The sequence below is a fragment of the Promicromonospora sp. NPDC110617 genome (assembly GCF_055598465.1).
The window spans coordinates 55974-112997 of record NZ_JBVKBM010000009.1; the positions used below are offsets into that span (position 1 = coordinate 55974).

Below are 57024 nucleotides of genomic sequence, written 5' to 3' on the forward strand. Positions count from 1 at the left end.
CCGGCCGCGTCTCAGTCCGCGGCCGTGACCAGGAGGTTGACGAGCTGGCTCAGGGCGGCGGCGCCGGGTGCGGCGTCGCCGCCCTCCTGCGTGGGGTTCGCGACGGCGGCGGTCCGCGCGGACGACTCGTACACGCTCAGCAGCAGGTCCACCGCCGTGCGCCGGTCCACCGTGAACCGCAGGCCGAATTCCTGGAGGATCCGCTCGATCGCGGCGCCCAGCTCGGTGCGGAGGGTCTGCTCCTGTGCGAGGAACGGCCGCCCGACGGCGGGGTCCCGCATGGCGAGGAGCTCCAGCTCGGCGCGCATCAGCGCCCCCTGGCGGGCGTCCCCGGCGTCCGGGACGAGCACCGAGAGGATCCTGCCGATCGCGTCGGGGTTCACCGCGCCGCAGTGGACGACGTCCGGCTCCATGTTCCTGGTGACGGACTCCAGCGCGACGAGCTCTCGGCGCATCGCCCGCTCGGAGAGCGCGAGGAACAGCTCCTCCTTGCTGCTGAAGTTCGAGTAGAAGGCGCCACGGCTGAATCCCGCGGCCTCGCAGACGGCCTCGATCGACGCGCCACGGATGCCGTGCTGGGCGAAGACCGCGAAGGCGGCGTCGAGCAGGCGTTCTCGGGTTCGTTCACGTCGCGGGGTCAGGGCCGTGGCGAACGCACGCTCGACGGACGACCCTGAGCCGACGTCGCTGGCGGGCTCGGTGGTCACAGCAGCTCCTCGGGGTATCGAGCGGCCAGTCTATCAATACATCCGTGTATCCGATGCACTCGTGTATCGGATACAGTGGTGCATCGAACGTCCCCACATCGGTCCCCGCCTCGTCCAGGAGTGTGCGTGTCCTCCGTTCTCTACTCGCTCGGCCGCTGGGCCGTCCGCGCCCGTCGGCTGGTCGTGGCCGCCTGGGTCGTGGCACTCGTCCTCGTGGGCGGTGCGGCCGGCCTGCTGCAACAGGGCCTCGACAACCAGGTGTCCATCCCCGGCACCGAGTCGCAGGAGGCGCTCGATCGCCTCGCTGCAACCTTTCCGCAGGTCAGCGGCGCTTCCGCGCAGGTGATCGTGGTCGCGCCCGAGGGCGGGACCATCAACGACGACGCGATGCGCACGGCCATCGAGGACGGCGTCGCGGACCTCGAGGACGTCTCGCAGGTCGAGGTGGTCACCTCGCCGTACGACGACCTGATGCCCGCCTCCGTGTCCGACGACGAGCGCGCCACCCTCCTGACGATCCAGCTCGACGGCGACCAGGGCTCGATCACCGACGAGACCAAGGAGGCGCTGGGCGTCGAGGCCGACGCGCTGGCGGAGGCCCTGCCGGCCGGCGCCGAGGCGCACCTCGGCGGCCAGCTCTTCTCCTCCAAGTTCCCCGAGATGACGCTCACCGAGGGCATCGGTCTGCTGGTCGCGCTCGTCGTGCTGGTGCTGACCCTCGGTTCGCTCGTGGCGGCGGGGCTCCCGCTGCTCAACGCGCTGCTCGGCGTCGGCGCCTCGATGGGCCTGCTGTTCGCCGCGACGGTGCTCGGCCCGATCAACTCGACCACCCCGATGCTGGCGGTGATGCTGGGCCTGGCGGTCGGGATCGACTACGCCCTGTTCATCGTCTCGCGGCACCGGGAGCAGCTCGGCAAGGGCCTCGACGTGCACGAGTCGATCGCGCGGGCGACCGCCACGGCCGGCTCCGCCGTCGTGTTCGCGGGCCTCACCGTGATGATCGCGCTGGTCGGCCTGGGCGTCGCGGGCATCCCGTTCCTCACCATCATGGGTATCGCCGCGGCGGTCACCGTGGGTGTCACCGTGCTGGTGTCGCTCACCCTGCTGCCCGCGCTGCTCGGCTTCGCCGGGGAGCGGCTGCGGCCCAGGCCGTCGCGCAAGGAGCGGCGTGCGGCGGCCCGTGCGGCCGCGGCCGCTGCGGCGAACGACGACCCCGAGGCGACCCGCTCGCGCGTCGCCGTCGTGACGTTGCCCGAGCAGAAGCCGAACCGGTTCTTCACCGGCTGGGTGCGCGCGGTGACCAAGATCCCGGCGCTCACCGTGGTGCTGGTGATCGCCGCGATGGGCGCGCTGAGCTACCCCGCGCTGGACCTGCGGCTCGCGCTCCCGGACGCGGGCGTGATGGCCAAGGAGGACCCGGCGCGCGTCACGTACGACCTGGTCTCCGAGCACTTCGGCGACGGGTTCAACGGCCCGCTGATCGTGACCGGGTCCATCGTGACCAGCACCGACCCGGTGGCGCTCATGGACCAGATCGGCGACGAGATCGCGGACCTGCCGGGCGTGGCCGACGTGCCGCTGTCGACGCCCAACGAGACGGCGGACACCGGCATCATCCAGGTGGTCCCCGAGGGCGGGCCGACGTCCGCCCAGACCGAGGACCTGGTGCGCGAGATCCGCTCGCTGCACGACCACTTCCTCGACGAGTACGGCGTGGACCTGTCGGTCACCGGATTCACCGCGGTCGGCATCGACGTGTCGGACAAGCTCGGCGACGCGCTGCTCCCCTTCGCCCTCGTCGTCGTGGGGCTGTCGCTGATCCTGCTCACGATGGTCTTCCGGTCGATCGCCGTGCCGATCAAGGCGACGATCGGCTACCTGTTCTCCGTAGGCGCCGCGTTCGGCGTGGTCTCGCTCGTCTTCGAGCACGGCGTACTCGCCGAGGCACTCAACGTGACGCGCACGGGGCCGGTGATCAGCTTCATGCCGATCGTGCTCATGGGCATCCTGTTCGGTCTCGCCATGGACTACGAGGTGTTCCTCGTGTCCCGCATGCGCGAGGACTACGTGCACGGCGGCAGCGCCAAGCACGCGATCACCACCGGGTTCCAGGGCTCCGCCAAGGTGGTCACCGCCGCGGCGATCATCATGATCGCGGTCTTCGTGGCCTTCGTGCCGCACGGCGACATGAACCTCAAGCCGATCGCGCTGGGCCTTGCCGTGGGCGTGGCCGTGGACGCGTTCGTGGTGCGCATGGTCTTCGTCCCCGCGGTGCTCGCGCTGCTGGGCGAGAAGGCCTGGTACATGCCGAAGTGGCTCGACAGGGTGCTGCCCTCGTTCGACGTCGAGGGCGAGGGGCTGACCCGCGAGCTGTCGCTGGCGGACTGGCCCGAGCCGGGCGCGACCGACGCGGTCGCCGCCGGGGACCTGGAGGTGCACGGCCCGTCCGGCACGATCGTCGGCCCGGTGAGCGTGCGGGTGCCCGACGGCGGCACGCTGCTCGTCCACGGTGACGCGACGGCCCCGGTCAGCGCCTTCCTGCTGGCCGTGGCCGGCCGGGTCAAGGTCTCGGGCGGCGTGGGGAAGACCGTGGGTCTGGTGCTGCCCGAGCGGGCCTCGTCCGTGCGGCACCGCGTCGCGGTCGTCGACGCGGCCGCCGAGGGCGGGTCTCCCGCCGTGGCGGTCCGGCGAGCCCTGGGCGACAGGCCGAAGGTGCTCGTCGTGGACGCCACCGAGACGGTGGGCGACCTGGCGGCGCGTGCCGAGCTGGCCCAGGCCGTCGCTGCCGCCCAGCGGGCGGGCGTCGCGGTGCTGCTCGGCTCGACCGGGTTCGCCGCGACCGACCTGGCACCGACCGGCGCTCAGGTGCTCGACGTGACCCCGGGCGACAGGGCGACGGCGGGCACCCACCTTGACCAGAACACCGACGTGACCGAGCAGGAGGTGCGGGCATGAGCGCCGCAACGAGGTGGCTCCGGCCTGAGCCCATCCGCAACCCGTGGCGCGCCGTGGCCGTGGCGCTCCTTCCCCTGATGATCCTGGGCCTGCTCATCTCGGCCCTGTGGAACCCGCAGGACCGGCTCGACACCGTCAAGGCCGCGATCGTGAACCTCGACGAGCCGGTGGAGATCGACGGCCAGACCGTGCCGCTTGGCCGTCAGCTCGCCGCCGGTTTGGTGAGCGGCGGCGAGACCGCCGATGCCGAGGCCGGCGAGGCCGCGGCGATCCCGGCGTCGGACGCAAGCTACGACTGGGAGATCTCCGACGAGGCGACGGCGGCCGACGGCCTGGCCGACGGCACCTACGCGGCGGTCATCACCATTCCCGAGGGCTTCTCGGCGGCGGCGACGTCGTTCAGCGGTGACGACCCGGAGGAGGCGGAGCAGGCGACCATCGACGTCGCAACCGCCCCGGACGGCCGGGTGCTCGACGACGCCCTCGCGCAGGTGGTGGCGCAGACCGCCACCAGCGTGCTCGGCAGCACCCTCACCGAGACGTACGTGGACAACGTGCTCGTCGGCTTCTCCACGCTCTCGGAGGAGCTGGGCAAGGCAGCCGACGGCGCCGGCCAGCTGGCCGACGGTGCCACCGAGGCGGGCAAGGGCGCACAGCAGCTCGCGGACGGCGCGCGACAGACCTCCGACGGGATGTCCGGGCTCGGCGACGGCGTGTCCGGCCTGGCCGGCGGTGCCGGCACCTGGGCCTCGGGCGCCGGACAGTGGGCTGCGGGCGCGGACCAGGCGGCAGCGGGCGTGGCCGGCTTGGCCTCGGGCGCATCCGGTCTGGCGGACGGAGCGGACCAGATCGCTGCCGGCGTGGGTCAGAGCTCTGCCGGGGCTGCTGGTCTGGCCGACGGTGCTGCGCAGCTCAGCACCGGCGCGGACGCACTCGCCGGTGGCGCAGACGAACTTGCGCAGGCTGTCGACGGCATCGCCGCCGGCGCACAGGGCGCCGCTGACGGCGTCAGCCAGCTGGCCACCGGTGCAGAAGGCGTTTCCACGGGTGTCGACGGACTGATGGAGCAGGTGGAGTCGGTCTGTGCGTCGCCTCGCGCGGCTGTCGTCCCGGAACTGTGCCTTCCGCTTGACCAGTACCGACAGATCGCCGGCGGTGCCGAGGCAGTAGAGCAGGGCCTTGGTGCTCTGTCCGACAAGGACAGCGACGAGAGCCTGTACGCACTTGCTGCCGGAGCCGCCGCGACATCGGACGGTGCGAAGGAGCTCGCCGGCGGCGTCAGCGGGATCGCTGACGGCACGGGCCGGCTTTCGGCCGGAAACAGGCAGCTGGCCGGTGGACTCGGCGGGCTCGAGGACGGCGCGACCCAGCTTGCAGGCGGGCTGAGCGAGCTGGCAACTGGCGCCGACCAGGCGGCGGGCGGCGTCAGCGGACTGTCCGCAGGCGCCCGTGAGCTCTCCGGAGGTGCAGGTGGCATCGCGTCGGGGGCCACGCAGCTCGCCGACGGTGTCGGTCAGCTGGAGACGGGCACCGACCAGCTCGCCACCGGCGTGGACGGCCTGGCCGACGGCGTCGGCGAGCTGGCCGGCGGCGCGTCGGACCTCTCGGACGGCCTGGGTCAGGCGACCGAGGAGATCCCGTCGTACACGGAGCAGGAGCGCAAGTCCCTGGCCTCCGTCGTGGCCGACCCGGTCGCGACCGACGGTGAGGTCACCGACCTCAACACCGGAGCGACCGGCCCGATGTTCGCAGTGCTGGCGCTCTGGCTCGGCGCGCTCGCGCTGATGATCGTGTTCCCGCCGGTGCCGCTGGGTGCCCGCGGCTCCACGCGCGGTGCGTTCCGGCTCACGCTCGGGACGTTCGTCGTCCCGGCCGCGATCAGCCTGTTCACCGGCCTCGCGACGGGTGCGATCCTGGCCGGCATCGAGGGTCTCGACGTCGGCGGCTGGCTCTCGGCCATGGGCTTCGGTGCGCTGGTGTCGGTCGCGTTCGTCGCGGTCAACCAGGCGCTCGCCGCGGCGCTCGGCCACATCGGGCGGGGCGTGAGTCTCGTGATCGCGGTGCTCGTCATCGCGACGGGTGTGGTGTCGACGGTGCCGGGCCTGCTCGAGGGCCTGGCCGGGTTCCTCCCGGTGGGCCCTGCCCAGGTGGGCCTCGTGCGGCTCATCGAGCCCGGCACAGGCGGCATCGGCATGGCGATCGCCGCGATGGTCCTCTGGGCCGCCGCGGGTCTGGTCGTGACGACACTGATGGTGGCGCGCGAGCGCACCGTCCGGGTGGCGGACCTGCTCCGCACGGCCTGACCCACCTCCGCTGAGTGCGGGATATTTGCGGTTCCAGACGCCTGGAAAGCGCAAATATCCCGCACTCAGCTGCGTTCTGGCTCGACGCGGCGCAGCCGGCCCGCCGTGTCCGGCCAGGGCACGTGCACCGCCTCCAGTGGGACCAGAGCCTTCGCCAGGAAGGCGTCGCGCAGCACGATGCCGGCGGGGGAGAGCTCGCTGATCGCGAGCTCCCTGCCCTCGCCGTCGAGCAGCCAGTGCTCCGCGAGCTCGCGGAGGCCGCGATCGAGCACCAGCTCCTCGGCCGCGTGGTAGTCGCAGACGTCGCCCACTGCGTGGCCGAGGCGGTTGCGCGGGATCACGTCGGCATAGTCCTCGGTCACCGGTTCGAGGTAACCGACGGTCTCGCCGTCCTCCCGCGTGACCGCGAGCCAGGTGTCGACGGGGGCTGTCTCCGGCATCGTCATGGCTCGACCCTAGGGTCGCCCGCCGCGCCCGCGCCCGCTGTTTTCGGGCACGGGCGCGGCGCGGGGAACAACACGGGCAGCGGCGCCGGCGCGCGGCATGCTCAGCCCAGGTCGGACTTCCGGATCAGCCCGTGCACGCCCACCGTCCGGTCGACGACCTGCGAGACGGCGAAGTCGGCCGCCGCAGAGAGGTAGGCGTAGGCGACCGCCCGGTCCAGACCGTGGTCGTGCTCCAGGAAGTCCAGCGCGTTGACGACGGCCCGCCGCATCGCGACGTCGAGGTCGCTGAGCTGGCCGCCCACCGCGCCGTCCGGGTCGGACAGGCCGATCGGGATCCACGCGTCCGCGGTCTCGGCGAAGGGGTACGAGTAGGCGACCGACGGCGCGTCCCCGGAGCCGGGCTTGCAGACCGTGAGCCGGAACGTCCCGCGCAGCGAGCCCTCCATGGCGGTGAGCGCCACCTCGCCGTCGCCCATCGCCATGTGCGGGTCGCCGACGTAGAAGAGCGCGCCCTCTGCGCTGACCGGCAGGTAGAAGGTGGAACCGGCGCCGAGGTGGCTGATGTCGATGTTCCCGCCGCCCAGCGTCGGCGGGATCGAGTTGGCCTCGGGCGCAGTGAGGTTGGTCGTCTCGGCGTAGGCGACGCCCATCATCCCGAAGAAGGTTCGCAGCGGGAACCGCACCCGTCCCCGGCCGGAGCCCATGGTCGCGTGGTCACCGTGCACCTCGGCGAACACGGACACGTTGCCGTACTCGGTCGGGACGCCGGAGCCGCGGCCGTCGGTCGCGACGGGCGGCATCACCTCGTCGAGCGTGATCCCGGCGGGGGCGCCCGCGGCCGTCGCGGCCAGCGCGCCCTTGCCGTGGCGCGACGAGACCACGCCGTACGGCACGCGGGGCGTGGCCTCCAGCGTCTCGATCTTCAGCACGTCGCCAGGTTCGGCGCCCTCGACGAACACGGGTCCGGTCACGACGTGTGGTCCGTCGACGTCGAAGTTCCGCGCCGTCCGGGAGTACCCGGCGGCGATCGCGGCGGCGTCGTCGAGCACCTCACGGCGTCGCACACCGTGCTCGGCGAAGTAGGCGACCGGGTCCCGGCCCTGGTCCTCGAGGATGCCCTCGTGGGACACGGAGTCGATGGTGATGGTCCGTCCCGAGCGCACGCGCGCCACGGCATCCGCGTGCACCGACGGGACGTAGCCCCACAGGACGTCGTCGGTGTCTGAGCTCAGGTAGACGTCGCCGCGGATGCGGCCCCGGCCGGGCTGCAAGATCCCGGAGAACTTCCCGGAGCCTCGCCCGCCCGCGCCCCGCGCAGCGGATGCGCTCAGCGCGGCGGACGCGCCCGCCGCAGCCGACGCGGTCGCGGCCGACGCCGGCACTGCTGATCCGGCGGCCAGCGCCGATCCCGCCCCCACGCCGAGCGCGGCCTGCAGGAACCGACGCCTGCCCAGGGCCGCGACCAGGGTCTGTGCTGCCGTTCGTCCTTCTTGCTGTCCGCGAGGTGTCACGGGTCCACGCTCCTTCGGTCGGGCGCGCGGTCGGGCACCGCGCGCCCCTGACGCTAGGAAGCGGAGATTTCGCCCGGATGTGCGGGCCGTTACGACGGGACCATGCACCTGCTGCCAGGCGGCGACGGGACCTGGCAGCAGGTGCATGGTCCCGCCGTGACGACCCCGGCCGCACCGTCAGTCGAAGTAGCGCACCACGTCGACCGGGCCGCCCTGCGCGGCGAACTCCTCGTGGACGGCGGCCCGCAGGCCTGCGTCGGACAGGTAGTCCAGGGCCGTCGCCGCCAGCCCGGCGGCGCTGTCGACGGCGGCCGAGACCGCCGCCGGGGTCGCCGCCGCGGCCGCGAACTCCGCCGTGTGCAGCGCGACGTCCGGCGCGGAGACCTGCACCAGCGGGTGGATGCCGGGGATCCGGAACGAGACGTTGCCGAAGTCGGTCGACGCCGCGAGCGTTTCCGAGAGCACGCCTGCGGGCAGCGGGTCGCGCCCGCGGCGGCGCTGCGCCGAGACCCAGCGCTCGGTCAGCGCGTCGTTGGTCCGCACGGGCAGGCTTGGGTGCGCGCCGTCGTCCCAGGTGATCTCCACCTCGGTGCCGGTCATCAGGGCCGCGCCACGGGCGATGTCGTCGAGACGGCGCGAGAGGTCGCGCAGGGTGTCGGGGTACTTGGACCGCGCGTACAGGTGCACCACCGCGCGCTCCGTGATGATGCTGGGCCGCGTGCCGCCCTCGGCGATCGTCGCGTGCACGCGGTCCACGGGCGGCATCTGCTGCCGCAGCAGGCCGATGCCCTGGTAGGCGAGGGTCGCGGCGTCCAGCGCGTTGCGGCCCATGTACGGCTGGGCCGAGGCGTGCGCGGGGCGCCCGGTGAAGGTCCAGGTCAGCAGGCGGCGGCCGAGCCAGACCTGGTCGGCGACGTCGAGCCCGTACGGGTGCACCATGATCGCGGCGTCGATGCCCTCCAGCGCCCCGTTGCGGGCCAGGACCTCCTTGCCGGAGTGCCCCTCCTCCGCGGGCGTCCCGAGCAGGACGACGCGGCCCGCCGGGACCGGCCCGGCCGCGGAGCCGACCGCGTCGCGGCCCGAGCCGCCCGGGCCGCCCGCCGTCAGCACCTCGTGCAGCGCGAGGAACGCCCCGACCCCGGACGCAGCGATGACGTTGTGCCCGCAGGCGTGCCCGATGCCGGGCAGGGCGTCGTACTCGGCGCAGATGGCGATGGTCGGCCCGGTCGGGTCGCCGACCTCGGCGCGGAACGCCGTCGGCACCCCGTGGGCACCGAGCTCCGCCTCGACGCCGTGCCGGGCGAGCACCTCCACCAGCGTCGCCGAGCTGCGCACCTCCTCGAAGGCGGGCTCGGGGTGCTCGTGCAGTCGCCGGACGATCTCCGCGAGCTCGGGTTCGAGCCGGTCCGCCGCCCGCTCGACGGCGGCGACCAGGTCGGCGGGCGCGCCGACGTCGGCCCGGGCCGCGCCCTCACCAGCTGCCCCTCCGGAGGCCGACCCGCCCGAACCGGCTCCCGCCGAGGCCGTGCCGGCCAGCGCGGCCCGCCGCCCCGCGGTCTCGGCGACCAGGTGGTCGAGGTACGCGGTGCTGGGCGGGGTGGGGCGGTTCATGCGGTCCATCGTATGGAAAGCGTTACACGACCGAAAAATCACCCTTTACATTACGGGCCTAGGCTGCCTGACCACCGGAGATCAAGGGAGACCGCATTGAGCACCGCAGCATCGCCCGTCCGCCCGTCCCGTACGGACAGGTTCCTGGGTGCCGTCGAACGGCTCGGCAACCGGCTGCCCGAACCGTTCACGCTCTTCCTCGTCCTGTTCCTGGTGATCGCGCTCGTCTCCACGTTCATGGCGCTCGCCGACGTGACCGTGCAGGTGCCGGGTGCCGACGAGGTCACGGAAATCCAGGGGCTGTTCACACCCGAGGGGCTGACCTGGTTCACGACGAACATCGGCACCAACTACATCGGCTTCCCGCCGCTGGTCACGGTGCTGACCATCTGGCTCGCGGTCGGCGTGGCCGAGAAGACGGGCCTGCTCGCCGCCGGCGTGCGCGCCGTCTTCGGCTCGGCGCCCCGCTGGGCACTCCCGTACGCCGTGGGTTTCGTGGGCGTCATGGGCAGTGTCATGTCCGACAGCGCCTTCATCGTCATCCCGCCGCTCGCCGCGATGGTCTTCCAGGCGGCCGGACGCCATCCCGTGGCGGGCCTGCTCGGCGGGTTCGCGGCCGCGGGCGCCGGATACTCCACGAACATCGCCGTCACCAGCCTGGACGCGCTGTTCTCCGGCATCACGACGGCGGTGACCGAGATCCTGCCGAACCCTGGCGATCCCGTGAACCCGCTGTCGAACTGGTACTTCAACGCGGTCTCGGCGGTGCTGCTGTCCGTGCTCGCCGGCCTGCTCATCGACAAGGTGCTGGAGCCGCGCCTGGTGCGGCAGCGGGTCCCGGTCGACGAGGCCCGGTTCGCCGGCTCTGTGGTGCCCGACGGCGGCAGCCGGCACGGCGGCGTGCCCGGCTCGGTTGCGCACGACGAGCCGGTCATCACTGCCGACCTCACGGCGGCGGAGCGTCGCGGTCTGGCATTCGCGATCGGCTCGCTGCTGCTGGTGGCCGCGGTGCTCACGGTCGCGTTCGTGCTGCCCGGCTCGCCGTGGCGCAACGAGGACGGCGGGTTCCTGCCCGAGTCCCCGCTGCTCGGCTCGATCACCTTCGTGATCTTCGTGCTGTTCATGGTGCCCGGCATCGTCTACGGGGTGGTGACCAGGACCGTCACCTCGATGAAGGACGTCCCGCGCCTGCTCGAACAGTCGATCAAGGACATGGCCGGGTTCCTCGTGCTGGCCTTCGTGCTGGGCCAGTTCATCGCGCTGTTCAACTGGTCCGGCGTGGGCGAGTGGATCGCCGTCGCGGGGGCCGAAGGGCTGGAGTCGAGCGGGTTGACCGGTTACGGCGCGATCGTCGGCTTCCTGCTGCTCGCGTCCCTGCTGAACCTGTTCATCATCTCGGGCTCGTCGCTGTGGACCATCATGGCGGCCGTGTTCGTGCCGATGTTCGCGCTCATCGGCTACGAGCCCGGGTTCGTGCAGGCAGCGTTCCGCGTGGGCGACTCCGCGACGCAGATCATCACGCCGCTGAACCCGTACATGATCGTGCTGCTCACGTTCCTGCGGCGCTGGGAGCCGAAGGCCGGCCTCGGCACCGTGATCGCACGGCTGCTGCCCTTTACCGTGGCCTTCTGGCTCGTGTGGGCGGCGATCCTGTCGGTGTTCTTCTTCCTCGACCTGCCGATCGGGCCGGGCAACGGGATCTTCCTGGACTGATCCACCCCGTCCACCTCGCCGAAACGGAACGCCCGGTCCAGTGGCGCGCGGCGCATGGCCTCGCACACCACTGGATCGGGCGTTCCGTTTCGGCGCCGGTACGGCTCAGTCCAGGTAGTCCTTGACGAGCTGCTCCGCCAGGCCCGTGTACGTGGCGGGCGTCAGCTCGGTGAGGCGAGCCGCGACGTCGTCGGGCAGGCCGAGGCCCGCGACGAACTCACGCATGCGCGCGCCGTCCACGCGCTGGCCCCGCGTGAGGTCCTTCAGGCGCTCGTACGGGTTCTCCATGCCGGGCACACCCGCGACGGACGCCGCGCGCATCGCGGACTGGACGGGCTCGCCCAGCACCTCCCAGTTGGCGTCGAGGTCCTCGCGCAGCAGGGTCTCGTTCACGGCGAGCCGGTCCAGCCCGCGCGACACGTTGTCGATCGCGAGCAGGCCGTGCCCGAAGGCCGGGCCGATGTTCCGCTGCGTCGTGGAGTCGGTGAGGTCGCGCTGCAGGCGGCTGGTCACGAGCGTCGCCGACAGGGTGTCCAGGAGCGCACACGAGATCTCGAGGTTGGCCTCGGCGTTCTCGAACCGGATGGGGTTCACCTTGTGCGGCATCGTGGACGAGCCCGTGGCGCCGGCAACCGGGATCTGCGTGAAGAACCCGAGCGAGATGTAGGTCCACACGTCGGTCGCGAGGTTGTGCAGGATCCGGTTGAAGCGGGCGACGTCGGCATAGACCTCGGCCTGCCAGTCGTGCGACTCGATCTGCGTGGTCAGCGGGTTCCAGTCCAGTCCCAGACCCTCGACGAACGCCTTCGACACCGCCGGCCAGTCGGCGGACGGGACGGCGACCGTGTGCGCGCCGTAGGTGCCCGTGGCGCCGTTCAGCTTGCCCAGGAACTCGGCGCCCTCGACGCGCCGGAGCTGACGCCGCAGCCGGTGCGCCAGCACGGCGAGCTCCTTGCCCAGGGTCGACGGCGTGGCGGGCTGGCCGTGCGTGCGGCTGAGCAGGGGGGCGGCGGCGTGCTCGCGCGCCATGCCCGCGAGCTGGTCGACGACGGCGGTCGCGGCCGGCAGCCACACCTCGCGCACCGCGCCGCGCACCATCAGGGCGTACGACAGGTTGTTGATGTCCTCGCTGGTGCAGGCGAAGTGCACCAGCTCGCTGGCGGCGGGCAGGCTCGTCTCGCCCAGCGCCTCGGGTGCCACGGCGATCCGCCGCTTGATGAAGTACTCGACGGCCTTGACGTCGTGCACCGTCTCGCGCTCGATCTCGGCCAGCTCGGCGATCTCGTCCGCGCCGAACGTCGCGGGGATCGCGCGCAGGTAGTCGATCTCCTGCTGCGTCAGCGTGGGCGCACCCGGCACGACCGGCGCGTCGACGCCCGGGGCGCCGTTGCACAGCGTGATGAGCCACTCCACCTCGACGTGGATGCGCTCGCGGTTCAGCGCGGCCTCGCTCAGGTGGTCCACGAGCGGGGCCACCGCCTTGCGGTACCGGCCGTCCAGCGGGCCGAGCGCGATGGCCGGGCTCACCTCCGCGAGCGCGACGCGGGTGACGGGGCTGGGCGTGGTGGTCTCTGGCACGTGCTCCATTCTCCCACGGGCGCGTCCCGATACGGAGGGGTTGTCCACAGGGCCAGAACGATGGACGACACACACCTCTCACCGGGGGTGGTTCGACGCGGTCGAGCGGCCCGTGGACGGGCTCGTCCACGCCGGTCACGCGGTGCGCCTGTAGCGAGCGGTGCGCCCGTCCGGGAGACCTTCCCGACGGCGTCCGGCGGGTGCGAGCCCGACCACAGGGGGCCGTTCGAGCCGTCCGTGCACAGGCGCGCCTCTCCGCCCGACGCCGTCCCACGGGCCCGGCATAACGTCGGCCGGAGACGTGACCGGCCGACCCAGGGGGAGTGCGAGCGCCGATGAACAGAGCCCGTCCATGAACGGCAAGGACCCGTCGTGCGTCGCGCCGGCGAGCGAGGACGTGCTGCTGGCACTCGCGCGGGCCGTGGACCTCGTGGACGGGGCGGCCGCGGCGATCCGGGCGGCCGGTGAGGTCGAGTGGGGGGCGCGTGCGGCCGAGCTGTACCGCGCAGCGGCCGCCGACACGGCGCGCGCATTAGCCCGGGACCGCGTGCTGCTGGACGGGGTAGCGCGGCTGGCGTACGGCGGGTGGGGCCGGTGAGCGGCGACCCGGCGCCGCCCCGGGGCGGGGAGCGGCTCCTGCCGGCGGACACGGTCACGGTGTACGGCGGCGGGGGCACGTCGGCCGTCGGGACGGCGTCCGTGCGGCGGGCCGCAGCACTGCTGGGTCGCGCCGCGGACGACCTGCGCGCGGCCGCCCGTTACTGCCTGGGGGTGAGCCACGACCTCGTGCCGGGTGCAATCCCGGGTGAGGCCGGGCGGACGTCCGCGGCGTGGGCCGGTGCCGCCGGGGCGTGGCCGGCCGCGGCCGGTGGGGTGCCCGGCACCCTCGCGCCCGCAGCGCTGGCGCTGGACGAGGCGGCGCGGGACGCCGCCCGCCGCCTGGCGGAGCGGGCCGACCGGTGCGACCTGCTGGGCTGGCGGCTGCTGCGCGCGGCGGGCCTGTACGAGGAGGCGGAGTCGACCGCGCACCGCCTGGTCGGTGCGCTCGTCACGGCGGGCGCGTTCGGCACCGGGGTGGCCTTCGGCAGCCTGGGCTGGGCAGCCCTCGTGGGGGTCGGCGTCGCGGGCGGGGCGGAGGTCGCAGCGCGCCTGGTCGGCGGGGCGGCCACGCGGGGCCTCTCCACCGCCGTCACGGGATGGGCCGCGGCGGGCCTGACCCGTGGTCTGGCGTCCTGGTCGGACGAGGCGTTCGCGGGCCTGGGTGGCGGTGTCGCGCTCACCCGACCGGGGCTCGCCGGGGACCGCCCCGGCGTCGCGGGCGGGGCCGGCGTGCTCGCGCACGTGGCGCGCGAGGTGCCGGTGCTCGGCAACGACGACGCCGGGCTGCGGCTCACCCGGCTCGGACCCGAGGACTTCGCGCACGGCACTGTCCCGGCGTGGTCCACGAGCGGGGCGTGGTCGGTGCAGGAGGCCCTGGCCAGGATCGACGACCTCTACCCGGGCCCGAGCGGCGCGCCCACGGCCACGATCGCGGTCCAGCGCGTGACGGCGGCGGACGGCGCGGTGTCCTGGACGGTGCTGGTACCCGGTACCCAGTCCGCGCTGCCCGCGGATCACCCCTGGGACGGCCGGACCGACCTGGAGCTGGTCGCGGGCGAGCTCGACGGCGCCACCGCAGCGATCGAGAAGGCGCTGGCGGACTCCGGCGTCGGACCCGACGAACCCGTCACCCTCGTGGGGCACAGCCTCGGCGGGATCGCGGCCACCGCACTCGTGTCGCGGGCGGGGTTCGCCGAGCGCTACCGGGTGGGCGGACTGGTCACCGCCGGTGCGCCGACCGGCCTGCTGACCACACCGCCCGGCGTCCCCGTGCTGCACCTGGAGACCCCGGAGGAGCTGGTCTCGCACACCGACGGCCGGTCCGCCGCACAGAACCCGCGCACGCACGACCGGCTCACCGTGGTCCGGACCCTGGGGGACTCGGCCGCCCAGGCCGACCGGGTGGCGTCGGGCAGCCTGCCGCAGGCGCACGCGGTCGCCGCGCACGTGCGCACGCTGGACCTCGCCGTCGCGTCGGGCGACCCCCGGGTGACCGGGACGGTGGACCGGATCGGCGCGCGGCTCGCCGGCCCGAGGGTGAGCACGGTGTTCTACCGGGCAGAACGAGCCGGATCGTGACCTGTGTCCGCGATCAGGTCAGTCCGAGACGCGGATCAGTCCGAGATCCGCTTGGGCAGCACGGCCAGCAGCACGGTCTGCACCACCGAGATCACGATGCCCGCCAGCACGTACCACCAGAAGCCGCCGTTCACCTCGAGACCCCAGTTGGGGGTGTCCGAGAACCAGGACTGGTTCGTGATGAGCGTGGTGATCCACAGCATCAGCGCGTTGACCAGCACCGACACCAGGCCGAGCGTCAGGATGTAGAGGGGGAGCGAGATGAGCTGGACGATCGGCTTCACGACCATGTGGACCAGGCCGTACACGATGGCCACCACGATCACGGCGAGAGTCGTGCCGAGAGTGGTGCCGTCGCTCACGACGTCCATGTGGGAACCGAGGATCAGGGCCGACAGGCCGATCGCGAGTGCGGTGATGAGGATGCTGGCCACGAGCTTCATCCGGTCATCGTGGCATGCTGACCCCCGTGGAAGAAGCATTCGTACCGCTCCGCGCCGCCGTGTCGGCCCTCCCCGCCTACGTTCCCGGCGCGCGCGGCGCCGCCGGCGCCCAGGCATGGAAGCTGTCGTCCAACGAGAACCCGTATCCGCCGCTGCCGTCCGTGCTGGACGCCATCGCGCGGGGCGCGGCCGAGGTGAACCGGTACCCCGACATGTATGCCGGCGAGCTCGTCGAGGCGCTCGCGGCCCACACGGGTGTGGCGCCGGAGAACGTCGTGGTCGGCAACGGCTCGGTCGCCGTGCTCGCGCACGTGCTGCAGGCGGTCGTCGAGCACGGGGACGAGGTCGTGTTCCCGTGGCGGTCCTTCGAGGCGTACCCGATCGCGGTGGCTGTGGCGGGCGGCACGGCGGTCACGGTCCCCGTCCAGGAGGACACCGGCCGGCTCGACCTGCCCGCGATGGCGGCCGCCGTCACGCCCGCCACCCGCGTGGTCCTGGTCTGCACGCCGAACAACCCGACCGGCCCCGCGGTGCACGCCGACGAGCTCGAGACCTTCCTCGCCGCTGTGCCCCGGGACGTGCTCGTCGTCGTGGACGAGGCCTACCTGGAGTTCGTCCGCGACCCCCAGGTGGCCGACGGCGTCGACCTGCTGCGCCGGCACCCCAACGTGGTGCTGCTGCGCACCCTGTCCAAGGCCTACGGGCTGGCGGGTCTCCGCGTCGGCTACGCCGTCGCCGAGCCCCGGCTCGCCGCGGGCATCCGCGCGGTGTCCACGCCGTTCGGCGTCTCGCACATCGCGCAGGTCGCCGCGCTGGCGTCGCTGGCCCCCGCCGCGCAGGGCGAGCTGCTGGAGCGCGTGGACGCGCTGGTCACCGAGCGCACGCGCGTCACGGACGCGCTGCGTGAGCAGGGCTGGCGGCTGCCCGACACGCAGGCGAACTTCGTCTGGTTCGGGCTCGGCGAGGCGACGCTGCAGCGTGCCGCGGAGGCGAAGGAAGCGGGCGTCCTGGTGCGCCCGTTCGCGGGCGACGGGCTGCGCGTGAGCATCGGCGAGGTCGAGGCGAACGACGCGTTCCTGCGGATCGCGGCGACCTGGCGCTGAGGACGACCTGGCGCTGAGGACGACCTGACGCTGACGGACGGGCGCTGACGGACGGCGCTGACCGATGCCGTTGACCGGCTGAGCCAGCTCAGCCGGTCAACGCGTCCGTCAGCACGCCGTCCCGGGCGGTCCAGGCGGGCGCGGCGCCCACCAGGGAGTCGAGCCGCTCCAGCCGGCGGGCCGAGTCGGCGTCGGCGGGGGTGAGCACGACGATGCGCTCGCCCCGGTCGCGGTCCAGCCAGAGGCTCTGGAAGACCGTGTCGAGCCTGCCCACCCGGGAGGACAGGTAGCGGCGCAGCTGTCCGGGTCGGTCGCCCCGCACGTCGTGCTCGTCCCAGTACCGCACGAACTCGGGCGAGTGTTCGCGCAGGCCGCCCAGCAGCCCGCTCCACCTCGGGTGCTGCCGGAACTCGGCCTCCCGCGCGCGCAGTCGGCCGGCGAGGTCGCGGAGCACCACCTCGGGCTCCACGAGGCTGTCGCGCCACTCCTCGTTCATGAACAGCAGCCAGGCGCAGTTTCGGTCGGCGGGATCGACCGAGTCGAGGTCACCGAACAGGAACCGGTAGGTGCGGTTGGCCGCGACCAGGTCGTACGTCGCGGTCTGGATCGCGGCGGGAAACGGCAGCAGCCGCTCCAGCAGCGCGATGTGCTCGGGTCGTACCTCCATGAGCGGGTTCGGCGCGTCCGCCCCGGTGTCGGCGGCCCGGCCGGCCAGGATCATGAGGTGCCGCCGCTCCTCGGGACGCAGGCGCAGCGTCCGCGCGACGGCGTCGAGCACCTGGTCCGACGGGTTGGGCGCCCGTCCCTGCTCGAGCCACGTGTACCAGGTGACGCCCACCCCGGCGAGCTGCGCCACCTCCTCGCGGCGCAGCCCAGGCGTACGACGCCGCCCGGCCTGCGGCAGCCCGACGTCGGCCGGGGTCACGCGGCCGCGGCGCTCCCGCAGGAAGGCCCCGAGCGCCTTGTGGTCCGGTGCGGTACTCGTCACCGGACCAGTGTCACCCCGCAGGGCGCGGGCATCCAGGTGGTGTCAGTACCCGTATGAACAGGCTCCTGGTACCAGGATGTTGCGCGGCGCAGGGTCGGGGACATGACGACATCCCTCCCCACCGCGGTCGACCCCGGCGCGCTGCCGGCCCACCCGGAACGCCCGGCCCACCCGGAACCCCCGGCACGGCCGGAACCTTCGGCACGGCCGCTCCCGGCCGCGGCACCGGCCCTGACCGCGGGCGGCCTCGCCGTGCTGCTGCTCGCCTTCCTGCCCGTGAACTTCACGTTCGGCGCGGTGAACCTGCTGGTCCCCGCGATCGCGGCGGACCTGGGCGCCGGCCCGTCCGGCGGGGCGCTCGTGCTGTCCGCCTACACCACCACCTTCGCCGCCGGGCTGGTGGTCTCCGGACGGCTGGGTGACCGCTACGGCCGGCGGCGGCTGCTCCGGATCGGGCTGATCGCCTTCGGGGCGCTGGCCGTCCTGACCGGGTTCGCCCAGGACGTGGTCTCCCTCGTGGCCCTGCGCGCGGTCCTGGGCCTCGCCGCCGGGCTGTTCACACCTCAGGTGCTGACGAGCATCCAGGCCACGGCACCCGACCGGCTCCGCACCCGCGGGATCATCCTGTTCACGGCCGCCGGCGCGGTCGCCTCGATCGCCGGCCAGGTCGTGGCGGGCGCGACCACCGTCGCGCTGCCGGAGCACCTGGCCTGGCGAGCGGTCCAGGTGATCACCGGTCTCATCGCCCTGCTGGCGCTGCCCGGCCTGCGCGCCGTCCCGGAGTCCCGCTCGCCGGCGCCGCTCGGCCTTGACCTGCGGGGCGCGGCGCTGCTCGGGGGCGGGCTCGTGGCGCTGGTCGTGCCGCTGACCCTCGGCCCGACGGCGGGGTGGCCGGCCTGGTCGCTCGGCCTCCTGGCCGTCGCCGCGGTCACCCTCACGGCCTTCGGCCTCGCGCAGCGCGCCACGGAACGACGGGGCGGGCTGCCCGTGGCGCCGCCGAGCGTGCTGCGGGTCCCGGTGGTGCGGATCGGCCTGACCATGACACTGCTGTTCTTCGTCTCCTACGGTGCGTTCCTCTACGAGGTCTCGGAGTACTCGCAGACCGCCTGGGGCGCCGACGGCTGGGACGTCGCGATGCTGACGCTCGGCTTCGGCGGCGGATTCCTCGTCGCCGCGCTGCTGCTGCCGGGCATCCTGCGCCGGGTGGGGCCTCGGGTCATGGTCTACGCCGCCTCCGGTCAGGCGGTGGCGCTGCTCGCCATCGCGCTGGTGATCGGGCTCGACGACGGCCGGAGCGCCCCTTTGACGCTGCAGCCGCTGCTCGTCGGTCTCGGCGCCGCGCAGGCGTTCATGTACGGGCCCGCGCTGCAGACGGTGCTCTCGCGGACCCCGGTCTGGGCGGCCGGCGTCGCGGGCGGGCTGCTGACCACGCTGCAACAGCTCGGGATCGGGCTGGGCGTGGCGCTGCTGGGCGGGCTCTTCCACGCCGTGGCGGGCCTGGCGGGCGGGGTCGCCGGCGGGACGGCCGCGGCGGACGTCACCGGGACAGGGTCGGGCCTGACCGTCGGCCTGGTCGCCGCCCTGGCCGTCCAGGCCGGGTGCGCCGTGGTGTTCGCGCTCCTGGCGCACCGCGTCGCGCGCAGGTCGGACGCAGAATGATCGGTAGAACGTCAGATGATCGGTATTCCGAGCTGCCGACTGTCTGACGTTCTACCGACCGCCTGACGTTCTACCGACCACAGCCCCCCGCGCCGCCCGGTTCAGCTCGCCAGGCAGCGGGCGATGTGGGCGCGGGTCGCCGCGGCCGCCCGGGCGTCGACCTCCTGGTCGCCGGGGTAGTCGGCGTGCCCCGCCGGCAGGGTCTCCAGCTCCAGCGCGGGGCAGGCCGAGCCGCCGGCCCGGGACGCGGCCACCGCCGCCACCGCGTTCGCCACCGCGAACTGTCCGGGCGGCGGCACCGCGGCGTCCCACAGGGCGCACTCGCAGCGCACGGGGACGCGCAGGTACCCGGCCGCCGTCGACGTGTCGAAGTAGCGCAGCACGTCCCGCGCCTCGGGGTGCTCCGCGACGTAGCGGCGCACGGCCTCGCCGCTGCCGGTGCACTCCAGGCCGAGCCGCACGTCGTACTGCCCGAAGCTCGGCACCACGAAGGTCGCGCCCACGAACCGGCGGTCCCAGGGCACGGCCAGCGCCCCGATCCCGCCGAAGCTCGCGCCCACGTAGTAGAGCGGCAGGTCCCCGGCGATCTCGACGAGGGCGTCGGCCGCGTGCCACAGGTCGACGGCGCAGCGGCCCAGCGAGTAGGTCTCGACCGAGCCGATGCCGTGCACCACGTGCTCGGCCGCGACGTCCGGAGCGCCCACCCCGACGTTGAGCGCCCCGAGACCGCGTGCCACGGGGAAGACGACGGCGGCGTCGTCGGGCACGCGGGCGAAGTCCGGCGCGTCCCGGCCGCCGTACCCGTGGCCGTGCACCACGCCGACCCGGGCTGCGCCGCCGGACGGGAGGGCGAGCCACCCCCGCAGCCGCAGCCCGCCCGCGCCCGCGTGCTCCAGTTCGTAGAGGTCGTGCGCGCCCTGCCGGCCGAGCGACGTCAGCCGCGGCTCGGGGCGTACCGCGCGCGAGGCCGTGAACCAGCCGTGCCACAGCTCGGCGAAGCCGGCGGGTGCGGGAACCGGCTCGACGGCGAGCAGCGCGTCCAGGTCGTAGCCGTAGGTACCGTCGATCGGCGCGTCGGGAAACCAGGCGTCGTACGGCTCGGGCAGCGGCATCGGACCAGTATCGGCGCGCGGCCCGCCGAGACGCGGACGCCGCGCGGAGCGTGCAGCGGTCCTGGTCGCCGAGACCCGGTCGCACCCTTGGTGGGTTCCGACAAACGGTCCCGGGAGAGATTGGGGGAGATCGCGGCAGACCTACCTACGGAGCCGTAGCCTACGCTTGCGTAGGCTACGAGAGCGTAGGTTGCGGATCGGCCAAATTTCCGGCTGGACCCGTGCCAGGATGGAAAGGTCCCCGGAACGGGCCGGGCGTCTCCGCATCTGCGGGCGCTCGCGTCCGCAGGTGAAGGAGGAAAGTGTGACTACCACCAACGGCTCCAACGAGGCGATCCCGACGTTGCAGCTACTCGATCCCCAAGGGAACCGCGTCACGACGCGCGGGACCAAGGGCTATCGCGACCGCGCCGCGACCCTGACCACGGAAGACCTCCGTGGCATGTACCGCGACATGGTCCTGACTCGTCGTTTCGACGACGAGGCGACCTCGCTCCAGCGGCAGGGCGAGCTCGCCCTGTTCGCACCTGCTCGTGGCCAGGAGGCCGCGCAGGTCGGCAGCGCCTACGCACTGCGGCCGCAGGACTACGTCTTCCCGTCCTACCGGGAGCACGGGGTGCTGCACGTCCGTGGGCTGGACCCTGTCGACCGGCTGCGGTTCTTCCGCGGTTCGGACCACGGTGGGTGGAACCCCACCGAGCACAACACGGCGGTCTACACCATCGTGATCGGCGCGCACACGCTGCACGCCGCCGGCTACGCGATGGGCGTCCAGCGGGACGACACCCCGCTCGACAAGACCGACGGCACCGCGGTGATCACGTACTTCGGCGACGGCGCCACCTCGCAGGGCGACGTCAACGAGGCCATGGTCTACGCGGCCGTGAACAACGCCCCGGTCGTCTTCTTCCTGCAGAACAACCAGTGGGCCATCTCCGAGCCGACGACCCGGCAGACCAAGGGTCCGCTCTACAAGCGCGGCGAGGCGTTCGGCATGCCGAGCCTGCGCGTCGACGGCAACGACGTGCTCGCCGTGTACGCGGCGACGCAGGAGGCGCTCGAGCGCGCCCGCCTCGGCGAGGGCCCGAGTTTCATCGAGGCGTTCACCTACCGCATGGGCGCGCACACGACGTCCGACGACCCGACCCGGTATCGCACCTCCGAGCAGGAGGAGCAGTGGCGGCGTCGCGACCCGATCGACCGCCTCGGCGCCCTGCTGCGCGCCGAGGGCGGGCTCGACGACGACTTCGAGGCCGAGATCAAGGCCGCGGGGGACGAGCTGGGCGCGAAGCTGCGCACCGGCGTCCGCGCCCTCGACGGCGGCCCTGCCGTCTCCAGCACCTTCGACGACGTCTACGCCACCCCGCACGGCGTCGTCGCCGCCGAGCGGGCCTGGTACGAGGCCTACGACGCCGGTGACCCGCCGGCTCCCCAGTACGCGATCGCGGACTCAGCGCAGGGAGGCGCACGATGACAACCATGGCGGAACGAACGCACACCACCGGCGGCGCCGCGGAACCGGCGTCGGGCACCCAGACGCTGTCGCTCGGCAAGGCGATCAACGAGGGCCTGCGCGCCGCGATGCGGCGTGACGACAAGGTCATGCTCATGGGCGAGGACATCGGCCCGCTGGGCGGCGTCTTCCGCGTGACCGACGGCCTGCAGGCGGAGTTCGGCGAGCGGCGGGTCGTGGACACCCCGCTGGCGGAGTCCGGCATCGTCGGCACCGCCATCGGCCTGGCCATGCGCGGCTACCGGCCCGTCTGCGAGATCCAGTTCGACGGGTTCGTCTTCCCGGCGTTCAACCAGATCACCACGCAGCTCTCCAAGATCCACAACCGGACGCGCGGCGCGGTGCAGATGCCCGTCGTCATCCGCATCCCGTACGGCGGCGGCATCGGTGGCGTCGAGCACCACGGCGAGAGCCCGGAGGCGCTGTTCGCGCACACCGCCGGGCTGCGCGTGGTCTCGCCGAGCACCCCGCAGGACGCGTACACGATGATCCAGGAGGCCATCGCCTCCCCGGACCCCGTGCTGTTCTTTGAGCCGAAGAGCCGCTACTGGGGCAAGGGCGCGGTCGACCTCGACACCCCGCTCGGCACCGACACGCTCAACGCCGCGCAGGTGGTCCGCCAGGGCACCGACGTCACGCTCGTCGCCTACGGGCCGTCCGTCGTGACCGCGCTCAAGACCGCCGACGCGCTCGCGGAGGAGGGCCGGTCCGCCGAGGTGATCGACCTGCGCGCCATCTCGCCGATCGACACCGCTGCCGTGGTGGCGAGCGTGCGCAAGACCGGCCGCTGCGTCGTGATCCACGAGGCCCCCGTGTTCTTCGGCGCCGGCGCCGAGATCGCGGCCCGGGTCACGGAGGAGTGCTTCTACGCGCTGGAGGCGCCCGTGCTCCGCGTGGGCGGCTTCCACACCCCGTACCCCGTGGCCAAGCACGAGCACGAGTACCTGCCCAGCGTGGACCGTGTGCTCGACGCCGTCGACCGTGCCTTCGCGCACTGACCCAGGAGTGAACCGAGAGTGAGCTTGAACATCCAGAGGTTCCCGCTCCCCGACGTCGGTGAGGGGCTCACCGAGGCCGAGATCGTCGAGTGGCAGGTCGCCGTGGGCGACACCGTCGAGGTCAACCAGACGATCGTCGAGATCGAGACGGCGAAGTCGCTCGTCGACCTGCCGTCGCCCTGGAACGGGACCGTCTCCGCACTCCTCGTGGAGTCGGGCACCACCGTCGACGTCGGCACCCCGATCATCGAGATCACGGTGTCCGACGGCGCCGGCGCGCCCGCCCCCGCGTCGAACGGCACCTCCTCCGCGGCGGCGGCACCGGCCGCCGCGGGCGCCCAGGAGGAGAGCTCCGGGTCCGTGCTCGTCGGCTACGGCACCGCCGAGGCGAAGGCGAGCGGACGGCGTCGCCGGCACCAGGTGGCGGCGGCCGCCCCGACCGCGGCTCCGGTCGCGGCCGTGGCGGCCCCGCCGGCTCCGGCACCCGCCCCGGTGGCGGCCCCGCCGTCGGACACCGGGACGACGACGGCCGCACGCGCCCGCGTGCTCGCCAAGCCGCCCGTCCGTAAGCTCGCCAAGGACCTGGGCGTGGACCTGGCGGGCGTGCACGCGTCAGGTCCCGGCGGCATCGTGACGCGCGAGGACGTGGTCGCCCACGCCGAGCGCTCGTCGGTGCAGAAGCTGACCAGCTACCCCGACGACGAGCCGTGGCTCGCCCAGGGCGTCGTCTCGTCCGACGGGCGCCAGACACGTGTCCCGGTACGGTCCGTGCGCAAGCGCACGGCCGAGGCGATGGTGGCCAGCGCCTTCACCGCGCCGCACGTGACGGTGCTGCACACCGTCGACGTCAGCAGGACGATGAAGCTCGTGGCCGCGCTCAAGGAGGACCGCGACTTCACGGACGTCAAGGTGACGCCTCTGCTCGTGGCGGCCAAGGCGGTGCTGCTCGCCGTGAAGCGGCACCCGCAGATCAACGCCTCGTGGGACGACGCGGCCCAGGAGATCGTCTACAAGCACTACGTGAACCTGGGCATCGCCGCGGCCACCCCGCGGGGGCTCGTGGTGCCGAACATCAAGGACGCGCACACGCTCGACCTGCTCGGCATCGCCAAGGCGCTCGCGGGGCTGACAGCGACCGCGCGGGCCGGGCGCACCTCGGTCACGGACATGTCCGACGGCACCATCACCATCACCAACCTGGGTGTCTTCGGCATCGACACGGGGACGCCGATCCTCAACCCGGGGGAGTCGGGCATCCTCGCCTTCGGCGCGATCCGCAAGCAGCCGTGGGTGCACAAGGGCAAGGTGAAGCCGCGCTGGGTGACCACGCTGAGCTTCAGCTTCGACCACCGGCTGGCGGACGGCGAGCTGGGCGCCCGGTTCCTGTCCGACGTCGCGCGGGTGCTCGAGGACCCCTCGCGCGGCCTCGTCTGGAGCTGATCCGCACCACCTGAACGTGTCAGACCCCCAGGTCACCCGGGTGACCTGGGGGTCTGACACGTCTGCGGGCCCATGCCCTGGAACGATCCAAGTCGTGGCGCGGCCGGAGCAGTGCGCCTGCCCGGATCGGTCTGGGCGATCCGCGGTACGGACGGGCGCACTGCTCCGACATTCACGGCGGCCGGACTCGGCCGCCGTGCCCCGGGCGACGTCTGGTGCTCACGCGGCCGTCATGCCACGCGCATGCCACCGATCGAGCGCGGGCGTCCACGACGACGCTTGCGGCTGCGTACGGTGCCGTCCACGACGATCTCTCCGCCCCACACGCCCCACGGCTCGCGGCGTGCGAGTGCGCCCGCCAGGCACTGGGCCTTGAGCGGGCAGGCGGCGCAGGCGCGCTTCGCCTCCTCGAGGTCCGCCGGATGCTCCGCGAACCAGAGCTCGGGCTGTTCCGAGCACGGCACGGAGTCGTCGGTCTCGGTGATGATGTTCGCGAGGTCCACACTGGTCACAACGCAGAAGAGGGCTAAAGGGTTGGGTTTGGTGCATAATCCCTCCCAACTTTTCCTGAATTTCTTCGAAAGTCCCGGTGGCGGTATGCCCCCGGTGTGGTCAACGGGATGTCCGTGGACGGTCAGAACCGCTGTCCGGCGCGCCTAGGCTGGACGGGTGACACCCACCGACGCCCGCAACGGGACCAGCAGAACCGCGCGGAAGGCCACCGAGAGCGGCCCGACCAGCCCCTCGTGGCTCGGTGTGGCCCTGCCCGTGGCAGGGCTCGTGGCCCTGGCCGCCCTCTTCGCGGCCGGTGCGTTCTCCGGGGCGTTCACCGCGTTCGCCAACTTCGCCGACCCGGGTGTCCTCGTGCGCTGGGGCGTGCCCGTCGCGACGGTGACCACCGAGCTGTCCGTGGCCGTGACCGTCGGCGCGCTCGCGCTGGCGGCCTGGGTGCTGCCGCGCGGACCGCTGGTGGACCGCGCGATCGGGGTCGCGGGCGTCGCCGCCGGGGTGTGGACCGTCGCGGCGCTGGTGCAGCTCGTGCTGCGGTTCTCGTGGTCCACGTACCTGCCCCTGGACTCACCGACGTTCGGCCCCGCCCTGATGGAGTACGTCTCGACCATCCCGGTGGGCCGCACGTACCTGGGCATCGTGATCGTCGCCGCGCTCACCGCCGCCGTCGCGCTCCTCGTGCGGGGCCCGGTCGGCGCCCTGTGCACGATGGCGCTGCCGCTGGTCGCCCTCGGCATGCAGTCCTCCACGGGCCATGCCGCCGGCGCGGCCAGCCACGACCTCGCGATCTCCGCCCTGTTCCTGCACCTGGGCGGCGCCGCCCTGTGGATCGGCGGGCTGGCCGCGATCGTCCTCGTCGGGCTGCGGCACGCCGCGACCGCCGACGTGATCCGGCGCTACTCCGCGATCGCGATCTGGTGTTTCGCGGCCGTCGCCGTCTCCGGCCTGGTCAGCGCCTGGATCCGGATCGGGTCGCTGGACGGGCTCGGCACCGACTACGGCCTCCTGATCGTGGTCAAGGCCGTGCTGCTGATCGTGCTGGGCGGCCTGGGCTGGCTGCACCGCAGCACCGTCGTCGCGCGCCTGACCGCCGGCACCACGCGGAACGCGGCGGTCGGCCTGTTCTGGCGCCTCGCGGCGGTGGAGGTCGCCGTGATGGGCGCCGTGTCCGGCGTGGCGGTGGCCCTCGGCTCCACGGCGCCTCCCGTGCCCGACGACGCGATCACCGACCCGACCCCGGCCGAGATCGTCACCGGCCACCCGCTGCCGCCCGAGCCGACGGCGCTGCGGTGGCTCACCGAGTTCCAGTGGGACGTCATCATGGCGTTCGCGTGCGCGGCCGCCCTGATCGTGTACGTGCGCTGGACGCTCCGGCTGCGTGCCCGCGGGGACGCGTGGCCCGTCGGCCGCACCGTCTCGTGGTGCCTCGGCATCGTGGTGCTCTTCTGGGCCACCAACGGCGGTGCCGCCGCGTACGGCCACGTGCTGTTCAGCGCCCACATGGTGCAGCACATGATCCTGGCGATGGTGGTGCCGCTGTTCCTCGTGCTGGCCGCGCCGGTCACCCTGCTGCTGCGGGCGGTCCCCGCGCGCAAGGACGACTCCCGCGGCCCGCGCGAGTGGGTGCTCCTGCTGGTGCACTCCGCGTTCGGCCGGTTCCTGGCCAACCCGATCGTGGCGGCGGTCCTGTTCGCGGGCGGCATGATCGTCTTCTACTTCACGCCCCTGTTCGAGCTGGCGCTGACCACGTATGCGGGCCACCTGTGGATGATCCTGCACTTCACGCTGGTGGGGTACCTCTTCGCCAACGCGCTGATCGGCATCGACCCCGGCCCCAGCCGGCCGGGCTACCCGATGCGACTCGTGCTGCTGTTCGCCACCATGGCGTTCCACGCGTTCTTCGGCGTGACGCTCACGTCCGGCACCGCGCTGCTCGTCCCCGACTGGTTCGGGCTCATGGGCCGCCCGTGGGGCCCGAGCGCCATCGTGGACCAGCAGAAGGGGGGCGCGGTCGCGTGGGGCATCGGCGAGCTGCCCACGCTGCTCCTCGCCGTCGCCGTCGCGATCTCCTGGACCAAGTCCGACGCCCGCGAGGCCCGGCGCACCGACCGCAAGGCGGAGCGGGACGGCGACGCCGAGCTCGAGGCCTACAACGAGATGCTGGCCAAGAAGGCGGAGCAGGCCGCGAGACGCGGCGAGGGCTGAGCGCCACCCGACGGCGCTCGTTCGGGTGACGGATCCGATGGACGTGGCCTATCCTGGGCACGAGCCTTCCCCCGCTGAGGGAACGGAAGTGAGGCCGGGAACTCCTGATGTAGGTCAGGACCCCGGCTCTCGCGCTTTCTAGGACAGCTCGAGGTCAATCTCGTCCACCTCTCCGAGTGCCGTTCGGATATCGAGGTCGAGTCCCTGCCGGGCCCGGGAAACCGCCCCGGCGACGGCATCGGCCGCCCATAGCATCGGTTCGTCGTCCGGCGGCGAGTGCTCGATCCGGGTATTTGACACGAGCGTCCCGCGGGCGCGCAGAGCGTCCACCAGCTCGACGTCCCGGCGGTTGAGCAGTGCAGATCTCGCCTCAAGCCAGACGTGCGAGACGCCGATCCGCTCCAGCTCGAAGAGAAGCCGCTCCATGCACTTCCGGCGCGCACGCTCCTGGCGTCGCGGTGCGATCGGCACACCGACGACGACACTGCAGGCGAGGTCCTGCGTCCCGATCGCCGCCGCGATCTTGGCGCGGCGAGGACCCTCCTCCTGCCTCCAGTGCAGGCGGCCGCCCCGCTTGCGCACCAGTTCTCGCAGCGCATCACGCGCGGGCTCGCACATCTCGGGGTCCCCGACCACCGCCGCGAGCAGGTACATCCCGTCCGCCGCTCCATACTGCTGTTTCATCGACTCGTCCACCCACGCATGCAGCGTGAAACCCGCCGGCGAGTCCCCGGCCGTCTGTCCCATCGCGCGATATTCACATCTGAAGGATGGTCGTGCACGCTCAAACGCCATTGCATATATGCAACAGCTGGAAAACGGTATTCAGGTCACCCGCTCGGTCGTCGCCGTCTGAAAACTCATGTCGCCGGGCGCTCCGGCGTGATAGGACGGCCGCGTGAGCGAATCTCCGCAGACCCCGCAGACCCCGTTCCACGACCTCGACCGGTACGTGGCGATCCCGCGCCTCACCGGCCTCACCGCCAGTCCGGACGGCACCCGCATCGTCGCCACCCTGCAGACGCTCGACGGCGAGCGCACCGCTTACCGCACCGCCCTCTGGGAGGTGGACCCGGCGGGCGAGGCACCGGCACGCCGGCTGACCCGGTCAGCGAAGGGCGAGTCGTCCGCCGTCTTCACGCGGTCCGGCGACCTCCTGTTCACCTCGGCCCGGCCCGACCCCGACGGCAAGGACGCCGACGAGCCCAGGTCGGCCCTCTGGCTCCTGCCGGCGGGCGGCGGCGAGGCCCGCGTCATCGCCGCCCCGCAGAGCGGCGTCTCCGGCCCGCTCGCGGCGCGTGACGCCGACACGGTGAGTGTCGGCGCGAGCCTCCTGCCCTCCGCGAAGGACCTCGCGCAGGACGCCGAGCTCCGCAAGGCCCGCAAGGACCAGAAGGTCTCGGCGATCCTGCACACGGGTTACCCCGTGCGGCTCTGGGACCACGACCTCGGCCCGGACGAGGAGCGACGCCTCGTCGGCGACCTCGCGTCGCTCGTGGACGAGCCGGCGGCGCCGCTGCCGACGGCCCCGCGTGGCGAGGGCGCCACCCCGGCGGCCGTCGAGGAGACGTCGGGCAGGCACCTCCACCTGCGTGACCTCACGGGTCCGGGTCGCTACCTGACGGACCACGCCGCGGACCTGTCCGCCGACGGCACGACCCTCGTGACCACCTGGAGCGTCAGCGACCCGGGCGCTGCCGTGCGCGGCACCCTGGTCGTGCACGACACCGCCACCGGCGAGCGGCGCGTCCTCGTGGACGACCCGGACGCCGACACGGGCGCCCCGCGCATCTCGCCCGACGGCGCCTGGGTGGCCTACGTGACCGAGTCGATCTCGTCCCCGGACGAGGCGCCCGTGATCCGGCTCGCCCTGGTGCCGACGGACGGCTCGGCGGAGCCGGTGGTCCTCGCGGACGACTGGGACCGCTGGCCCGGCCGCCCGACGTGGCTCCCGGACGGCAGCGGCCTGCTGGTCCAGGCCGACGACGACGGCCGCGGCCCGGTCTTCCTGCTCACGTTCTCGGGGGCGCTGCCCGGCGCCGACGTGATCGTCGAGAAGGTGACCTCCGACGACGCCGTCTTCTCCGACCTGAACGTCACCCCCGACGGCGCGACCCTCTTCGCGCTGCGGAGCTCCTACGCGGCGCCCGCCGAGCCGGTCCGCGTGGACCTGGCGGCGTTCACCGCGTCAGGCGCCGCGGGGGAGCGGACGCCGGTCGCGGCGACCCTCCTGCGCTCGCCGGTGCCGGCCCCGGCGCTGCCGGGCACGCTGACCGAGGTCGAGACCACTGCCGAGGACGGCACGCGCGTGCGCGCCTGGCTCGCGCTGCCCGCCGACGTCGGCCCGGACGCCAAGGCGCCGCTCCTGCTGTGGATCCACGGCGGACCGCTGGGCTCGTGGAACGCGTGGAGCTGGCGCTGGAACCCCTGGCTGATGGTCGCTCAGGGCTACGCGGTGCTGCTGCCGGACCCGGCGCTGTCGACCGGGTACGGCCAGGAGTTCGTGCAGCGCGGCTGGGGTGCCTGGGGCAGGGCGCCGTTCACGGACCTGATGGCGATCACGGACGCCGCCGAGGCGCTGCCCGAGATCGACGAGACCCGCACGGCCGCGATGGGCGGCTCGTTCGGTGGCTACATGGCCAACTGGGTCGCCGGGCACACCGACCGGTTCCAGGCCGTCGTGACGCACGCGAGCCTGTGGGCGCTGGACCAGTTCGGCCCCACCACGGACGCCTCGTTCTACTGGGCGCGCGAGATGACGCCCGAGATGGCGCTGGAGAACAGCCCGCACCTGGCGGTGGGCGACATCCGGACCCCGATGCTCGTGATCCACGGGGACAAGGACTACCGGGTCCCGGTGGGCGAGGGCCTGCGCCTGTGGTTCGAGCTGCTCACGAAGTCGGGCCTCCCGGCCTCCGACGACGGCGAGACGGTGCACCGGTTCCTGTACTACCCGGACGAGAACCACTGGATCCTGACCCCGCAGAACGCCAAGGTCTGGTACCAGGTGGTCTCGGCCTTCCTCGCCGAGCGGGTGCTCGGCGAGACGCCCGAGCTGCCGGCGACGCTCGGCTGACCGAACGTTGCGCCGGGGTGGAGCGGGCGCTCGGCGTCCGCTCTGCTCCGGCTCCGTGCCGCTCCGGGTGTCAGCCCGCCCGGACGGCGCCGACGACGCGCACGCGCACCGCGACGTCGTTGATCTCCTCGGGGATCTTGTCCACGAGACGGGCGTCCGTCACGTTGACCTGCAGCACCCAGCTACCGCCGGGTCCTGCCACCTGCTCGACCAGCTCGTCCTCGGAGAGAACTTCGACCGGCGACCTGCCGGACGTGCCGGGCTGTGCTTGCTTTCGAGCGGGGTGCTCACGTGGTGGCTGGCCGATTGACGCCGTGAACTCTGGGGCGACGCCAACCCCGATCACACCGTCGAGCCCGGTCACTTTTTCCCGCAATGCGGCTTTTGCCGACCGAGCCTCGTCGAGTGTTGCCATCCCGATCACCTCCTGGTCATCCATTGTGTCCCCCGTGTCTACCCCCTTCCACCGGGGCCGGAAGGGGTCGCGGGGCCCACTCCGGCACCTCGGACAGCGTCGCAGGTCAGCCGGGTTGTAGCCCGCGACGCGCCGCGCCGACACGCCCGTCGAACGGGTCGCCGATCGCGACACGCCCGGCGGGGGAAACGCTGGTGCGCATGCCGAACATCACCCGAGGGCACCCGGGCCCGCCCCGGGTGGATGTGCTCCGTCGCCGACCTCATGCGAACGGATGGGCCTGCTCCCTCGCCAGCTCCACCCCCAGTATCTCAAGGACCTGGTCGATCGGGTTGGCGTACGTGAGTCCCTTCCCGCTGCGGCCCCCGGACTCCGACCCGGCGAAGAGCAGACCGATGGCCACGCCGTCCTCCCGGTAGACGAGCGCACCCGAGTCCCCGCCCCGGGAGAACGGCCCGTCGTCGAGGCTCTCGATCTCGATCTGGTCGTCGAAGGTGAGGGCGCCGAGGTCCTCGTAGCCGACGATCACGTCGTCCAGCTCGATGGCCGTGACCCGCCCGCGCGTGATCGACGTCGTGCGGCCCACCTTGCCGACGATCTCGCCGCCCAGGGCGCGGGCCGTCTTGACCACGCGTCCGACGGGGTAGTCGAAGCTGATCGGGACCCGGTCGAGGCGGGCGATCGCGGCGTCGGTGTACGACGGCTCGGTCGAGTCGAGGTCCACCACCTGGGTGAGCTCGCCGATCCGGTCCCCGGGCGCCAGCCCGCCGTCCGCCGGCCCCGGCTGCAGGACGACGTCGCCGGGCCGCGCCTCGGGCGAGCCGGCCAGCACGTGGTAGTTCGACAGCGCGTACAGGTGGCCGTCGCCAGGTACCGCGCGGGTCACGAAGGCGCCGAGCGTGCCCGCCGTGACGCCCACGTGGCCGATGGAGATGCCCGGCCGCAGCGGACGCCGCCGGTCGGTGTCGCCGTCCGCCTGCGACGTCGGCGCGGGCGGGCGCGGGCCGAGCTCGCTCACCGGCCGGATGCGGCCGGTGCGGCGGACGTCGGCGGTGGGCCCGATCTCCGCCGAGACCTTGCGCACGATCGAGCGGGCCCGCGGCATCCCGAGCCGGTAGCGGACCGCGATGCCGAACTCGCCGTCCGCCTGCGGCACCAGTCCCAGCGCCAGGGTGGGTGCGCGCACGGCGTCCGCGGCGTCGGCCTCCGTCTGCGTACCGCGCGTCCGCGGTGTCGCCACGGCCCCGTGCTTCTCGGCTAGCTCTCGGGCGAAGGCTGTGAGCTGCTCCTTCATCTTCCTGGCCTGGTCGCGGTCCATGCCCTGATCCTCTCCTCACCCACCAACACGACACGGCAGCAAGTTGGCGACACGCCGATCTGCCCGGGAAAGTCATCCGATAGACGGATATCGCGCTGCCAGGTTTGCGCGGTACGTTCCTCTGCTACACCCAACCATGGCCGGGTGAAAGCCAGGAAGCCCCGAGGTGTCACAAAAGATCCTCGGCAGCCTCTTGAAACGTTGGCGGCGTCCGCTTCGGATGCCGAAGGACACGAAACGGCGAGAATGATCGGGACGATGGACGAGACGCGGAGCGCGCGGGTGACCCGCGCCGACGTGCGGGAGGCCCTCATGTGGGCCCTCGAGCGGGACCGCGCTGCCCTGCTCGCGCACCGTGCGGCCGTGCACTCCAACAAGAGCGAGCTCACCCGCCGCCGGGCCGACAAGGCGCTGGTCGAGCAGTGGCGTGCCCGCAGGGCGGACGGCGGCAAGGACGCCGCGCCCCGGGAGTGACAATGGGCCGGTGAGCGCCACCGTCCAGAACCTTCCCCGCGTCCGTGCGTCCGAGCTCGTCGGGCGCGGCTGGCTGAACACCGGCGGCCGTACCGTCACGCTCTCCGAGCTGCGCGGCAAGGTCGTGGTGCTCGACTTCTGGACCTTCTGCTGCATCAACTGCCTGCACGTCCTGGACGAGCTGCGCGAGGTCGAGGAGCGGCACCGCGACGAGCTCGTGATCATCGGGGTGCACTCGCCCAAGTTCGAGCACGAGGCCGACCCCGACGCGCTCGCGGCCGCCGTCGAGCGGTACGAGGTGCGCCACCCCGTGCTCGACGACCCCGAGCTGGTCACCTGGGGCGCGTACACCGCGCGGGCGTGGCCGACGCTCGTGGTCGTCGATCCCGAGGGCTACATCGTGGCGCAGATGGCGGGGGAGGGGCACGGCTCCGCCATCGCGGCGCTGGTGGACGACCTGATCGCCGAGCACGCGCGGAAGGGCACCCTGCACCGCGGCTCCGGTCCGTACGTGCCGCCCGCCCCGGCGTCGGGCACGCTGCGCTTCCCCGCCAAGGCGCTCGCCCTGCCGAACGGCAACCTCCTGGTCGCGGACGCCGGCCACCACTCCCTCGCGGAGCTCGCGCCCGACGGCGAGACCCTCGTGCGACGCATCGGCTCGGGCGAGCGCGGCCTGGTGGACGGCGGGCCCGAGGAGGCGCGGTTCTCGGAGCCGAACGGGCTGTGCCTGGTACCTGCCGACCGGACGGCGAGCCTCGGCTACGACGTCGTGGTCGCCGACACCGTCAACCACGCGCTGCGCGGCGTGCGGCTGTCCGACGGCGCCGTGCGCACCGTCGCCGGTACCGGCCAGCAGTTCATGGTGGGCGGCCAGGAGAACGTGGCCGGCACCGTCGGCGCGTTCGACACCGAGGACGCGTACGACGCGCTGAGCGTCCGGCTCTCCTCGCCGTGGGACGTGGAGTGGTCCGCCGAGCGCGGCGTGTTCGTCGTCGCGATGGCCGGGAACCACACCCTGTGGGACTTCCACCCCGGCCCGCACCTCGACCAGGTCTCGCTGCTCGCGGGCACCATGAACGAGGGCCTGGAGGACGGCCCCGGCGAGGGCGCGTGGTTCGCGCAGCCCTCGGGCCTCGCGGCGGCGCCCGACGGCGCGCTGTGGCTCGCCGACGCCGAGACCTCCGCCCTGCGCCGCGTGGTGCCGGTCAGCGAGACCGAGGTGACGCTCGAGACCGCCGTCGGCCAGGGCCTCTTCGACTTCGGGCACCGGGACGGCGCCGCCGGCCAGGCCCTGCTGCAGCACCCGCTCGGCGTCGCCGTGCTGCCGGACGGCAGCGTCGTCGTCGCCGACACCTACAACGGCGCGCTGCGCCGGTACGACCCGGCCTCCGGCGAGGTGACCACCCTGGCCAAGGACCTCGCGGAGCCGTCGGACGTGCTCGTCGAGGTCGCGGACGACGCCGTGCACCTGCTCGTGGTCGAGTCAGCCGCGCACCGGATCACGCGCGTGGCGCTCCCTGCGACCCTTGCGGGCGAGGTGCTCGACTCCGGCGCGCACAAGGTCGCCCGGCCCGCCACCGACGTGACCGCCGGCGCGCTCCGGCTCGACGTGCCGTTCGCGCCCGCCCCGGGCCAGAAGCTCGACGACCGCTGGGGCCCGTCGACGTCGCTCCAGGTCAGCGCCACCCCGCCGGAGCTGCTGCTCTCGGGTGCGGGCAGCGGTACGGACCTGTTCCGCGACCTGGTGATCAACCCCGACGTGGCCGAGGGCGTGCTGCACGTGACCGCGAAGGCGGCGTCGTGCGACCAGGTGCCGCTGCTGCCGAACGGCGAGCCGGACCCCGACGTCTTCCCGGCCTGCCACCTGGCCCAGCAGGACTGGGGTGTCCCGGTCCGCGTGGTGCCGGACGGCGACGCGGAGCTGATCCTGCCGCTCCGCGGCTGACAGCTCAGCCCGCCAGCACCGCCGGCAGCTCGGTCAGGGAGTCGATGACGGTGGTACGCGCGGCCTCGGGCCGACGCGCGTGCAGGTAACCCCACGGCCCGCGGCGAAGCAGCACCGGCAGCATCCCGGCGTCGGCGGCGGGGAGCACGTCGTTGTCCAGGCGGTCGCCCACGTAGGCGATCTCCTCGGGCGCGACCCCCGACAGCTCCGCGACCCGCGCGAAGAACTCCGGCTCCGGCTTCTGCACGCCCCACTCGTCGGACGTGCGGATCGCGCTCGCGGGCAGGTCCATCGCCTCCAGCGCGGCCCGCGCCTCGGGCGGCTGGTTCCCGGCGATGACGACGTCGAAACCGGCCGCGCGCAGCGCCGTCAGCGCGGGGCGGACGTCGGGGTAGAGGTCGTCGGCGTCGAACCCGGTGCGCAGCCCGTCGGGGTCGTCCTGTGCCCAGCGCGCTGCCTCGGCCTGGAAGTCCAGTCCGGGCCGCAGGAGCTCGAACGCTTCCCGGTGGGACAGGTCGAGCGCGGCGCAGCCGCCGAGCACACCCAGGAACGTCAGCGGCGGCACCCCGAGCCGCTCCGCCCAGCGGAGCCAGATCCGGGACTCGTCGATCAGGGTCTCTCCGACGTCGAACACCACCGTGCGCACCATGGCCCCGACCCTAAGACGTGTCAGACCCACAGGTCACCCGGGTGACCTGTACGTCTAACAACGTCTGACACGTCGGGGAGGCCTGACAACTCACGCCAGGCGGAACAGCGGGTCGCCCGCCCGGACGACGGCGCCCGGGCGGACCAGCTCGTCGAGCGCCCCGGTACCCAGGTCCAGGGCGACGACGGGCACCAGGGGCGAGCGGCCGCCGTCCGCCACCGTGGTGGGTGACCAGACGACGAGCTCCTGGCCCGCCGTGACCGTGTCGCCCTCCTCGACGAGCAGCGTGAAGCCCTCGCCCTGGAGCTGGACCGTGTCGATGCCGAGGTGCACGAGGACGCCCCGGCCGCCGTTAGGCCCGGCGTCGGCGGACGGCGCCAGCAGCACGAAGGCGTGCGGGTGCAGCTTGACCACGACGCCGGCGCACGGCGCCACGACGCGCCCACCGGTCTCGGCGTCGGGCTCGACCGCGAGCCCCGGGCCGACGATGCTCTCGGCGAAGACGGGATCCGGCACGTCGCGCATCGCGACCACCCGTCCGGCGACGGGAGATCCGACGTTCAGGGCCTCGGCCATGCGGTCATCTTGTCAGACACCGCACCGCGCGACCGGGTCTCGCTCGGCCCGTCCGTCGCGTGTAACGTTCCGAGGACACTCGACGACGAGCCCGAGGGAGCGTACGGATGACGAGCGAGAGGCTCACGGGAGTCCCGGCGAGCCCGGGCCGGGCGGTGGGAACCGTGGTCCGGATGCCGGCCCGGGTGCCCGAGCCGAGCACGAGCCGCCTGTCGGGTTCCGCGGACGACGCCGTCCGTGCCGTCGAGGATGCTGCCGCGCAGGTGGAGGCCGACCTCGCCGAGCGCGCGGGACGCGCGTCAGGCACCGCGGCCGACGTCCTCGCGGTCACCGCGGCCATGGCCGCCGACCCGACCCTCGCCGCCGCCGCGGCCCGTCGCGTCCGCGACGACCACCTCACTCCGGAACGTGCCGTGTGGGACGCCGCCGGGGCGGTGGCGTCCCAGCTCGAGTCGCTCGGCCCGCCGATGTCGGAGCGCGCCCGGGACGTGCGCGACGTGCGCGACCGCATCGTCGCCGCGCTCACCGGCGCCGCACCGCCCGGCGTGCCCGACCCGGGGCACCCGTTCGTGCTCGTCGCGAGCGACCTCGCCCCCGCCGACACCGCGATGCTCGACCCCGCCGTGGTCACCGCGATCGTCACGGCGCGCGGCGGCCCCACCTCGCACATGGCCATCCTGGCGCGCGCCCTCGGCATCCCGGCCGTCGTCGCCCTGCCCGGGGCGAACGACCTCGCCGACGGCGAGGAGCTCGTGGTGGACGGCATCCTCGGCACGGTCCTGCGCGCCCCGTCCGCCGACGACGTCGCCGGCGCCCGGCGCCGGGTCACCGCCGCCACGTTCGACGGCCGCGGCGTGACTCGCGACGGCTCCGAGGTGGAGCTCGTGGCGAACGTCGCCGACCCGGCGGCTGCCGAGGCCGCCGCGGCCGCCGGTGCGCGCGGCGTCGGCCTGTTCCGTACCGAGTTCTGCTTCCTGGGCCGGGGCGAGGAGCCGAGCGTCGAGGAGCAGGTGACCGCCTACCGGGCGGTCCTGTCCCATTTCCCGGGCCGTCGGGTGGTGGTCCGCACGCTTGACGCGGGCGCCGACAAGCCCCTGCGGTTCCTCACGCCGGACCACGAGGACAATCCGGCCCTCGGCGTGCGCGGGCTGCGCACCGCCGTCGCGCACCCGGACGTGCTGGACCGCCAGCTCGACGCGATCGCCCGGGCCGCCGCCGCGGAGACCGCGGAGGTCTGGGTGATGGCGCCGATGGTCGCGACCGTGGACGAGTCCCGCGACTTCGCGGCGGCGTGCGCGGCGCACGGCCTGGAGCAGCCGGGGATCATGATCGAGACGCCGGCCGCCGCGCTGCAGGCGCGGCACCTGCTGGCCGAGGTGTCGTTCGCGAGCCTGGGCACCAACGACCTCACGCAGTACACGATGGCGGCCGACCGGGACCTGGCCGGGGTCGCCGTTCTGTCGACCCCGTGGCAGCCCGCCGTCCTCGAGCTCGTCCGGGTGGCGAGCGAGGGCGGGGCGTTGCATGGTGCTCCGGTGGGGGTGTGCGGCGAGGCCGCGGCCGATCCGCTGCTGGCGCCCGTCCTCGTGGGACTGGGCGTAACGTCGTTGTCCATGACACCTCGTGCGCTGGCGGACGTCGCCGGTACTCTCGCGGGCGTTACCCGTGACGAGTGCGTGGAGCTCGCTCGGGCCGTCCTCGAGTGCTCGACCGCCCAGGCGGCGCGCGACCTCGCGCGAGAACGTCTCCTCACGTGAACCTCATCTGAACCCCACGGTCACATCTCAGTTACGAAGGCGCTTTAAGGTGGCCCGCATGCCCGAACCGATCCGGACCGAACCGCAGGAGCCCGCCGCACCCGACGTGCAGGTGACGCTCTCGACGGCGTCGGTCTTCCCTCGCCGTGTGCCGCTGGCCTTCGAGGCCGCGGCCGAGCTCGGCTACGACGGCATCGAGGTGATGATCTGGTCGGAGGAGGTCACCCAGAACCCGCGCTCGCTCGCCAAGCTCTCCGCCGACAACGGCATGCCGGTGCGCTCAGTGCACGCGCCGACGCTCCTGGTGAGCCAGCGGGTCTGGGGCCGGTCCCCGGACGCGAAGCTGGAGCGGACCACGGAGATGGCGCTGGAGCTCGGTGCCGGCACGGTGGTGGTGCACCCGCCGTTCCGCTGGCAGTACAAGTACGCGCGGCAGTTCCAGGACCAGGTGCGCGAGCTGAGCGAGTCCACCGGCGTCACGATCGCCGTCGAGAACATGTACCCCTGGCGGGGCGGCCGGCGCGAGTTCCAGGCCTACCTGCCCGGCTGGGACCCCGCCGAGCACGACTACGACGCCGTGACCCTCGACCTGTCGCACGCGAGCGTGGCCCAGCAGGACGCGCTCACCCTGCTGCACACGTTCGGTGACCGGCTGAGGCACGTGCACCTCGCCGACGGCAACCACGGCGCGCGGGACGAGCACCTGGTCCCGGGCCGCGGCAGCATGCACGCCGAGAAGGTGCTGCAGGAGCTCGTGGCGCGTCGCTGGAGCGGCGACGTCTGCGTGGAGATCTCGACCCGCGCGGCGCGCACGGCCGCCGAGCGGCACGACGACCTGGCCGCCTCGCTGCAGTTCGCGCGCGCCTACCTGTCGCCGACGCCGCACGAGTTCCACACCCCGCCGGGGCCGCACCACCGCGAGCACGACGCCTGGTGACCGGTTCTGTGACGTTGCTCTCGAACGGTTTCGATCCGGAGGGGCGACGGGTCTAGACTGGCCCCGTCGAGATCGAGCTGGTGCGGCGGACCGCCGCAGGACGAAGGAGGTGGCGCGCATGACCCGTAGCGAGCCTCCGAGTAGTCCGAACCGCAGCTGAGCTGACGGTTCCCCTGCCCGCGTGTCCGCGGGTTCTCACGCACCGGTGCGCTCCGCCCCCTGTCGGGGCGTGAGGTCCACCGGTCGCCCGGCCGTCCGCTGCTGCGGTGTGCGTTCGCAGTCCTTTTTCCTGCGCTCGACCCCAGGAGTTTCCCCATGGCCACGTTCCTGCCCTCCCGTCCGGCCCGTCCGCTGCTCGGCGCGCTGCGCCAGCGCCGCACCGTCGGCGTGCCCGACGTCGCCCCGCGCCCCGTCGTGCCCGAGCCGCGCTCGGCGATGGTCGCCGCCGCGATCTACGACGACGGCGTCCGCACCGCCGGCTACGACAACCTCGCCGAGACCTTCAGCGCGCTCCGGTCCCGCCCCGGCGGCATGGCCTGGATCGGGCTGGAGCGCCCCGAGGAGACCGAGCTGACGTCGCTCGCGCGCGAGTTCGACCTGCACCCGCTCGCCATCGAGGACGCCATCCAGGCGCACCAGCGCCCCAAGATCGAGCGCTACGGCGACACCCTGTTCGTCGTGCTGCGCGCCGCCCGCTACCTGGACGACGCGGAGGAGGTCGAGTTCGGCGAGCTGCACGTGTTCGTGGGCCCGGACTTCGTGGTGACCGTGCGGCACGGCGCCTCGCCCGACCTCGCGGCGGTGCGCACGCGCCTCGAGGCGGACCCCGAGATGCTCGCCCGCGGCCCCGAGGCGGTGCTGTACGCCATCCTCGACAGCGTGGTGGACGGGTACGCGCCGGTCGTCGCAGGGCTGGACCACGACATCGACGAGATCGAGTCCGACGTCTGGGGTGGTGCCCCCGACGTGTCGCGGCGCGTCTACGAGCTGTCCCGCGAGGTGCTCGACTTCCAGCGGGCCGTGCGGCCGGAGCAGGCCCTGTGCGCCTCGCTCGCCAAGGGTGCCGACAAGTACGGCGTGGACCCGGAGCTGCAGGCCTACCTGCGCGACGTCGCGGACCACCTCACCGAGGCCGCCGACCGGATCGAGGTCTTCCGCGCCGCGCTGCGTGACATCCTGACCGTGGCCGCGACGCTCGTCGCACAGCGGCAGAACGAGGAGATGAAGCACCTCTCGGAGGTCAGCATCCGCCAGGGCGAGGAGGTCAAGAAGATCTCCGGCTGGGCGGCCATCCTGTTCGCCCCGACCCTCGTGGGCACGGTCTACGGCATGAACTTCGACTCCATGCCGGAGCTGGGCTGGGCGTGGGGGTACCCGGCGGCGCTGGTCGCGATGCTCGCGGTGAGCGTGGGCCTGTTCGGCGTCTTCCGCTGGAAGCGCTGGATCTGACCTGCCGCAGGGGGCCGGGCCTGTCGGCCCGGCCGCGGTCGGTCGCCAGGCTCCGCCTCAGGCGGGGTCGAGGGTCTCCGGGTCGGGCAGGCCGGCGATGTACCGGTGCCCGACGACGGCGACGACCAGGCCGGCCGTCGCCCCGACGAGCAGCGGGGTGCTGTAGCCCGAACGGGCGAGCAGGCCGCCGAGGAGCGAGCCGAGCGGCATCGCACCCCACAGCGCGGTGCGCCAGGTGCCGTGCACCCGGCCGAGCAGGTGGTTCGGCACCGCGGCCTGCCGCAGGGACATGACCAGCACGTTCCACGTCGTCGTGCAGCCGAACGAGACGAAGATCGCGACCGCGCCCACCCAGACCATCGGGAACGCACCGGCCAGGAACCAGGCCCCGAGCCCGACGGCGTTCGCGACCGCCATCACGGGCCCCGTCCGGAAGCGCGCCTTGAGCCGGCCCGTGACGGCCGCGGCGGTGAGGGCGCCCAGCGCACCGGCCAGCATGAAGGTGCCGTACCAGGCCTCGGGCACGTCGAGCCGTTCCAGGATGAACAGCACCAGCGTGGACGTGATGGCGGCGTGGCAGATGCCGATGAGCACGCTCACGATCCACAGCGGCCGGAGCATGGCGCTGGCCCAGATGAACCGGAACCCCGCGGCGAGCTCGGCCCGCCAGCCCGCGGCGGGGGCGGGCTCGCCGCCCTGGTCCGCCTCGGCGACCGGCCCGGCCGCGTCCGGCGCAGCGGCCGGTTCCGCCCGGCGCCGCCGCGCGGCGATGCCCGACGCGACGGCGGGCAGTGCCAGTGCCAGCCCGCCGGCGACCGCGTACGCGGCGGCGTTCAGCCCGAGCGCCCAGGCCGCGGAGAACGCGAGCAGCCAGGACGTGAGCGGCTGGGAGAGGAACTGCTGCACCACGATCTCGGTGGCCTCGATGCGCGAGTTCGCGCGGGCCAGGTCGCCGCGGCCCACGAGCGACGGCACCACGGCACGGATGGCGCCGTCGTACACCGTCTCCAGCACGCCGTACAGGAGCACCACGAGCAGGAGCCACCAGATGGTGAGCGCGCCCGTGAGGTGCAGGACGAGGAGGCCGCCGGCCACGAGGGCGCGGACCCCGCCCGCCAGGGCGAGGGCGAGCCGCCGGTCGATCCGGTCCACGAGCACGCCGGCCGGGATGGCGAACAGGAGCCAGGGCAGCAGCGCGGCGACGGCCACGAGGGACACGAGCAGCGGGTCGTTCGTGAGCTGCGCGGCCAGCAGCGGCGCGGCGACGCGCGCGATGCCGTCGCCCAGGCTCGAGCTGAGGTTGGCGGCGACGACCCGGGTGAACGGGCCCCCGAGCGGCGCCGGCCGCGTCGCGGGCGCGGGCTCGGAGTTCACGGCGGGGGAGGGCACGCGCCAGAGGCTACCGCCTCGGCGACAGGGGTTTTCACCCGAAATGCCGACACCGAAGGTTCCCGACAGGGTCCCGGGGCTGATCAGGCTCTGCTTGTTTGCCGCCTGAGCCTGCGGTTCCGCTGCGGGCGCGTGCCTCGTTCCTCGGCCCGCACCCTGCGCTGCACCTACGGCTCAGGCTCTGCTTGTTTGCCGCCTGAGCCTGCGGTTCCGCTCCGGGCGCGTGCCTCGTTCCTCGGCCCGCACCCTGCGCTGCACCTCCGGCTCAGGCGGGCACGCGCTCCGGCACTCGCGCCCCGACGGCGCGGAGCACGAACGACTCGGCGGCGCGGATCGTGCGCTCGCGAGCCACGGGCTCGTCCGGGATGAGGCGCCCCGACAGGCAGGCGTTGACCAGGTGCACCGTGGGCTCGATGTCCTGCGGCGGGAACGTCCCCGCCTCGATCCCGGCGGTGAGGATCCGGCGCAGGATCGCCTCCACGATGTCGGCGTGCTCCCGCAGGCGCTGCTGCGTGGCGCGGGACAGGACCGTCCGCAGGTCCGGGCCGGGGGCGAGGTGGAAGACGCGGGTGAGCTGGGCCTGCTGGCGGATGTAGGTACGCAGCTGTTCCACGGGGTCGCTCACGCCGTCCAGCGCGCGCTCCAGCGTATGGGCGTACTGCTCCGTCTCGTGCGTGATGAACCCGAGGAGCAGCGCTTCCTTGTCGTGGAAGTGGTTGTAGACAGCGGTCCGGCCGACGTTCGCCGCTGCGGCGATGTCGGCAAGGGTGATGGTGTCGAACCCGCGCTCCGCCATGAGGGTGGACAGAGCGGTGAACAGCTTGTGCCTCGTCATCTGGCGGTGCTCGTGCAGGCTCTTGCCGATGATCTTGGGCATGCTGACATCATATGCCCGCGTCGTCAGTAACTGGAACGCGGGATCGTGTGTGTATGGCGACCCCGCGCGCATTCATCCGACAGATGGCGTTAAGTTCTGATAGATCCTGTTTGTGTAGCCCCGATGGCTGGATGTTCATGCCTTTGCACTGAGACTCAGTCGCCCAGAAATGCCGATCGGGCGCCCGAGAGGATGCCGCGGAATAACGCCGTCCGTTGTCCCAATGCCGTGAGCGCTTCGTCACGAGTGTGTTTCCTCTCTGTAACACGCCCGCATCATGGGCGAAAGTGCCCGGCAGTAAGGTGCCCGCATGACATTTCTGGCGGGCGTGATTCCAGCGGAACACGCCTCGGGTCACATTCTGATCCTGCCCAGTACGAATGGCCCCGTGGCGGTCAGCGAGCTCGCCGCCGCGTGGTTCTCGGAGGTCGCGTGGCTCCGAGAACCGTCCCGCGCGTCCGGCTCGCGGCGCATGGCCGGGTCCCGGTTCCGGGGCATGGCGCAGCCGGACTCGCTCGTTCCTGGTGTCATGCGCCTGGGGGAGGCGCACGTCGCGACCGGCCCCTTCGAGGTGGGCGAGGCGCACCTCGCCGAGCTGTCGATCCCCGCCACCAAGGCGGAGGCGTACTCCATCGCGCGGAGCGACGGCCTGCGCGACGTGCGCGGCGCCGCCCCGACGTCGTACGACGACCGGGACGGGATCGCCCGCGCGTTTCCCCACGCGCTCCCGCAGGGCGAGGAGCTGCGCATCGTGCAGTGGATGGTCGCGGCGGCGCGCAAGACCGCCGGCGGCGTGCTCGCCGACGGCCGGCAGCCGCTGCTCCCCGACCCCGCGGCGTCCGTCAACCTGGCCCTCTACTCCGCGCACGCGCTGCAGCCCACGGACGTGCTGCCCATGCTCCGGTCGTTCATCGCCACCGCCGACGTGTCCGCCGAGCAGGTCACGCCGGACGGGTCCCCGCGCTACACGCTCGCGGGCAGCACCGCCTACGACGGCTCGATCGTGGTCGACGTCGAGCGGGTCGACCGGGTGCCGCGCGCGCTCGGGGCTCTGGACTGGCGCAGCTACGGACCGTTCGCCTACCGCCTCACCTGGATGCCGGCCGACCCCTACGAGCTGGAGCTCGAGCACGGGTCGGGCCTGCACGTCATCGCCCGGGCGCGCATGCGCGTCTCGCTCGCCCGCCTCGGCGTCGCCCTCCACGGCCGCATCGCCGGCATCGTCGTGGACGACGGCGGCTTCATCGCCACTCCCGAGGAGCTGGACGGACGCAACGACTCGGCCACGGGCGGTGCTCCAGGATCTCGCGCCTGGGTCTGATGGAATTAGTTATCCACAGATTTGATCCACAGCCCTGTGTGTTGTGTGGGAAATTCAGGGTTCTTCCTGTGGATAGAACTGTGTAATACCGCAGGGTGAAAATTACAACCGTGGAGCGGTTGCCGCTGGTGCGGCACGCGGATAGAAACGTTGGCAGTGGTTCGACGATCCGGGTGCAGATGCGGTGCGCTGCAGCAGTACCGACCGGCCCGGACATCGGACACATGGTCGACCGGAGAACGACAGGACGTCCCGTACCGCGGTGCGGGCTGTGGATGACGCCACAGGTGCCTGTACGGGGCCGGAAGACCACCCGCGTTCGAGGTGTTCGTGCAGAACAGGCCTGGCGATCCGGGTCTGACGGGCGCATCGGAGTCGTGACGTCGACACGGCGCCCCTGGTACGCGCCGAGCGCGGGCCACGGGTATGCGGTTCGCCAGGGCCCCCGGCCTGCCCCGGGGGCCCTGGCCCCTCCCCGGGGATCTCCCGCGCGATCTAGGCTCGGCCCATGAGCAACCTCGAGACCCGGCCGACCGAGCAGGTCTGCGCCGCGGGTGAGCAGGGCGACGGCATCGAGCTCCTCACCCCCCGCGACGTTCCGCTCGGCGGGCCGCGGGCGATGAACGTCCGGCGCACCATCCCGCAGGGGGCGCGGTCGCTCGTGGGGGCGTGGTGCTTCAGTGACCACTACGGTCCCGACGACGTCTCCGACAGCGAGGGCATGCAGGTCCCGCCCCACCCACACACCGGGCTGCAGACCGTGAGCTGGCTCTTCGAGGGCGAGATCCTGCACCGCGACTCCGTGGGCTCGCTGCAGACGGTCCGGCCCGGCGAGCTCAACCTCATGACGGCGGGCAGGGGCATCTCGCACTCGGAGGAGTCGCCCGCCGGGATGCGTCCGCCCCGGCTGCACGGCGTGCAGCTGTGGACGGCGCTGCCTGGGTCCGCGCTCGGGGTCGACCCGCACTTCGAGCACCACGGGGACCTCCCGGTCGCGCGCGCCGACGGCGCCGTCGTGCAGGTCTTCATCGGGCGGCTGACCGTGGCGGGGGAGGAGCTGGCCTCGGCCGCGACGACCTACACGCCGCTCGTGGGCGCGCAGATCGACCTCGAGCCGGGCGCCGAGGTGCGGATCGACGTCGACGCGGCGCACGAGCACGCCCTGCTCGTCGACGCCGGTGACGTGACGTTCGAGGGCAGCGCCGTGCCGCCGTCGAACCTCGGCTACGTGGCGCCGGGCCGGTCCGCGCTCGTGGTGCGCGCCGGGGCGGGGGCGCCGGCGCGCGCGGTCCTGATCGGCGGTCTGCCGTTCGACGAGGACGTCATCATGTGGTGGAACTTCATGGGCCGCACCCACGAGGACATCGTGCGAGCCCGCGACGGCTGGATGGCGCAGATCGCCGAGCTCGACCCAGTGCAGGGCGGCGGTGCGACCAGGTACGCGGACGGCGCGGAGGGGCGGCTGTTCGGCCGGGTGCGGGGTTATCCGAGCGGGCCGCTGCGCGCGCCCGCGCTCCCGGACCTGCGGCTCAAGCCGAGGACGCGGCCGGGCCAGGGCTGACCGGCCGCAGCAGCGGCGGGTGCAGCACGGCCGCGCTCGGGTCGACGCCGGGCGCGAGCCGGAACAGCTCGGCCGGGCGCCCGGGCCCGCCGCCGCCCAGGCGCCCCGTCGGCTCCAGGAAGCCTGGGGTGCCCGTGGCCTTGCGGTGGAAGTTGCGCGCGTCGAGCTGCGTGCCCCACACCGCCTCGTAGACGCCGCGCAGCTCCGCGACGGTGAACTCGGGCGGGCAGAACGCGGCCGCCAGCGGGGAGTACTCGATCTTTGCGCGGGCCCGCTCGACGCCGTCGGCCAGGATGCCGTCGTGGTCGAAGGCGAGGCCGCCGCTCCGCTCGCGGAGCTCGCCGACGGGCACCCAGCGGGCCTCGGCCGCGTCGCCGCCGGCCGCGGGCAGCCCGAACGCCGGCGCGAGCAGGAGATAGGCGACCGAGAGCACGGGGCCGCGCGGATCGCGTCCGAGCGGGCCGTACGTGCGGAGCTGTTCCAGGTGCCACGGTCCGGTGCCGGTCGCGCCGGCCGGAACCGTCAGCCGGGTCTCCTCCTCCAGCTCCCGTCCTGCCGCCTGCTCCAGGGTCTCGCCCGGCAGCACGAACCCGCCCGGCAGCGCCGCCCGGCCGCGGTACGGCTCCAGGAGGCGGTCGACGACGAGCGCCTGCAGGACGCCGTCGCGCACCGTGAGGGCCACGACGTCGACGGTGACGGGGAACGCGCCGGCGGAGTCGGGTACGGCGGACGGGGCGGGTGTGGTGCGGGCCATGACATCGACCGTACATTCTCGTCATCTTGACGAAAAGCCGAGCAGGTAGATATCGTCAATCTGACGACAACAACGAGAGAGAGGCCGACGATGGCGACGATCAAGCGCTACCCCGGGTTCCGCCAGTTCCTGGGCTCTGCGAGCGACTATGTGGTGCACCTCAACAACGGCACCGTGCGGCACGAGGGTGTGGGCCAGGCGTTCTGGTTCCGGCCCGACACGTCCGTGCTCAGCGAGGTGCCCGCGACCGACCAGGAGCTGCCCGTCCTGTTCCACGCGGTGACGCGCGACCAGCAGGACGTCAGCGTGCAGTCGAACGTGACCTACCGGTTCGCCGACCCGGTGCTCGCGTCCCAGCGCCTCGACTTCGGGATCTTCCCCGTCGTCGGCAAGGGGCAGGAGGCGAGCGGCCGCCAGCAGGTGGGGGCCATCGTGGGCCAGCTCGCGCAGAGCCTCACGGTCGACCTCATCGCCACGCTGGACCTCGCGGAGGCGCTGGAGTCCGGCGTCGGCCGCGTGCGGACGGCGCTCGGCGCGCTCGGCGAGGACGCGCGCCTGGCCGCGACCGGCATCGAGATCCTGGGCGTCCGGGTGCTTGCCGTCCGGCCCGAGGGCGACGTCGAGAAGGCGCTGCGCACGCCCGTGCGCGAGCGGCTCCAGGCCGAGGCCGACCGCGCGACCTACGAGCGCCGCGCCGTCGCCGTCGAGCGGGAACGCAAGATCGCGGAGAACGAGCTCGCGAGCCAGATCGAGCTCGCCTCCCGTCGCGAGCAGCTCGTGGCCCAGGAGGGTGCGAACAAGCGTCGCGAGGCGGAAGAGGCCGCGGCAGCCGCCCTCGTGTCCGCCAAGTCCGATGCCGAGCGCCGCGAGATCGCGGCGACCGCCCAGGCGGCCTCGCTGCGCCGCCTCGGCGAGGCCGAGGCGGCCAAGGAGGCCGCGCTCATGGCGGTCTACGCGAACGTCGGACGCGACGTGCTCATGGCGCTCGCCCTGCGCGACGCCGCGCCGCACCTGCCGAACGTGGGCTCGCTGACCGTCACGCCCGACCTGGTGAGCGGCCTCCTGGGTGCGCTGACGGCCCGGGCGGGCGAGCCGACGTCGGGCGCCGCCGCGGCGAACGGCGCGCCGGCCGCGGAGCGCTGACATGGCCCTCCGCACCCGCGCCGTCCTCGTGCACCGGCGGACGGAGCTGGACGAGCTGCTCGACCGGCACGCGACGCGTGGTCAGGCGGAGTTCTTCCTCCGCACCCGGGGCCGGACGCTCGCCGACGTCGAGGCCCGGCACGACGCCGCCGCGACCGCCCGCACGGTGGTCGCGGCGAGCGTGCCGTCCGACTGGGCGCTCGCGGAGGTCGAGCGCGCCGACCTGGACCGGTTCCTGTTCGCGCCCGAGGACGTCGTCCTCGTGGTGGGGCAGGACGGGCTGGTCGCGAACGTGGCCAAGTACCTGGACCGGCAGCTCGTGATCGGCGTCGACCCCGAACCGGGCACGAACCTCGGGGTGCTCGTGCGGCACGACGTGGGCGACGTCGCGGAGATCATCGCGGGCCTGGCGGCACCCCGGGGCGCCGCGAACGAGACGTCGTTCGCGGCACTGCTCCACGACGAGCTCACCATGGTGCACGCGCGGCTCGACGACGGCCAGGAGCTCCATGCCGTCAACGAGCTGTTCCTGGGCCACCCGAGCCACCAGTCGGCGCGCTACCTGTTGGGGGTCGACGGCGGGACGGAGCGGCAGTCGTCGTCGGGCCTGATCGTCAGCACCGGCACCGGCGCCACCGGGTGGTGCGCCTCGATCGCGCACGACCGGGGCGGCCGCCGGCTGCCCGGTCCCACGGATCCGGCGCTGGCCTGGTTCGTCCGGGAGGCATGGCCGTCGCCGGTCACCGGCGTCACGATGACGGAGGGCGTGCTCGGGGGCGGCGGTGAGCTCGTGGTGACCGTCCAGTCCGACCGGCTCGTCGTGTTCGGCGACGGCATGGAGGCCGACCGGCTCGAGGTCTCCTGGGGCCAGGAGGTCCGGATCGGTGTGGCCGAGCGCAGGCTCCGGCTCGTGTGAGGCGGGCTCAGGCTCTGCTTGCCGGTCGCCTGAGCCTGCGGTTCCGCTTCGGGCGGGTGCCTCGTTCCTCGGCGCCCACCCTGCGCTGCACCTTCGGCTCAGTCGATGTCGTAGCGGAGCATGAACTCGCCCGCGTCCAGCACCACGTGGCTCACCTCGACGGCCGACCCGTCCTTGGTGAAGGCGGTGCGCGTGACCGCGAGCACCGGTGTGCCGGGCTCGATGCGCAGCTCCTCGATCTCCTCGATCGTCGGCATGCGGCCCACCACGTCCTCGCGGAACCGCACGGGCGCGTGCCCCGCCTCGGTCAGACGCGCGTGCGTGCCGCCCGGCCCGACCTCCTGGTCCGCGATCGGCGTCCCCGCCGCGATCGACGCGGGCAGGTAGGACGTCGCGAACAGGACGGGCTTGCGCTCCCGCAGGTGCAGGCGCTCGCGGACGGTCACCTTGTCGCCCTCGGCGAGGCCGAGGGTGGCGCGGATCTTCTCCGAGGGCTCGGCCTCCGCCGTGACGGCGAGCGTGCGGACCGTGAGGCCCGCACCCGTCTCGTCGATCTCGGCCGTCACCGTGGACTCGCCGGGCTTGCCGCCCGTGCTGTCGCGGACGATCGGCTCGAAGGCGCGCACGAACACGCCGGAGCCGTGCCGGGTCACCGTCAGGCCTTCGTCCTTCAGCATCGACAGGCCGTGGCGCGCGGTCATCCGGGCCACGCCGTAGTTCGACATGAGCGCTGCTTCGCTCGGAAGACGATCGCCCGGTTTGTAGGTCCCGGAGCGGATCGCGGCACGAAGATCCTTGGCGATGCTTGCGGCAGTCACACGTCCCTCTCTAGACACGGAACCCACCTAACCCGCAGCCAGTGCGTATACGCAACTTTTCCGCGTAGCGGTTGCAACCCCCAGTTAACCCGCAACAGGCTGTCTATGCGCCTAGAGGTAGGTGCAGAGAGGTGGGAGAAATGGCAATGATTGCGGGCAACCTGGCGGATTCTGCGACGGGTGCGACGCTGCTGCTGGCAGAGATCGGGGATGCGCGGGTCAAGTGGGTCGAGGTGTTCCGCGATCATCTGGTGGTGCATCCGACGCGGCGTTCGGAGGGCGCGGCGATCGCGGCGCAGCTCGGGATCACCGTGGCGACGGACTATCCGGCGACCAGGCCGGGCTTCACGATGTGGACCGGGTGCTGGAACGACATGGACCTGTACGTCTACGGAGACCTGCGGGGCAGCATCCGCGAGGTCCGGGCGTGGCCCACATGACAGCAGGGTCGTGCACCGCGGGCCTCGGCCCGGAAGGCTGCCCGACGCCGGGGGCGCACCTGGCCGAGCTCGTGGAGGTGACCGCGCTCATCGCCCACATCTTCGACATCCACACGCTGGACGTGCGGGCCGGCGTGGACCACCTCGACCTCGAGGACGACGTCGTGGGCATGGTGACCGTAGACGTGGTCGCTGCGCGCGAGCCCGACGCCGCACGGCTCGCCAGGATGCTCCACCTCACCGAGCGACGGGGGCATCACGACGGCCAGGCGCGCGGGCGCGCCGTGTGGCGGTGCTGGAGCGGCTGGGTTCCCGCCGCAGGGGAGGGCCTCCCGGTGTCGCTGCACGTGACGGCGCCCGTCCGGGGATGAGAGCGGCTCCCCCCATGAACGAACGCCGCGGGCCGGACGGTGGGTCCGGCCCGCGGCGTTCCCGTGTCACCTCGTGTTCATCCCCGCCCGGCAGACTGCGCCGATGACGTCTCGGTTGTTCCGCCCCGTCCTCCCTCGCGGCGCGCGCCCCGATGTCCGCGGCACAGCGCCCCTCGCGGCCGCGGTCCTGACCGTGGGCCTCCTGACCGCCTGCTCGGCGCCGTCCCCGGCGGGCGCACTGCCCGACATGCCGCCGGGCGTGACGGCCCCGGACGAGTACGCCTTCGGGGACGACGTCGCCTCGCGCGACCTGCGCGCCTCGGGACCCGTCCACGACGTGCTCGCCCAGGAGGTCGACGAGGAGCACCTGCGCAACCTGCCCCTCGTCCTCGAGGTCGACGCCGACGTGGCCTCGGTACGGGAGGCCTACGGGAGCGAGCTCGCGGGCGAACGGGGCTGGACGGCGCTCGCGGACCTGCCGGCCGCGGACGGCGCCTGGGCGGAGGGCTGGATCAGCGCCGACGGGCGGGACGCGCTCGTGCTGGTCGGCCTCGAACCGAGGGCGGGGGAGACGCACGTGCCGCTGACGGTCCTGACCACGTTGCCCGACGAGGCTGCCGAGGAGTCGTGACCGCCGTGCGAATTACGGCGAAATGCGCGAATCTGTAGGCGCCGCGATCCCCGCGGCCCGACGGAGGTGCGCACATGTCCCAGAACTCCACTCCGCCTGGAGCGGACGCCGTCCGGCGGGTTCGCAACAGCCGTGCCGTCCGCGGCCTGGCCCGGGGTGGCTACGTCGCCTCCGGTGTGCTGCACCTGCTGGTCGGCTGGCTCGCCGTCCAGCTCGCGCTCGGGCAGTCCGAGGGACAGGCGGACCAGTCCGGCGCCTTCCGCGCGGTGGCCCGGATGCCGGGCGGGGACGTGCTCCTCTGGCTGGTCGCCGTGGGCTTCACCGCGCTCGCGCTCTGGCAGCTCGCCACCGCCGTCGTCGGCGTGCCGAACGCGGAGAACCAGCTGGCCGCGCGCGCCAAGAGCGTGGCCAAGGCCGTGCTCTACGGGGCGCTCGCGGTCACCGGCGTCCGGTACGCGCAGGGATCCGGCGGCGGTAGCGGCAGTGGCGGCGAGGAGAGCCTGACGGCGCGCGTCCTCGCGATGCCCGGGGGCGCCTGGCTGGTGGGGGCCGCCGGCCTGGTGATCGTCGGCGTCGGCGTCTACCACGTGGTCAAGGGCGTCCGGAAGAAGTTTCTGGAGGACCTCGCGGGCACGGGCGGCAGCGCCGTCCGGCCGGTGGTGGTGCGGCTCGGACAGTCGGGCTATGTGGCCAAGGGGATCGCGCTCGGCGTCGTCGGTGGCCTCGTGGTCGCCGCCGCGGTGACCACGAACCCCGAGCAGGCCGGCGGTCTCGACGAGGCGCTGCACACGATGCGTGACCAGCCGTACGGCACGGTGCTGCTCCTCGTCGTCGGGCTGGGGATCGCGGCGTTCGGCCTCTACTCCTTCGCCCGCGCCCGGTTCGCGCGGCTCTGATGAGGATCCTCGGGATCGGCGGCGTGGCGCTCGCGGCGGTGGTGCCGTGGCTCGGGTGGGTGCTGGTCGTCGAGGAGCACGTGGTGCCCGGCTGGGGCCTCGGCCTCGTGCTGCTCGCCGTTGCGCTCCTGCTGGTCTGGTACCCGCGCCCCGCCCGAGTGGCTGGTGCCGACGCGCCGGGAGCGCGCCGGACGGTTCCGCGCTGGGTCCGTGCCGCCGCGACGGGGCTGGCGGTCGCGAGCGTCGGCCTTGCGATGGTGGGTGACCTGGCCTTCGGCGCGGAGTACCGGGTGCTCCCGGCCGAGGCCTCCACCGGCTGCCGTGTCGTGACGCGGGAGACGTCCTTCCTGATGGCCGGGAGCGGGGACGTCTACACGGTGCGGGGACTCGGCGTCGGGCAGCGTACGGGGGGCTGGACCGCCGACGACGGCTACCGCCCGGTGTATACCGGCACCTACGACCTGGCCCTGGGGCCCGACGGCGGGACCCTGACGGTGCGCGGTCGGCCGGCCGACCCCGCCGTGCCGGCCGACCACACCATCGACTGCCGCTGACGAGGATCAGGGCCCGACGGGGCCCGCACGCGGCGTCGGACACCTCGCCGGGAACGACGAAGCCCCAGGTCGGACGTTCCTGACCCGGGGCTTCGTGCTGGAGCGGGTGACGGGAATCGAACCCGCGCTATCAGCTTGGGAAGCTGAAGTTCTACCATTGAACTACACCCGCAACGTCCGGTTCTGACCGGTTTTCTGCCGTTCCGGAATCCCGCTAGGGTTCCGCAACAGCGCCCGTGAACCTGGCGCGCGACCCGATCATACCCAAACTCGCCCGGATGCCCGAACCAGATCCGTGCGAGTGTCGCCGAGCAGCCGGAGCAGCAGTGAGCGAGCACCCCAGCGAGAAGCCGACCGAGCCGATCTACCAGGAGACCAAGCCCCTGCCTCCGCGGCCGCCGCAGCCCCCGCCGCCCCCGCAGGAGACGCGCGCGCTGCAGAAGCCGAAGTCCGGGTCGGCGGCCAAGGCCACCCCCGCGAACTACCAGCAGCAGTACGACTACGACCGCCCCACCCCGCCGCCGGAGCACGTGCCGGGCCGCAAGTCGCGCATCACCGCGGGCCTGCTCGGGATCCTGCTCGGCGTCGTCGGGGCGCACCGGTTCTACCTGGGCTACAAGGGCCTGGGCTGGATCATGCTCCTCATCACGGCGGTCTCCCTGGGGCAGGCGTGGTTCGTGCCGGCGATCTGGGGCGCGATCGAGGGCATCCTCTTCCTCGTGATGCGCAAGGGCTACTGGTCGGTGGACGCGAAGCACCGTCCGCTGCAGTGGTGACAGCCGCCCGCTGACACGGCGGGCCCGCCCCCCCGGTGCAGACGGCGCCGCCCCCGGACGGGGCGGCGCCGCCGCGCGCCGCCCAGTACCGTATCCGGGTGCTCCTCTCCGACCGCGATATCCGTGCCGAGCTCGAGGCCGACCGTGTCGTCCTCGACCCGTACGACGCGTCGATGCTGCAGCCGTCGAGCATCGACGTGCGCCTCGACAAGTTCTTCCGGCTGTTCGACAACCACAAGTACCCCTTCATCGACCCGTCGACGGACCAGCCCGAGCTGACCCGGCTCGTGGAGGCCGACAACGGTGAGGCTTTCGTGCTGCACCCGGGGGAGTTCGTGCTCGGCAGCACCTTCGAGGCGGTCACGCTGCCCGACGACGTCGCGGCCCGTCTGGAGGGCAAGTCCTCCCTCGGCCGGCTCGGCCTGCTGACGCACTCGACGGCCGGCTTCATCGACCCCGGTTTCAGCGGGCACGTCACGCTGGAGCTCAGCAACGTCGCGACGCTGCCGATCAAGCTGTGGCCGGGCATGAAGATCGGCCAGCTCTGCTTCTTCCGGCTCTCGTCGGCCTCCGAGCACCCGTACGGGTCGGACCTGTACGGGTCCCGCTACCAGGGCCAGCGCGGCCCGACGGCGTCCCGCTCCTCGAAGAACTTCCACCGCACGACGGTGTGAACGGGGCTTGCTCCCGGGCCGTCCCGGCGCCCCGACGGGCGTTCGCCGGGAGGTAGGCTCCGGGTGCCCGGCGCGGACCGGGCACCCGGACCGAGAAGGGACCCCGATGGCCGCTCCCCAGCTTCCTCTCCTGCCGCGCACGGTTGCGCAGGCGCACCAGGCCCGGCACGTGCTGACCGTGCCCGGTGACGTGGAGCTGGACGAGATCGAGGTCCTCGCGCTCTCCCGGTTCTCCGCCACCCGCTGGGACGTGGTCCCGGCCGGGATCCTCCCGGGCAACGTGGCCGGCGCCCCGCAGGGCCGCCGCGCGCAGGGCCGGGAGCCGGGCGTGCTGCGGGTCTCGCGGCATGCGGTGATGAACGGTCCGTACCAGCCCGTGGGCGACGGCTTCGACCTCGGCGTGCCGCCGGGTGCCGAGATGGCCTTCGACATCGTCTGCCACCGGGAGCGCGGCGAGCCGCCGTTCCCCGCGGGCGACCGCGACGGCGTCGGGCGTGCGTTCGCAGCCGCCATGCCCGAGCGCGAGGAGCGCCGGCTGATCGAGTGGCTGGTCGCGGTAGCGCGCCGCCTCGGCGGCTCCCTCCGCCTGGACGTGGGTGGCCTCTGGGACACCGCCCCGGACGGTCCGACGACGCGTCCGGGCGCCGGCGTCGTGCTGACCCCCGATGCCGGGGCCGCGATCGACATGACCGTCTATTCCGACGTCTGGCTCGACCCGCAGGCCGCGCACGCCATCCTGCAGAAGGTGCACCCGCGCGCCCGGCTGCACATGGACGGCAAGGAGTGGGGCGGGCCGCCGGACGGCATCGCGGACAAGCCGCTCTACCGCGGCGAGACCATGGACCCCGAGCTGCGCAAGAAGCTGCACGCGGCCGCCGACGAGTACGACATCAAGGCGCTCACCGGCCCGCGCGTGCTGGACGGGTACGGCCTGGTGGTGGAGCTCGGCGTCGACGGCATCGTCTCGGTCGAGATCAGCGGCGAGGAGAAGCTGCCGCGCCTGCTGCGCGGCCTGCCGTGGGCCGAGCAGGGCGCGGTCTGCTACTGGGTGCACTGGGAGCCGCAGGACCTCGTGGAGTCGCAGCGGGAGTTCCCCAACATGGAGCTGCGGATCGCGCGTAAGCGCGCCGCGGAGCTGGTGGCCCGGCTCGCGGGCGCGATCCACGACGCCGCCGGCGGCGAGGTCGCCGACGAGGACGGCTTCCTGGTGGACCCGGCCGACCTGTAGGCGTCCCGGCCTTTACCCGCCGCGGTGCCTCCGGGGGTCGCACCCCGGAGGCGACGGCGGAGGTCAGAGGTACTGGCCGGGGGTCCGGCGCTCGCCCGACTCGTCGTCGGAGGCCCCGGGCAGGGTGGGCCCGCCGGGCCCGCCGGGCCCGGCGGGCCCGAAGGCGCCGGTCCCGGGCGGCAGCGCGCGTCGCATCTGCGAGAGCTGCGCCTGCGCCGCCATCTGCTGCGCGACGAGCGCGGTCTGGATGCCGTGGAACAGGCCCTCGAGCCAGCCCACGAGCTGCGCCTGCGCCACACGCAGCTCCGCGTCGGACGGCGCGGAGTCGTCCGAGAACGGCAGCGTGATGCGGTGCAGCTCGTCGACCAGGTCGGGGGAGAGCCCGTCCTCGAGCTCGTGGATCGAGCGCTCGTGGATCTCGGCCAGACGGGTCCGGGCGGCCTCGTCGAGCGGGGCGTCCCGCACCTCGTCGAGCAGCCGCTTGATCATGCCGCCGATGCGCATGACCTTGGCCGGCTCCTCGACCTGACCCACGACGGCCTCGGCCTCGTCGACCTCGCGCTCGTCGCCGGCGCTCTCGGGCTCGCGCTCCGGCGGCACGGCCGCGCCGTCGGGCGTCACCACCTGGGGGTGCGCGGCATGCGTCTGGTCACGGCGGTCGTCGGGTCGCTCGGCGGACTGGGGGGTGGCTCGCTCGTCGTTCATGGGTCCAGTCTTGCCCGAATCACCGGTCGTCTGCATTGCATTCCCGGGTGGGGAACGAAATTGTCGGCCATGCCTATATATAGGCACGCGTTGATCAGGGGACCAGGAGCACTTTGCCGAAGGCCTCTCCCGACTCCAGCAGATCGTGTGCCGACTGCGCTTCGGCGAACGGGATACGGGCGTGAATCACCGGCCGAACGATGCCTGCGGCGAACAGTGGCCAGAGGTGTTGTTCGGTATCCGCGACGATGCGCGCCTTCTCCTCCGGCGGTCGGGACCGGAGCAGCGTCCCGGAGATGGTGCCGCGCCGGGCGAGGAGCGCGCTGAGGTCGAGCTCGCCGCGTCGCCCCTGCTGCATCCCGATGACCACGAGGCGGCCGCCGCGGGCCAGGACGCGGACGTTGTCGCCCAGGGCGCCCCCGCCGAGCAGGTCGAGCACGACGTCGGCCCCACGGCCGTCCGTGGCGGCGCGGACCGCCTCGACGAAGTCCTCCTGCCGGTGGTCGACGACGACGTCCGCGCCGAGCTCGGCGCACCGCGCCGCGCGCTCCGGGCCGCCCGCCGTCGTGGCGACGTGGGCGCCGAGCGCCTTGGCGACCTGGATCGCGATGCTGCCGATGCCGCCGGACCCGCCGTGGACCAGCACCCACTCGCCGGGGCGCAGCCCGCCGACGTCGACGAGGTTGTTCCAGACCGTGCACGCGGCCTCGGGCAGGGCCGCGGCGTCGACCAGGTCCATACCGTCGGGTACCGGGAGCACCTGGGTCTCGCGGACCGCGACCTCCTCCGCGTAGCCGCCGCCCTCCAGCAGTGCGACGACCCGATCCCCGGCGCGCCAGCGCGACACGCCGTGTCCGACACGCTTCACAGTTCCGGATATCTCAAGACCCGGCCAGTCCGGGGCATTCGCCGGAGGGGGGTAGTATCCGGCCCGTTGTAGCAGGTCAGCACGGTTCACTCCGGCGGCGGCGACGGTGATCACCACGTCGCTTTGGCCAGCATTCGGGTGGTTCAGGGATGAAATGGAGAGTTTCCCTGATGGCCCCGGTCCGGATATCGTGACGGCTCGCACATCGATGAAGCCTACTTCCGTGTGGCCTCACGAAGGTCGCCAGCGGAAACCGGGTGCCGGTAACTTGTACGCAGCACCGAGGGGTGTTCGGCGGGCACCACGCACGCCACCCCTTCCGGATCAGTGATGGAGAGAGGTACGCATGTTCCGCAGGTTGGGAGTGCGCGGGAAAGTTCTTGCGACACTGGTCACGCCTGCCGTCGTCCTGGTCATCGCTGCGGCGTACATCATCGGCCTCTCCGTGGCCGACGCGATGCGCGCGCAGCAGACCGCTGATCTCGTCGCAGCGCTCGAGTACCAGGACCAGGCAGGCACGGCGTTCGCGCAGGAGCGGGCGTACAACATCGTCGCGATGATCGACAGCAGCGCGACGGGTGACCAGGCCCGCGTCGCCCTGCTGCGCGGAACCCCGGAGATCGGGGAAGACGGCAAGCAGGTCATGGACAAGGACGGCAACCCGAAGTGGTCCGCCCCGGCCGCCCAGGCGCAGACGATCACGGCCCTCGACGCCCGTGACGACGAGCTGCTGGACATCGACATCTCGATGCTGGACCAGCGCGTCAAGGACGCCGTCACGCAGACCATCGAGGACCGCGCGGCCATCACCGACGTGCAGAAGAAGGTCGCCGAGGGCCGGCTCACCGAGCAGGTCGCGACCGACGCCTACGGGACGTACATCGACGGCGCCCTCGAGGTGATGGACGCCATCGCGGACACCTCCGAGGACCGCGACCTGGGTACCCGCCTCGAGGCGTACTACTCGATCGACCAGCTCATGCTGACCAACACCTACGAGCGCCCGATCGTCGGCCTGACGCTCGGCGTCGTGGCGAACCACCCGCAGCACGAGGCCGCCGCCCAGTCCCTGGCCCTCCGCGCCGCCGACCTGGTGAACCTGGGTGACCGCGAGTGGGACAGCACGCAGGACCTCTTCGACCGCATCCCCGGCGAGTACCAGGTGCCGGGCATGGACGGCGTCTACGGCACCGTGCGCGGCTACGTCGCACGCGGTGACCTCACGTCCATCCAGCCGGCCCAGGCCGACGCGTTCCAGGGTGAGTCCGCGAAGTGGGTCGAGGAGAGCCGCATCGTCCGTGACGCCGTCCGCGAGGACACCGCGGGCTTCGCCCAGGAGCGCGCCGACGTCGCCGCGAACCGCGCGTACCTCACCGGTGGCGTCGCGATCGCGGCCCTCGGCTTCTCGGTCATCATGGCGCTGGTCATCGCCCGTCGCCTGGTCTCCCCGCTGCGCCGCCTGACCCAGGCGGCCGGTGTGGTCCGTGACCGCCTCCCCACGCTGGTGGAGCAGGTGTCCGTGCCGGGCCAGGG

Annotated in this window: 50 protein-coding genes and 1 tRNA gene (1 of these 51 cut by a window edge); 30 read left to right on the forward strand and 21 right to left on the reverse strand. The window is 73.0% G+C overall.

The window, feature by feature from the left end; translation table 11 throughout:
* Positions 1–11 precede the first annotated feature (11 nt).
* Entirely contained in the window at positions 12–707 is a 696-nt protein-coding gene (locus tag ACZ7LE_RS28170) for a TetR/AcrR family transcriptional regulator (RefSeq protein WP_470406510.1), read from the reverse strand.
* Positions 708–833: 126 nt separating this feature from the next.
* Here ACZ7LE_RS28170 and ACZ7LE_RS28175 point away from each other — a divergent pair, with 126 nt between their 5' ends.
* A complete protein-coding gene (locus ACZ7LE_RS28175) occupies positions 834–3662 on the forward strand; it encodes an MMPL family transporter (protein WP_470406511.1) in 2829 nt (942 codons plus the stop codon).
* Entirely contained in the window at positions 3659–5965 is a 2307-nt protein-coding gene (locus tag ACZ7LE_RS28180; protein ID WP_470406512.1) for a YhgE/Pip domain-containing protein, read from the forward strand. The genes ACZ7LE_RS28175 and ACZ7LE_RS28180 overlap by 4 nt, the downstream gene beginning before the upstream one ends.
* A 65-nt stretch (positions 5966–6030) precedes the next feature.
* Here ACZ7LE_RS28180 and ACZ7LE_RS28185 read toward each other — a convergent pair whose 3' ends face one another.
* The 3 genes from ACZ7LE_RS28185 to ACZ7LE_RS28195 form a co-directional block, all read right to left on the reverse strand.
* Positions 6031–6411, reverse strand: coding sequence for a hypothetical protein (locus tag ACZ7LE_RS28185; RefSeq protein ID WP_470406513.1), 381 nt, complete (start codon positions 6409–6411; stop codon positions 6031–6033).
* A gap of 101 nt (positions 6412–6512) precedes the next feature.
* Positions 6513–7922 carry an acetamidase/formamidase family protein gene (locus tag ACZ7LE_RS28190; protein WP_470406514.1) on the reverse strand — a complete coding sequence of 470 codons (1410 nt, stop codon included), beginning with the start codon at positions 7920–7922 and terminating at the stop codon, positions 6513–6515.
* A 177-nt stretch (positions 7923–8099) separates the two neighbouring features.
* Entirely contained in the window at positions 8100–9542 is a 1443-nt protein-coding gene (locus tag ACZ7LE_RS28195) for a M20 family metallopeptidase (protein WP_470406515.1), read from the reverse strand.
* A gap of 87 nt (positions 9543–9629) precedes the next feature.
* Between ACZ7LE_RS28195 and ACZ7LE_RS28200 the strand changes: the two genes are divergently transcribed.
* Entirely contained in the window at positions 9630–11246 is a 1617-nt protein-coding gene (locus ACZ7LE_RS28200) for an AbgT family transporter (protein ID WP_470406516.1), read from the forward strand.
* 105 nt (positions 11247–11351) lie between these two features.
* On the opposite strand, the gene purB is transcribed toward ACZ7LE_RS28200, so the two are convergent.
* Entirely contained in the window at positions 11352–12833 is a 1482-nt protein-coding gene (gene purB, locus ACZ7LE_RS28205; RefSeq protein WP_470406517.1) for an adenylosuccinate lyase, read from the reverse strand.
* A 343-nt stretch (positions 12834–13176) separates the two neighbouring features.
* On the opposite strand from purB, the gene ACZ7LE_RS28210 reads away from it, so the two are divergent.
* The gene (locus tag ACZ7LE_RS28210; RefSeq protein WP_470406518.1) at positions 13177–13422 is read left to right on the forward strand and encodes a hypothetical protein; all 246 of its coding nucleotides are present in this window, start codon (positions 13177–13179) and stop codon (positions 13420–13422) included.
* Positions 13419–15002: a lipase family protein gene (locus ACZ7LE_RS28215; RefSeq protein ID WP_470406519.1), complete on the forward strand. Its 1584-nt coding sequence runs from the start codon at positions 13419–13421 to the stop codon at positions 15000–15002. Before ACZ7LE_RS28210 ends, ACZ7LE_RS28215 begins: the two co-directional genes overlap by 4 nt.
* Positions 15003–15037: 35 nt before the next feature.
* Here ACZ7LE_RS28215 and ACZ7LE_RS28220 read toward each other — a convergent pair whose 3' ends face one another.
* On the reverse strand, positions 15038–15445 hold the full coding sequence (locus ACZ7LE_RS28220; protein WP_470406520.1) for a phage holin family protein: 408 nt from the start codon (positions 15443–15445) through the stop codon (positions 15038–15040).
* 14 nt (positions 15446–15459) lie between these two features.
* Between ACZ7LE_RS28220 and hisC the strand changes: the two genes are divergently transcribed.
* Positions 15460–16548: a histidinol-phosphate transaminase gene (hisC, locus tag ACZ7LE_RS28225; protein WP_470406521.1), complete on the forward strand. Its 1089-nt coding sequence runs from the start codon at positions 15460–15462 to the stop codon at positions 16546–16548.
* A gap of 88 nt (positions 16549–16636) precedes the next feature.
* On the opposite strand, the gene ACZ7LE_RS28230 is transcribed toward hisC, so the two are convergent.
* Positions 16637–17536 carry a helix-turn-helix transcriptional regulator gene (locus ACZ7LE_RS28230; RefSeq protein ID WP_470406522.1) on the reverse strand — a complete coding sequence of 300 codons (900 nt, stop codon included), beginning with the start codon at positions 17534–17536 and terminating at the stop codon, positions 16637–16639.
* Between the two features lie 102 nt (positions 17537–17638).
* On the opposite strand from ACZ7LE_RS28230, the gene ACZ7LE_RS28235 reads away from it, so the two are divergent.
* Positions 17639–19195, forward strand: a complete 1557-nt coding sequence (locus ACZ7LE_RS28235; RefSeq protein ID WP_470406523.1) for an MFS transporter — start codon at positions 17639–17641, stop codon at positions 19193–19195.
* Positions 19196–19296: 101 nt separating this feature from the next.
* Here ACZ7LE_RS28235 and ACZ7LE_RS28240 read toward each other — a convergent pair whose 3' ends face one another.
* Entirely contained in the window at positions 19297–20307 is a 1011-nt protein-coding gene (locus ACZ7LE_RS28240; RefSeq protein ID WP_470406524.1) for an acetylxylan esterase, read from the reverse strand.
* Between the two features lie 304 nt (positions 20308–20611).
* Here ACZ7LE_RS28240 and pdhA point away from each other — a divergent pair, with 304 nt between their 5' ends.
* From pdhA to ACZ7LE_RS28255, 3 genes are read left to right on the forward strand one after another with little or no spacing between them, the layout of a single operon-like run.
* Positions 20612–21781, forward strand: a complete 1170-nt coding sequence (gene pdhA, locus ACZ7LE_RS28245) for a pyruvate dehydrogenase (acetyl-transferring) E1 component subunit alpha (RefSeq protein WP_470406525.1) — start codon at positions 20612–20614, stop codon at positions 21779–21781.
* 5 nt (positions 21782–21786) lie between these two features.
* Positions 21787–22818 (forward strand): alpha-ketoacid dehydrogenase subunit beta, encoded by a 1032-nt coding sequence (locus ACZ7LE_RS28250; RefSeq protein WP_470406526.1) that lies wholly within the window; start codon positions 21787–21789, stop codon positions 22816–22818.
* Between the two features lie 24 nt (positions 22819–22842).
* Positions 22843–24258 carry a dihydrolipoamide acetyltransferase family protein gene (locus ACZ7LE_RS28255; protein ID WP_470406527.1) on the forward strand — a complete coding sequence of 472 codons (1416 nt, stop codon included), beginning with the start codon at positions 22843–22845 and terminating at the stop codon, positions 24256–24258.
* A 230-nt stretch (positions 24259–24488) separates the two neighbouring features.
* On the opposite strand, the gene ACZ7LE_RS28260 is transcribed toward ACZ7LE_RS28255, so the two are convergent.
* Positions 24489–24770: a WhiB family transcriptional regulator gene (locus ACZ7LE_RS28260; protein WP_312877184.1), complete on the reverse strand. Its 282-nt coding sequence runs from the start codon at positions 24768–24770 to the stop codon at positions 24489–24491.
* Between the two features lie 157 nt (positions 24771–24927).
* On the opposite strand from ACZ7LE_RS28260, the gene ACZ7LE_RS28265 reads away from it, so the two are divergent.
* Positions 24928–26973, forward strand: a complete 2046-nt coding sequence (locus ACZ7LE_RS28265; protein WP_470406528.1) for a bifunctional copper resistance protein CopD/cytochrome c oxidase assembly protein — start codon at positions 24928–24930, stop codon at positions 26971–26973.
* Positions 26974–27111: 138 nt separating this feature from the next.
* Here the strand turns inward: ACZ7LE_RS28265 and ACZ7LE_RS28270 are convergent, their stop codons facing one another.
* Complete coding sequence (locus ACZ7LE_RS28270) at positions 27112–27720, reverse strand: hypothetical protein (RefSeq protein WP_470406529.1); 609 nt, start codon at positions 27718–27720, stop codon at positions 27112–27114.
* A 151-nt stretch (positions 27721–27871) separates the two neighbouring features.
* Between ACZ7LE_RS28270 and ACZ7LE_RS28275 the strand changes: the two genes are divergently transcribed.
* Positions 27872–30049 carry a S9 family peptidase gene (locus tag ACZ7LE_RS28275; protein WP_470406530.1) on the forward strand — a complete coding sequence of 726 codons (2178 nt, stop codon included), beginning with the start codon at positions 27872–27874 and terminating at the stop codon, positions 30047–30049.
* 70 nt (positions 30050–30119) lie between these two features.
* On the opposite strand, the gene ACZ7LE_RS28280 is transcribed toward ACZ7LE_RS28275, so the two are convergent.
* Complete coding sequence (locus ACZ7LE_RS28280; protein WP_397390013.1) at positions 30120–30488, reverse strand: hypothetical protein; 369 nt, start codon at positions 30486–30488, stop codon at positions 30120–30122.
* A gap of 238 nt (positions 30489–30726) precedes the next feature.
* Positions 30727–31782: a chymotrypsin family serine protease gene (locus ACZ7LE_RS28285; protein WP_470406531.1), complete on the reverse strand. Its 1056-nt coding sequence runs from the start codon at positions 31780–31782 to the stop codon at positions 30727–30729.
* A 258-nt stretch (positions 31783–32040) separates the two neighbouring features.
* Here ACZ7LE_RS28285 and ACZ7LE_RS28290 point away from each other — a divergent pair, with 258 nt between their 5' ends.
* Complete coding sequence (locus ACZ7LE_RS28290; RefSeq protein ID WP_470406532.1) at positions 32041–32256, forward strand: hypothetical protein; 216 nt, start codon at positions 32041–32043, stop codon at positions 32254–32256.
* A gap of 10 nt (positions 32257–32266) precedes the next feature.
* On the forward strand, positions 32267–34201 hold the full coding sequence (locus ACZ7LE_RS28295) for an NHL domain-containing thioredoxin family protein (RefSeq protein ID WP_470406533.1): 1935 nt from the start codon (positions 32267–32269) through the stop codon (positions 34199–34201).
* A 4-nt stretch (positions 34202–34205) separates the two neighbouring features.
* On the opposite strand, the gene ACZ7LE_RS28300 is transcribed toward ACZ7LE_RS28295, so the two are convergent.
* Entirely contained in the window at positions 34206–34850 is a 645-nt protein-coding gene (locus ACZ7LE_RS28300) for an HAD family hydrolase (protein WP_470406534.1), read from the reverse strand.
* Between the two features lie 90 nt (positions 34851–34940).
* Positions 34941–35426 (reverse strand): PTS sugar transporter subunit IIA, encoded by a 486-nt coding sequence (locus ACZ7LE_RS28305; protein ID WP_470406535.1) that lies wholly within the window; start codon positions 35424–35426, stop codon positions 34941–34943.
* A gap of 107 nt (positions 35427–35533) precedes the next feature.
* Here ACZ7LE_RS28305 and ptsP point away from each other — a divergent pair, with 107 nt between their 5' ends.
* The 3 genes from ptsP (at position 35534) to ACZ7LE_RS28320 (ending at position 39569) form a co-directional block, all read left to right on the forward strand.
* A complete protein-coding gene (ptsP, locus tag ACZ7LE_RS28310) occupies positions 35534–37183 on the forward strand; it encodes a phosphoenolpyruvate--protein phosphotransferase (RefSeq protein WP_470406536.1) in 1650 nt (549 codons plus the stop codon).
* A gap of 58 nt (positions 37184–37241) precedes the next feature.
* Positions 37242–38120 carry a sugar phosphate isomerase/epimerase family protein gene (locus tag ACZ7LE_RS28315; protein WP_470406537.1) on the forward strand — a complete coding sequence of 293 codons (879 nt, stop codon included), beginning with the start codon at positions 37242–37244 and terminating at the stop codon, positions 38118–38120.
* Between the two features lie 315 nt (positions 38121–38435).
* Positions 38436–39569, forward strand: coding sequence for a magnesium and cobalt transport protein CorA (locus ACZ7LE_RS28320; protein ID WP_470406538.1), 1134 nt, complete (start codon positions 38436–38438; stop codon positions 39567–39569).
* Between the two features lie 57 nt (positions 39570–39626).
* Here ACZ7LE_RS28320 and ACZ7LE_RS28325 read toward each other — a convergent pair whose 3' ends face one another.
* Together ACZ7LE_RS28325 and ACZ7LE_RS28330 are read right to left on the reverse strand one after the other, a co-directional pair.
* On the reverse strand, positions 39627–40958 hold the full coding sequence (locus ACZ7LE_RS28325) for an MFS transporter (protein ID WP_470406539.1): 1332 nt from the start codon (positions 40956–40958) through the stop codon (positions 39627–39629).
* 265 nt (positions 40959–41223) lie between these two features.
* On the reverse strand, positions 41224–41835 hold the full coding sequence (locus tag ACZ7LE_RS28330; RefSeq protein ID WP_285106540.1) for a TetR/AcrR family transcriptional regulator: 612 nt from the start codon (positions 41833–41835) through the stop codon (positions 41224–41226).
* A gap of 388 nt (positions 41836–42223) precedes the next feature.
* Between ACZ7LE_RS28330 and ACZ7LE_RS28335 the strand changes: the two genes are divergently transcribed.
* Both ACZ7LE_RS28335 and ACZ7LE_RS28340 read left to right on the forward strand, forming a co-directional pair.
* A complete protein-coding gene (locus ACZ7LE_RS28335) occupies positions 42224–43156 on the forward strand; it encodes a hypothetical protein (RefSeq protein ID WP_470406540.1) in 933 nt (310 codons plus the stop codon).
* Positions 43157–43664: 508 nt separating this feature from the next.
* Positions 43665–44717 carry a pirin family protein gene (locus ACZ7LE_RS28340; RefSeq protein ID WP_470406541.1) on the forward strand — a complete coding sequence of 351 codons (1053 nt, stop codon included), beginning with the start codon at positions 43665–43667 and terminating at the stop codon, positions 44715–44717.
* Here the strand turns inward: ACZ7LE_RS28340 and ACZ7LE_RS28345 are convergent.
* Complete coding sequence (locus tag ACZ7LE_RS28345; protein WP_470406542.1) at positions 44686–45471, reverse strand: NUDIX hydrolase; 786 nt, start codon at positions 45469–45471, stop codon at positions 44686–44688. The two genes, ACZ7LE_RS28340 and ACZ7LE_RS28345, sit on opposite strands and share 32 nt — an antisense overlap.
* Before the next feature lie 90 nt (positions 45472–45561).
* Between ACZ7LE_RS28345 and ACZ7LE_RS28350 the strand changes: the two genes are divergently transcribed.
* Both ACZ7LE_RS28350 and ACZ7LE_RS28355 read left to right on the forward strand, forming a co-directional pair.
* Positions 45562–46614 carry an SPFH domain-containing protein gene (locus ACZ7LE_RS28350; protein ID WP_470406543.1) on the forward strand — a complete coding sequence of 351 codons (1053 nt, stop codon included), beginning with the start codon at positions 45562–45564 and terminating at the stop codon, positions 46612–46614.
* A 1-nt stretch (position 46615) separates the two neighbouring features.
* Positions 46616–47530 carry a diacylglycerol kinase catalytic domain-containing protein gene (locus ACZ7LE_RS28355; protein WP_470406544.1) on the forward strand — a complete coding sequence of 305 codons (915 nt, stop codon included), beginning with the start codon at positions 46616–46618 and terminating at the stop codon, positions 47528–47530.
* A 98-nt stretch (positions 47531–47628) separates the two neighbouring features.
* On the opposite strand, the gene ACZ7LE_RS28360 is transcribed toward ACZ7LE_RS28355, so the two are convergent.
* Positions 47629–48375 (reverse strand): GntR family transcriptional regulator, encoded by a 747-nt coding sequence (locus ACZ7LE_RS28360; RefSeq protein ID WP_377228197.1) that lies wholly within the window; start codon positions 48373–48375, stop codon positions 47629–47631.
* Between the two features lie 113 nt (positions 48376–48488).
* On the opposite strand from ACZ7LE_RS28360, the gene ACZ7LE_RS28365 reads away from it, so the two are divergent.
* The 5 genes from ACZ7LE_RS28365 to ACZ7LE_RS28385 all read left to right on the forward strand — a co-directional run bounded on the left by ACZ7LE_RS28365 (position 48489) and on the right by ACZ7LE_RS28385 (position 51240).
* The gene (locus tag ACZ7LE_RS28365; RefSeq protein WP_470406545.1) at positions 48489–48788 is read left to right on the forward strand and encodes a hypothetical protein; all 300 of its coding nucleotides are present in this window, start codon (positions 48489–48491) and stop codon (positions 48786–48788) included.
* Positions 48785–49159, forward strand: coding sequence for a hypothetical protein (locus ACZ7LE_RS28370; RefSeq protein ID WP_470406546.1), 375 nt, complete (start codon positions 48785–48787; stop codon positions 49157–49159). Before ACZ7LE_RS28365 ends, ACZ7LE_RS28370 begins: the two co-directional genes overlap by 4 nt.
* A 103-nt stretch (positions 49160–49262) precedes the next feature.
* Positions 49263–49790 carry a hypothetical protein gene (locus ACZ7LE_RS28375; protein ID WP_470406547.1) on the forward strand — a complete coding sequence of 176 codons (528 nt, stop codon included), beginning with the start codon at positions 49263–49265 and terminating at the stop codon, positions 49788–49790.
* A gap of 74 nt (positions 49791–49864) precedes the next feature.
* Positions 49865–50686 (forward strand): DUF1206 domain-containing protein, encoded by an 822-nt coding sequence (locus tag ACZ7LE_RS28380; RefSeq protein ID WP_470406548.1) that lies wholly within the window; start codon positions 49865–49867, stop codon positions 50684–50686.
* Entirely contained in the window at positions 50686–51240 is a 555-nt protein-coding gene (locus tag ACZ7LE_RS28385) for a hypothetical protein (RefSeq protein ID WP_470406549.1), read from the forward strand. Before ACZ7LE_RS28380 ends, ACZ7LE_RS28385 begins: the two co-directional genes overlap by 1 nt.
* 98 nt (positions 51241–51338) lie before the next feature.
* Here the strand turns inward: ACZ7LE_RS28385 and ACZ7LE_RS28390 are convergent.
* Positions 51339–51412, reverse strand: a tRNA-Gly gene (locus ACZ7LE_RS28390).
* Positions 51413–51566: 154 nt separating this feature from the next.
* Here ACZ7LE_RS28390 and ACZ7LE_RS28395 point away from each other — a divergent pair.
* The 3 genes from ACZ7LE_RS28395 to ACZ7LE_RS28405 all read left to right on the forward strand — a co-directional run bounded on the left by ACZ7LE_RS28395 (position 51567) and on the right by ACZ7LE_RS28405 (position 53918).
* A complete protein-coding gene (locus ACZ7LE_RS28395) occupies positions 51567–52016 on the forward strand; it encodes a TM2 domain-containing protein (RefSeq protein WP_470406550.1) in 450 nt (149 codons plus the stop codon).
* A gap of 98 nt (positions 52017–52114) precedes the next feature.
* Complete coding sequence (dcd, locus tag ACZ7LE_RS28400; protein ID WP_470406551.1) at positions 52115–52690, forward strand: dCTP deaminase; 576 nt, start codon at positions 52115–52117, stop codon at positions 52688–52690.
* A gap of 106 nt (positions 52691–52796) precedes the next feature.
* Complete coding sequence (locus ACZ7LE_RS28405) at positions 52797–53918, forward strand: hypothetical protein (RefSeq protein ID WP_470406552.1); 1122 nt, start codon at positions 52797–52799, stop codon at positions 53916–53918.
* A gap of 63 nt (positions 53919–53981) precedes the next feature.
* Here ACZ7LE_RS28405 and ACZ7LE_RS28410 read toward each other — a convergent pair whose 3' ends face one another.
* Both ACZ7LE_RS28410 and ACZ7LE_RS28415 read right to left on the reverse strand, forming a co-directional pair.
* Complete coding sequence (locus ACZ7LE_RS28410) at positions 53982–54623, reverse strand: bacterial proteasome activator family protein (protein WP_470406553.1); 642 nt, start codon at positions 54621–54623, stop codon at positions 53982–53984.
* Between the two features lie 94 nt (positions 54624–54717).
* Positions 54718–55695 (reverse strand): NAD(P)H-quinone oxidoreductase, encoded by a 978-nt coding sequence (locus tag ACZ7LE_RS28415; RefSeq protein WP_470406554.1) that lies wholly within the window; start codon positions 55693–55695, stop codon positions 54718–54720.
* Positions 55696–55837: 142 nt separating this feature from the next.
* Here ACZ7LE_RS28415 and ACZ7LE_RS28420 point away from each other — a divergent pair, with 142 nt between their 5' ends.
* Positions 55838–57024, forward strand: the beginning of a protein-coding gene (locus ACZ7LE_RS28420; RefSeq protein WP_470406555.1) for a HAMP domain-containing sensor histidine kinase. It continues 2965 nt past the right edge of the window; only the first 1187 of its 4152 coding nucleotides appear in the window; the start codon lies at positions 55838–55840; the stop codon falls past the right edge of the window.

Bases quoted from the DNA above. Each gene is read 5' to 3' on its own strand.
- ACZ7LE_RS28180 (WP_470406512.1), top strand. From the start codon at position 3,659: ATGAGCGCCGCAACGAGGTGGCTCCGGCCTGAGCCCATCCGCAACCCG.
- ACZ7LE_RS28185 (WP_470406513.1), bottom strand. From the start codon at position 6,411: ATGACGATGCCGGAGACAGCCCCCGTCGACACCTGGCTCGCGGTCACG.
- ACZ7LE_RS28195 (WP_470406515.1), bottom strand. From the start codon at position 9,542: ATGGACCGCATGAACCGCCCCACCCCGCCCAGCACCGCGTACCTCGAC.
- purB (WP_470406517.1), bottom strand. From the start codon at position 12,833: ATGGAGCACGTGCCAGAGACCACCACGCCCAGCCCCGTCACCCGCGTC.
- ACZ7LE_RS28210 (WP_470406518.1), top strand. From the start codon at position 13,177: ATGAACGGCAAGGACCCGTCGTGCGTCGCGCCGGCGAGCGAGGACGTG.
- ACZ7LE_RS28220 (WP_470406520.1), bottom strand. From the start codon at position 15,445: ATGAAGCTCGTGGCCAGCATCCTCATCACCGCACTCGCGATCGGCCTG.
- hisC (WP_470406521.1), top strand. From the start codon at position 15,460: ATGCTGACCCCCGTGGAAGAAGCATTCGTACCGCTCCGCGCCGCCGTG.
- ACZ7LE_RS28235 (WP_470406523.1), top strand. From the start codon at position 17,639: ATGACGACATCCCTCCCCACCGCGGTCGACCCCGGCGCGCTGCCGGCC.
- ACZ7LE_RS28240 (WP_470406524.1), bottom strand. From the start codon at position 20,307: ATGCCGCTGCCCGAGCCGTACGACGCCTGGTTTCCCGACGCGCCGATC.
- ACZ7LE_RS28250 (WP_470406526.1), top strand. From the start codon at position 21,787: ATGGCGGAACGAACGCACACCACCGGCGGCGCCGCGGAACCGGCGTCG.
- ACZ7LE_RS28270 (WP_470406529.1), bottom strand. From the start codon at position 27,720: ATGGGACAGACGGCCGGGGACTCGCCGGCGGGTTTCACGCTGCATGCG.
- ACZ7LE_RS28280 (WP_397390013.1), bottom strand. From the start codon at position 30,488: ATGGATGACCAGGAGGTGATCGGGATGGCAACACTCGACGAGGCTCGG.
- ACZ7LE_RS28285 (WP_470406531.1), bottom strand. From the start codon at position 31,782: ATGGACCGCGACCAGGCCAGGAAGATGAAGGAGCAGCTCACAGCCTTC.
- ACZ7LE_RS28290 (WP_470406532.1), top strand. From the start codon at position 32,041: ATGGACGAGACGCGGAGCGCGCGGGTGACCCGCGCCGACGTGCGGGAG.
- ACZ7LE_RS28300 (WP_470406534.1), bottom strand. From the start codon at position 34,850: ATGGTGCGCACGGTGGTGTTCGACGTCGGAGAGACCCTGATCGACGAG.
- ACZ7LE_RS28305 (WP_470406535.1), bottom strand. From the start codon at position 35,426: ATGGCCGAGGCCCTGAACGTCGGATCTCCCGTCGCCGGACGGGTGGTC.
- ptsP (WP_470406536.1), top strand. From the start codon at position 35,534: ATGACGAGCGAGAGGCTCACGGGAGTCCCGGCGAGCCCGGGCCGGGCG.
- ACZ7LE_RS28315 (WP_470406537.1), top strand. From the start codon at position 37,242: ATGCCCGAACCGATCCGGACCGAACCGCAGGAGCCCGCCGCACCCGAC.
- ACZ7LE_RS28320 (WP_470406538.1), top strand. From the start codon at position 38,436: ATGGCCACGTTCCTGCCCTCCCGTCCGGCCCGTCCGCTGCTCGGCGCG.
- ACZ7LE_RS28330 (WP_285106540.1), bottom strand. From the start codon at position 41,835: ATGCCCAAGATCATCGGCAAGAGCCTGCACGAGCACCGCCAGATGACG.
- ACZ7LE_RS28340 (WP_470406541.1), top strand. From the start codon at position 43,665: ATGAGCAACCTCGAGACCCGGCCGACCGAGCAGGTCTGCGCCGCGGGT.
- ACZ7LE_RS28345 (WP_470406542.1), bottom strand. From the start codon at position 45,471: ATGGCCCGCACCACACCCGCCCCGTCCGCCGTACCCGACTCCGCCGGC.
- ACZ7LE_RS28350 (WP_470406543.1), top strand. From the start codon at position 45,562: ATGGCGACGATCAAGCGCTACCCCGGGTTCCGCCAGTTCCTGGGCTCT.
- ACZ7LE_RS28355 (WP_470406544.1), top strand. From the start codon at position 46,616: ATGGCCCTCCGCACCCGCGCCGTCCTCGTGCACCGGCGGACGGAGCTG.
- ACZ7LE_RS28365 (WP_470406545.1), top strand. From the start codon at position 48,489: ATGGCAATGATTGCGGGCAACCTGGCGGATTCTGCGACGGGTGCGACG.
- ACZ7LE_RS28370 (WP_470406546.1), top strand. From the start codon at position 48,785: ATGACAGCAGGGTCGTGCACCGCGGGCCTCGGCCCGGAAGGCTGCCCG.
- ACZ7LE_RS28375 (WP_470406547.1), top strand. From the start codon at position 49,263: ATGACGTCTCGGTTGTTCCGCCCCGTCCTCCCTCGCGGCGCGCGCCCC.
- ACZ7LE_RS28380 (WP_470406548.1), top strand. From the start codon at position 49,865: ATGTCCCAGAACTCCACTCCGCCTGGAGCGGACGCCGTCCGGCGGGTT.
- ACZ7LE_RS28385 (WP_470406549.1), top strand. From the start codon at position 50,686: ATGAGGATCCTCGGGATCGGCGGCGTGGCGCTCGCGGCGGTGGTGCCG.
- ACZ7LE_RS28405 (WP_470406552.1), top strand. From the start codon at position 52,797: ATGGCCGCTCCCCAGCTTCCTCTCCTGCCGCGCACGGTTGCGCAGGCG.
- ACZ7LE_RS28410 (WP_470406553.1), bottom strand. From the start codon at position 54,623: ATGAACGACGAGCGAGCCACCCCCCAGTCCGCCGAGCGACCCGACGAC.